Origin of the sequence: Roseovarius nitratireducens (genome assembly GCF_002925845.1) — a bacterium.
Taxonomy (GTDB): Bacteria; Pseudomonadota; Alphaproteobacteria; order Rhodobacterales; family Rhodobacteraceae; genus Roseovarius; species Roseovarius nitratireducens.
Genome location: NZ_PDNI01000031.1, coordinates 1 through 55536 on the forward strand (window position 1 = coordinate 1; position 55536 = coordinate 55536).

Genomic DNA, 55536 nt, shown 5'->3' on the forward strand with positions numbered 1-55536 from the left:
GGCCGCCCCCATGCGTCGCGCCGAATCCATCAGAAAATCCCGTTTTCCTTCTGAAGGGCGCGCACATAGGCGGTGATCGCCTTCACGTCGGCATCTGTCACGCCGTCCACCGGCGGCATGTTTCCATAGCGCCAGTGATGCGCCCGGACACCATTCTTAGCCGCCATCACGAAGGCCATGTCCGAGTGATGGCTGGGTTCGTAAATCTTGTGCACCAGGGGCGGGCCTTTGCCTTCGCGACCTGCGGCATCGTCCCCGTGACAGGCTGCGCATTTCGCGTTGAAGGCACGCTCTCCCATTTGCGCCAGGGACGACAAGTCGTCCGGCACGCTGACCGCGACGATGGCCGCACCGTCCGCGATGTCCGAGGTGTCGGGCGGGGTCATGGAATGCCCGTTCGGGCCTGGCCCGGTACGTGTGCTCTGCCAAACGAACGCACCTGCCCCCGCAACCAGCACAGCCGCGATCATCCAACCGAGTTTGCTCATCTCTCACCTGCTTTCTTGCCTCTGCCGGGACCGGTCGCCGTGCTCGCCCGCGTGGCCCCGCGACGACGCGGTCCCGTGTTTCGGTGAAAAAAGACATCCTCCAGCGCTGGAAGGTCAAGACATACCGTGAGGCACGTCCGATCGCGGCCCTCTGTCGCCTCACATCTCGCGGAAACGCGCCTCCTGCCGGGCCGTCCAGCGCACCGTGAGGGCAAAGCCGTCCTCGGTCTGCTGTTCATCCTCCACGAGATCGTTCTCGTAGAGCCACGCCCGCCGGCGCCCGTCATCGAATCGCAGGTGCAGCTCGCTCAGGTGCCGCGTCTCGGCGAGCGCCTCGGACATGGTCGCCACGAGCGCCTCGATCCCCTGCCCGGTGACCGCCGAGACCGCCTGAACGTGTTCGCTCCGCGCTGCCTGCGTCAGCGCGGCGTCGCGGGCCGCCGCGTCCAGCCGGTCGATCTTGTTCCAGACCTCGATGCGCGGGGTCTCTTCGGCCACGCCCAGGCTGTCGAGGATGGTCTCGACGTCGCGCGCCTGTGCCTCGGTCTCGGGATGCGAGATGTCGCGGACGTGGCAGACGAGATCGGCCTCCAGCACCTCTTCGAGCGTGGCACGGAAGGCCGCGACCAGTTCGGTCGGCAGATCGCTGATGAAGCCCACGGTGTCAGAGAGGATCACCTCGGGGCCGCCATGCGGCAGCGCCACGCGGCGCATCGTCGGGTCGAGCGTGGCGAAGAGCATGTCCTCTGCCTTTACCTCGGCCCCGGTCAGGCGGTTGAACAGCGTGGATTTCCCGGCATTGGTATAGCCCACCAGCGCGACGATGGGATAAGGCACCTTGGCGCGCGCGGCGCGGTGCAGGGTCCGTGTCTTGACCACCTTGTCGAGCTGTCGGCGTAGCCGCACGAGCTGTTCGTCGATGGCGCGGCGGTCGGCCTCGATCTGTGTCTCGCCGGGGCCGCCGACGAAGCCGAGGCCGCCGCGCTGCCGTTCGAGGTGGGTCCAGGCGCGTACCAGCCGGGTTCGCTGATAGCTGAGCGCCGCCATCTCGACCTGCAACACGCCCTCGCGGGTGGCGGCACGGTCGCTGAAAATCTCGAGGATCAGTCCGGTACGGTCGAGGATCTTTATGTCCCAGTCGCGCTCGAGGTTGCGCTGCTGCACGGGTGTGAGCGGGCCATCGACCAGCACGAGATCCGCCTCCGCCGCGGCAATCGCTGACTTCAGCTCCTCGCGCTTGCCCTTGCCAAAGAGCCGCCCGGCATCGGGCTTGCGCAGGCGCACGACCCGCGCATCCACGACCTCGAGGTCGGGCAGCGCATGCGCCAGCGACACCGCCTCCTCCAGGGCCAGCGCGGCGTCGCGCGCGGGCCCGGCGGTACCGGAGTCGATATCGGGATGCAGGACAAGGGCCCGGGTCACGGGGCGAGCATGTTCCCTCAATTCTCGCCGTCGCCCTCGTAGAGCGAAATCGGCTGCGACGGCATGATGGTCGAGACCGCGTGCTTGTAGACAAGCTGCGATTGACCGTCGCGCCGCAACAGGATGCAGAAATTGTCGAACCAGGTGATGACGCCCTGCAATTTCACGCCGTTGATAAGAAAGATCGTGACCGGGATCTTGCCCTTGCGCACATGGTTGAGAAACGCGTCCTGTAAACTCTGACGATCCGAAGCCATTACATCCCCTGCCCTTTTTTTCTCGCAGGCGCCGTATCCGGCACCAGGCTTTCCTCAGGTCAGGGCGAGTATGTCCCGAGGCGGGCCGAGTTTCCAGCACGAATTTCGGGCGCCGCTCATTCGCGCCACGCCGCCGGATTGATGAGCGCCACGAGCGCCAGCGTCTCGACCCGCCCCAGAACCATCGCGACCGAGAACACCAGCTTGCCGAAGCTGCCCAGCTCGATCAGTCGGATGGGGTCCTCGGTGGCGCTTGTGATCAGCGGTCCGGTTGTCGAGAGCCCCGCCAGCGCGACGATCAGCGCCGCCTCGAAATCGAGTCCGGCGGCGGCGAGCGCCGCAGTCACGGCGGTCAGCGTCAACGCGAAGAGCATGAAGAATATCCACGCGATGTAGGCCCCTTGCCGCCGGATGCGCCGCCCGGTTCCCGAGGAGCGGCCAACCGAGGAGGGATGCACCAACCGCTCGAATTCGCGATGCGCGTGCAGGTAGAGCGCGTAGACGCGCAACAGCCGCACGCCGCCCGCCGTGGTCGCCACGCCGCCGCCGATCATCGCCAGGCCCATCAGGATGAGGCCGGGCGCGCCCAGCCCCGACCACGCGCGCGACGCCTGCCAGTCGGCGCTCTCGAACCCCGTGGTAGACAGGAAGGACAGCACCGTGAACACCGCCCCCCAGAGCGCGTGCAGCGCCTCGATCGGGTGCACCGGTTCCGCCAGCTCAATGGAGCCGATCCAGTGACGTGCGAACAGCACCAGCGGCACCGTCATCACCAGCGCGAGTCCCAGCCGGAATTCGGGGTCGTTGACGAGGCCGGGCCGCGCCGTCGGCACGGTGTCCGAGGAGAATGTCAGGCGCGACAGCGCAAAGACGAGGAACAGGAATATCGCGATCTCGCCGCCCAGCCCCGAGGCCCCGTTGTGCAGCCCGCCTATCGGCGAGATGCCGCTCGTCGCCATCGTCGACATGGCGTGGATCAGCGCCACGAAGGCGCGCTCACCTCCCGCCATCAGCGCGATCCACAACACGAGTGTGAGTCCCAGATAGACCGGCGTCAGCACGCGCGCAGCCTGTGCCACACGCCGCGAAGGCAGTGCGCGCTGAAAGCGGCCGAGCATCGCATCATCCTGCCCCGGCTCGGCGCGCACCGTCACCTCGAAGCCCCCGAGGCTCATCGGTGCGAGCACCGCCGAGGCAGAAATCCAGATCAGCAGTCCGCCCCCCCACCCGACGAGCCCCCGCCACAGGTGCAGGCTGTCGGCGAGCCGCCCCGGCGCATCGAACAGGGTGGCCCCTGTGGTGGTCAGGCTCGACATCATCTCGACATAGGCGTTGAGAAAGGAGGTGGTCTGCACACCCTCGTAGAAAGGCAGCGCGAGGTAGAGCGGAAGGACGAGATAGGCCAGCAGCAGCGAGCCCAGATGCTGCGCGCCGGTGGGCTCACGCCGCGCCACGTGGCCCGAAATCGCCAGCCCCGTCGAGATCACCGCCGCAAGCCCCAACAACCCGGCGTAGAAGAACGCTCGCGCCACGCTCGTGTCGTCGCGCATCAGCGCGTCGAGCGCGGGCAGCAGCATCATTAGCGCGGCGATCCCCGTGAGGATCAGGAACAGCGGGAATCTGAGCAGCCGCGCGGTCATGGCGTCAGAAATAGTCCACTGACACCTGCAACAGCCGTTCCACCGCCGCCACATCCGCCGCCAGTGCGAAGATCACCACCACGTCGCCCGCCTCGAGCCGCATCGAGCCGGTGGGCTTGACGATCCCCTTGGCCTTGCGCACGCCGCCCACCAAAACGCCCTCGGGGAAATCCACGTCGCGCAGCGCCACCCCGGCGATCGAGGAGGTGTCGAGCACTTCGGCCTCCAGCACCTCGCCCTCGGCATCGCCCACCGAATAGACTCCGCGCACCTTGCCGTGCCGGATATGGCGCAGGATCGAGCTCACCGTTGTGGCGCGGGGATCGATATAGGCGTCGATGCCCAAGGGCTCCATCAGCGGCACCAGCGTGGGATCGTTGATCAGCGCGATGGCAAAGGGACAGCCCTCGGCCTTGGCGCGCACGGCGGCGAGCATGTTGGTCTTGTCGTCGTCGGTGACGGCAAGCACTGCATCGGCCCGCGCGATTCCCGCCTCGGCGAGGATCGCCGCGCCCAGCCCGTCGCCATGAAGCACGATGGTGCGTTCGAGCGCGTCGGCGGCGCGTTCGGCGCGGGCGCGGTCCTTTTCGATCACCTTGGCGCGGATGCGCCCGCCGGCCCGCGTCTCCAGCGCCTGTGCCACCGACAGACCGATATTGCCGCCGCCGATGATGACCGCGCGTTCCTGACGGGTCTGCGCCTTGCCGAACACCTCGAGCGTGCGCGGCACATCCTCGACCGGCGCGAAGAGATAGCAATCGTCACCCTCGAAGAGCTGATCGCCGGATTCCGGCGCGAAAAGCCGCCCGTCGCGCCGCACCGCCAGCACCACCACCCGCAGCGTCGAAAAAAGGTCGCTCAACTGCCGCAGCGGCGTGTTGAGCACCGGGCAATCCTCATCGAGCCGCAGGCCGATAAGTTGCGCTTCGCCGCCCATGAATATTTCCGTGTCGAACGCCGCCGGCATTGCCAGCCGCCGCAGCGCGGCGCGCGCGACTTCGCGCTCGGGGCTGATCATCACGTCGATGGGCATGTGGTCGCGGCGATAGAGATCGGCATAGGCGGGGTCGAGATAGGTCTGACTGCGCAGCCGCGCGATCTTGCGGCGGATGCCGAAGACCGAATGCGCCACCTGGCAGGTGACCATGTTGACCTCGTCGGAATAGGTCGCGGCGATGACCATCTCGGCATCCCCCGCCCCTGCCTGATCGAGCACGTCCGGGTGAGAGGCAAAGCCGATCACGCCCTGCACATCAAGCGTATCGGTGGCACGCCGCACCAACTCGGGGTTGTTGTCCACCACGACGACGTCGTTGTTCTCGCCTGATAGGTGGCGTGCGATCTGCCAGCCCACCTGACCGGCGCCGCAGATGATAACCTTCATGCCGCTTGTCCCGACCTGACTGAAGCTGTTGCATGACAGAAGCCCGCAGACCGGTCAATCGCTTTGTCCGGCTTGCCGACGTGGCGCATTCCTATGCGTCTGCACAGGTGGCGAGCGCTGCGCTACCCGCGCAAGATGGAAGTGCGGACCGCACCATTCCATCGGCCCCGCCATCGCGTCATGTCATGGCCGCCATGCATTGGATGCACTTGTGTACAGTAAAACGCGTGCCATATGCGATCCGTTTGACCGGACGGCTGTCATCATGCCGTCATACGTGAAAGGAGAGAAACCCGATTGGCGACCTCGCGCTCGAAATTGTCTTATGCCCGCCTGTTCGACGATCTGCGCGTGCTGCTCGCCGTGCATCGTTGCGGGTCCATGACGCGCGCCGCCGAGGAGTTGGAGACCACCACCTCCACCGTTTCGCGGCAGATCGCGCGGTTGCGTGAGGAACTCGGTATCTCGCCTTTCGTGAAATCCGATGGCGGATGGCTTCTCAACCCGCGCCTGTCGTCGCTGATCGAGGCGTTCGAGCATGCGGACGGGATGATCTTTTCCGAGCTGAGCCGCGTGAGCGAGAGTGCCCCGGACGAAGCCCGGGACATTCGCATCGGCGCACTGCCGTCGATCATCTCGCATGTGCTCGTGCCTGCCGTGAAAGAGCTGTGGCAGGAGCGCGCCCATCTGCGCCCGGTGTTCGAGAGCCGCGTCTACGAGGCCGGGCTGGGCATGTCGGATGTCGCGCTCGTTTTCAACTTCCCCGAGACGGGGCGGCTCAAGACCCGCCGGTGCGGCCCGTTTCCCTTCGCGCTCTACGCCCCGCGTGGCTGGGAGAAGGGAGACGGCTGGGCCAGCCTCACCGACCGCTATAGCGCTCAATACGCCGAGGCCCGTCGCGCCTGGTTCGGCAGTGATGCCATTCTCAAGGCCGACAGTTTCGCACAGGTGATACCGGCGATGCACAGCCTCGGGCTCGCCGCCGTTCTACCCGCCGTCATGGCCGACGACGAGCCAGATCTCGTCCGCGTGCCGGGAAGCGGCCTTGATGCGACGCGCGATCTCTACCTCATCTACCACGAAAGCCGGAGCGAGGACGCCGACCTGCGCGCGGTGGTCGACTGGATTTGCCGGCACCTCGCCGATCTGCCGAATGCGGCAGAGGAGTTTCCGGAAACGCAAGGGCGCCTTTACACAATTCAGGGTTGATTGTTGTCCCGTATGACGGCACCTTCGGTTTAAAAGACATGAACACGAGGCAGTCATGCAACAGGCACTTATTCAGACCGTCGGCCTTGTCGCCCGGCTATTGCTCGCGGTCTTCTTCATGACCCATGTGGTCAATCACCTCTCGCCCGGGATGCTCGGCACGTTCGGGCTCAGGATCGAGACCGGCACCGGCGTGCTCGATGTCGCAGCGGCCGGGTTCTTCGCGCTGGTGGCGCTGTGGCTTCTGCTGGGCATCTACAGCCGTATCGTGGCGATCATCGGCATGGTGGTCTGCGGTGCGGCGTTCGCGCTCTTCGGCGACAGCACTGCGCTGCAGGTCGAGCTTGTTGCCGCGGTGTTTGCCACTCTGGTGCTGAGTTTTACCGGCGGCGGACGGCTGCGACTTCACGCGGGCGGCTGGCGGCTTCGCGACTGCCTCTGATCCACACTTTGATCGGTCACTCGGCCGCGGCGGTATCGTCGCGGTCGCTGCGTGCGGGCGGGACCACGCCGAGTGACTTGAGCTTGCGGTGCAGGGCGCTTCGCTCCATTCCGACGAATTCCGCCGTGCGGCTGATATTGCCGCCAAACCGGTTGATCTGGGTCACGAGGTATTCGCGCTCGAACGCCTCGCGCGCTTCGCGCAGCGGCAGGGTGGCCACGCTGCCCGACACGATCACGCGTGCGCCCTCGGACGGGGCGGCGGCCTCGCCGGGGAGTTCCGCGGCCGAGATCGCGTCACCCCCGTCGCCGAGGATGAGCACCCGCTCGATCAGGTTGCGCAACTGCCGAATGTTGCCGGGCCAGTTCATCGTCTGCAACAACGCGGCCGCCTCTTCGGACAGCGCGCGTTTCGGCAGACCCTGCGTTTCGTGCAGCAACCCGATGAAATGTTCGGCCAGTTGCGGGATGTCCTCGCGCCGCTCTTCCAGCCCCGGCACCCGGATCGGTACCACGTTCAGCCGGTGATAAAGCTCGCGCCGGAACCGGCCCTCGGCGATCTCGGTCTCGAGGTCGCGGCTGGTCGAGGAAATCACCCGCAGGTCGACGTTGACCTTGTCGCCGCCGCCGACACGCAGGAAGGTCTGATCCACCAGCACGCGAAGTATCTTGGATTGCGTGCCGGGCGGCAGGTCGGCCACCTCGTCGAGGTAGAGCACGCCGCCATTCGCCTGCTCAAGCAGCCCCTGCGCGATCCCGGTCTCCGAAGCCTCGTGGCCAAACAGCACCTCCTCCATGCGCTCGGCGGCGACGGCGGCACAGTTGACGGTAACGAACGGGGCATCGGCGCGTGACGAGTTGGCGTGGATGTAGCGCGCAGCCAGCTCCTTGCCGACGCCCGACAACCCGGTGAGCATCACCCGCCCATTAGAGCGCGTGACCTTGTCGAGCTGTGACAGGAGCGCGCGGAAGGAGGATGAGCTGCCCAGCATCTGCGACGGCGCGCTCTCGCGCCGCCGGAGCGCCTGGTTCTCGCGTCGCAGGCGGCTCGTCTCCATGCCGCGGCGGATCACCACGAGGAGTTGGTCGATGTTGAACGGCTTCTCGATGAAGTCGTAGGCGCCCTGCTTGATCGCCGCGACCGCGATCTCGATATTGCCGTGCCCCGAGATGATGATGACCGGGATGTCCGGATGGTCACGCTTGACCGACTTGAGGATGTCGATGCCGTCCATCTGGCTGTCCTTGAGCCAGATATCGAGGATCAGCAGGCCCGGCGGATCGGAGCGGATCGCCGCCATCGCCTCGTCGGAATTGGCGGCGAGGCGGGTATCAAAGCCCTCATCCCCGAGAATATCGGAGATCACCTCGCGAATGTCGCGCTCGTCATCGACGATCAGAATGTCGCTCATACCATCCTCACTCGGCCGCAGGGGCCCTTACGTTTGTGTGTTCACTGCCGTGCAGCGGCATGCGCACCACCGCCCGCGCCCCGATATGTGCGCCCGGGACGAAAGCGTCGGCATCCTCCAGCACCAGCGTGCCGCCATGCTCCTCGATGATCTTCTTGACGATGGGCAGACCCAGCCCGGTGCCTTTCTCGCGCGTGGTCACGTAAGGCTCGAACAGCCGGGCGCTGTCCTGCGGCAAGCCGATCCCGTTGTCGGAAATGGCGATCACCGCCACGCCATCCTCTACCCGGCTTTCGACGCGGATGGTCGGTACATGCCCTTCGGGCGCACCCGCCTCGCGCAGGCTCTCGATCGCCTCGCCCGCGTTCTTGATGAGGTTGGTCAGCGCCTGCCCGATCATCGCCGCGTCGATCTCGGCCATCAGCCCGTCGTCGCTGAGGGCCAGGTCGAAGCGTGTGTCGGACTGGCCGGTCTCTTGCAGCATGACCGCTTCGCGCAGCACCTTGGACAGGCTCTCGACCCGCGTCTTGGGCTGTGGCATCCGCGCGAATTTCGAGAACTCGTCGACGATGCGCCGCAAATCGGCGGTCTGTCGCACAACCACGTCGGTCAGTTCCTCCAGTTTGGCCGCCTCCTCCTCGGGCAACTGCCGTGCGAACTTGCGCTTGATGCGCTCGGCGCTGAGCGAGATGGGCGTGAGCGGGTTCTTGATCTCGTGGGCAATACGCCGCGCCACGTCGCCCCAGGCGGCCATGCGCTGCGCCGTCACCAGCTCGGTCACGTCATCGAAGGCCACAACGTAGCCCTCGCGCCGCCCGCCTTCGCCCGTCCGGGTGGACATGCGCACCAGGAGGTTCTCCTGCCGCCGGCCGCGTGTCACCGCGATTTCCTCCTGAACGAAGCCGCCCTGGCTCTGCCTGAGCCGCGCAAACAGCGTCCCGAATTCCGGCACCGCTGCCGCCAGCGCCAGCGATTGCTGATCCTCGCGCCAGTCGAGCAGCCGCTCGGCGGCGCGGTTGACGAAGGTCACACGCCCCTGCGCATCGAGCCCGACAACGCCCGACGACACCGAGCCAAGCACCGAATCAAACAACCGCCGCCGCTGCTCAATTTGCCGCGTGTTGGCCAGAAGCCGGTCGCGCTGGCCCTTGAGCTGGCGGGTCATCTGGTTGAAATAGCGCCCCAACTCGGCGATCTCGTCATCGCCCGCCTCCTCGCGCACCTGCGTGTCGAGGTCGCCCTCGCCCACCCGTTGCGCCGCCGAGGTTAGCCGCCCGACGGGCCGCGACAGCCGCTCGGCGAACCACATGCCCAGCCAGATCGCGGCCAACATGAGAATGAGCGCGAAGCCGAAATAGACCATTCCGAACTCGAACAGCACCCGCCCGCGCTCGCTCTCGCGTTGATTGTAAAATGCCGCCGTCTCCTGCGTCTCGTCGAGCAGCTTGAGGATGTCGCCATCCACCGTGCGGCTGACATAGAGCAAACGGTTGGCAAAGGCGGCGAGCGGTAGAAGCGCGCGGAACTCGTTATTATCCCAGTCGCGGATCACCAGCGCACCCTGCTCGCGCGCCTGCGCGATCTGGTCCGCGGTCGGCTCCTCGTAGTCGAACAGGTAGGAGCGCTCGCCGCGGGCGCGGATCTCGCCGGTGCCGTCGATCACGAACGCTTCCTTGAGGCCGCGCTGGATCTCTCGCTGGCCCGAGGACAGTACCTGCCGGATATCGCCATCGCTCATGAAGACCGAGGCGCGGCGCGTGCCGTCGATCACCCGTTTGAGCACCCGCGCATCGGCCAGCAGGTCGCGGCGGTGTTCGTCCTCGTAGGCCTTGGCGGCGGCGACCGAGCTGTCCACGACACGGCCCACCCGCTCGGAAAACCACGCCTCCAGCCCCATGTTGATCGACAGCATCGCGAACACCGCCACCGCCACTGTCGGCAGGATCGCCATCACTGCGAACACGCCGGTCAGCCGCAGGTGCAGCTTCGATCCCGCCGAGCGCGAGCGCCGTGCCGCGACCATCCGCGCGACCCGTTGCAGCACCAGCCCGGCGACGATCAGCACGTAGATCATGTCGGCCAGCAGCACCAGCCGCAGCGCCCCCGCCCCGCTGCCGCGGTCGAGCGGGCCCATCACCATGTAGGTCAGCACCGCCAGCGCCGGGCCGGTAAGGACGAGACCGAACGCCCCCCAGTTGCGTAACCTCCGCAACCGGCGTGGCCCGAGCCAGCCGTGCCTGCCCGCGCGCAATCCGCGTGTCGCCAGCGCCACGATCCTCTCCCATTATACAGTGGGCGCAGCCACGCTCACCACGAAACCTAGGGGCGAGGCCGAGTGTGCGCCCTGATCGTCACAGTGCTGTTGCAGGTTTACATCAACTTGCGGCGGCGAGTCACGCGAATATCCAGATCGGTGATCTTCTTGCGCAGGGTATTGCGATTGATTCCCAGCAACTCGGCGCAGCGGATCTGGTTCCCGCCCGTGGCCTCGAGCGCGATCTCGATGAGCGGTGCCTCGATCTCGCGCAGGATCCGGCCGTGCAGCCCCGGGGGTGGCAGGTCGGCGCCGTGCAGGTCGAAATATCGCCGCAGATGCGCCGTGACCGCGCCGGTCAGCGTCTCGCTGCGGCCCGGCTGCATCACCGGCTCGGCGCGCGGCTGGTTGCCGAGGATGGCGGCGATCTCGGCGCGGCCGATCTCCTCGGTCTGGGCGGTGAGTGCGATCCGGCGCACCGCGTTCTCGAGCTGGCGGACATTGCCCGGCCAGCTATAGGCACGCATCATCTCCAGTGCGTCCTCGGAAAAATGCCGCTCGGGCTGGCCGGGTCGGAGGTCGCGCCCCAGGAAATGACCGGCAAGCAGCTCGATATCCTCGATCCGGTCGCGCAAGGACGGCACCTCGATCGTCACCCCGCTTAGCCGGTAATAAAGATCCTCGCGCAGTCGCCCCTCTTCGAGTGCTGTGGCGGGCGGCATCCGACTCGTCGCCATGAAGCGCGGCGCGTGCTCGCCCGGTGCGTCCATCATCCGCACTACGCGACCCTGCGCCTCCTGCGGCAGATCGCTCACCTCGTCGAGCACCAGCGTGCCGCCACGCACTCGCGCCATCACCTGCGACGGCCCGTCGAGATCGTGCAGGTCCGGCGCCGTCACCGTGACCAGCGGCAGCGTGCGCCGATCAGAATAGTCGTGGATCGCGTGCGCCACCAGCGACTTTCCGGTGCCCGATTCGCCGCAGATCATCACCGGCAGGTCGCTGTGCATGACCTGCGCCACCACCTTGTAGAGCCGCTGCATAGCCGGGCTGCGCCCTACAAGCGGCAGTTCCTCGGGCCGCTCGTCCTGCCGGGCCGCCGCCGGTGCCCGCTCGCGCGCCTCGAGCGCCCGCGCCGTGCGCTTCATCAGGTCGGGCAGGTCGAACGGTTTTGGCAGGTAGTCGAAAGCGTCCGCTTCGGCGGCCTTGATCGCGGTCATGATGGTGTTCTGTGCCGAGATCACGATCACCGGCAGGCCGGGCCGGTCCTCGGCGATCTTGGGCAGCATCTCCAGTCCGTTTCCGTCGGGCATCACCACATCCGAGATCACCACGTCGCCACGCCCCTCACCGACCCAGCGCATCAGCGTTGTCAGGCTCGAGGTGGCGTGCACCCGGCAGCCCGCCCGCGTCAGCGCCTGCGTCAGAACCGTGCGGATCGTGCGGTCGTCATCGGCGACCAGGACCGTGCCGTCCATGGGTCAGTCTCCCTCTTGCTGCGCATCGGCGCGTTGCAACGATATGCGGAACACGGTGCGGCCCGGAACCGAGCTGACCGAGATCCAGCCGCCGTGCTCCGAAATGATCTTGGCCGCCAGCGCCAGTCCCAGGCCGGTGCCGTTCTCTCGGCCCGAGACGAAGGGCTCGAAAATCTCCTCGGCGATGTCGGGCGGCAGGCCGGGGCCGTCGTCGATGATCTCGATCTGCAGTGGTAGCGCCAGCCCCGCTCCGTCGTTGCGCCGCACGCGAAGCGCGCCGTCATAATAGGTGTGTAGCCGGATCGTTCCCTTGCCGTCCGGTGCCGCCTCGGCCGCGTTTTTCAGCAGGTTGAGCACCACCTGCAAAAGCTGATCACCATCGCCGAGCGCGTGCGGCAGCGAGGGGTCGTATTCCTCGACAAAACGCATCCCCGCCGCGAACCCCACCATCGCGGAGCGCCGCGCGCGGTCGAGCACATCGTGCAGGTTCACCCGCCGCAGCACCGGGCGCGTGACATTGCCGAATTGCTCGACCCGGTCCAGCAGTCCGACAATGCGGCGGCTCTCGCCGACGATGAGATCGGTCAGTTCGCGATCCGCCGCGCTTGCATTCATCGACAGAAGCTGCGCCGCGCCGGTGATCCCCGCCAGCGGGTTCTTGATCTCGTGGGCCAGCATCTCGGCCATGCCGATGGCCGAGCGCGCGGCGGCCTTTACGCCGCTTTTCTGCGCCATCCGCCCGGCAAGCTCGCGCGGGGCGAGCAGGATCAGCATCTGCCCCGGTGCGCCCGCCAGCGGCGCGACCTGCAGGTTGCACAGCATCGGCGCGCGCGCCCCGGTGCCGATATCGACATCGTTGACGAAAAGCGGCGCGCCGCTGGCCCGCGCGCGCTCGAACGCTTCCTCCAGCGGCGCATCGACGGCCAGCCGGTCCCAGATAGGTTCTCCGGCCACGGCGCGCTGCGACACCAGCATGAAGCCCTCCGCCGCCGGATTGATCCGCACGATCCGGTCGGCGGCATCGACCACCAGTGCGGGAACCGGCAGCGACGCCCAGAGCGGCTCCTCTGCGGTGTCCGTGCTCATGCCGCGCACCGCAGGCCGATGGCCTCTGGCAGGAACCGCGCCACCGCGTCCGGGGCGGCGGTCAAAACCTGGCGGCGCAGGACTTGCGGCGTGCCGGCGTGGTCCATGTACCAGCCCAGGTGCTTGCGCGCCACGCGCCCGCCCAACTCGCGCCCGTAGAAGGACAGCATCGCGTCGTGATGCGCGGTCATGATCTCCGCCAGCGCGTCGCCTTGTGGCACCGCCGGTGCCTTCGCGCCCCAGAGTTCTGCCGCCACCTGCGCCAGCAGCCAGGGCCTCCCTTGCGCGCGCCGTCCGATCATCACCCCGTCCGCGCCGCTCAGCCTCAGCGCCGCGCGCGCACTCGCGGCATCGGTGATATCACCGTTGACTACCACCGGCACGCTGACCGCCTCCTTGACCGCGCGCACCGCCGCCCAGTCGGCATGGCCCTTGTAGAATTGGCACCGCGTCCGCCCGTGCACCACGATCATCGACACCCCCGCCGCCTCGGCGCGGGCGGCGATCTGCGGCGCGTTGAGGCTCGCGTGATCCCAGCCCAGCCGCATTTTGAGTGTCACCGGCACGTCAACAGCATCTACCACCGCCTCGATCAGCCGCAGCGCGTGCCCGGGGTCGCGCATCAGCGCCGATCCGGAAGCGCCGGCGCCGCGCGCCCGCGTCACCTTCTTGGCCGGGCAGCCCATGTTGATGTCGATGATCCGCGCCCCCTCGCCCGCCAGCATCCGCGCCGTCTCGGCCATTGGTTCGGCCTCGCAGCCCGCGATCTGCACCGAGGTGTCGGCGGCGCCGAGGCCCAGCTCGGCCTTTTCGCGCACACCGGGCCGCGCCGACAGCATTTCGCGACTGGCGATCATCTCGCTCACCACCAAGCCCGCGCCGAAGCCGCTCACCAGGTCGCGGAACGGCAGGTCCGTGATTCCCGCCATCGGCGCCAGCAGCACCGGCGGTGCGATCACTCTGTCGGCTAGTGAGAACATCTTTGCCCAATCCCTGTGCAACGCCTCTCTTGTAGCCGCCTGCCCCGGCTTGCACAACGTGGCAAGGGGAGATTTGGCCATCTTGCCCGATGGGGCGCCTATTAATTGGGCAGTTACGCCGCCATTGCGCTTGCGCTTGGCGCGACGTAATCAAGATGCCATGACACGCGCCGCCCTCATCGTCGCCGCAGGCCGCGGCACCCGCGCGGGCGGGGACCTGCCCAAGCAATGGCAACCGCTCGCGGGCCGCCGCGTGCTCGATTGGACGCTGGCGGCGCTCACCCCCCATGTCGCGCGTGTCGTCCTTGTGCTGCACCCTGACGACATGGAACGCGCGCCCGCAGGCGTCGAGGCCGCGCCCGGTGGGGCCACCCGTGCCGCCTCGGTGCGCGCGGGGCTAGAGAACCTCGCGGCGCACGGGATCATGCCGCACCATGTGCTGATCCACGACGCCGCCCGCGCCACCCCGCCGCGCGGGGTGATCGAGGGGGTGATCGCCGCGCTCGACGCGGGCGCGCCCGCCGCCGCCCCGGCACTGCCCGTGACCGATGCGCTCTGGACCGGCGCGGAAGGCTATGTGACGGGCACGCAGGACCGAACCGGGCTATATGCGGCGCAGACGCCACAGGGGTTTGATTTCGCGGCCATCCTCGCCGCGCACCGCGCCCATGACGGCACCGCCGCCGATGATGTCGCCGTGGCCCGCGCCGCTGGGCTGCCAGTGACGATCACACCGGGCGATGCGGACAATCTCAAGATCACCCACGCGGAGGATTTCCCGCGGGCGGACCGGATATTGGGGGCTGCGATGGATATTCGCGTTGGCACAGGCTTTGACGTGCATCGCTTCGGGCCGGGGGATCATGTCATGCTCTGCGGCGTGGCCGTACCACACGCGCGCGGGTTGCAGGGCCATTCCGATGCCGACGTCGGGTTGCACGCGCTCACCGACGCAATCTACGGCGCGCTGGCCGAGGGCGATATCGGGCGGCATTTCCCGCCTTCCGACCCGCAATGGAAAGGCACCGAAAGCCATGTCTTCTTGCGCCACGCGGCGAGGCTCGTTGCCGACAAGGGGTTCAGGATCAACAACATGGACGTAACCCTCATCTGTGAACATCCCAAGATCGGCCCCCATGCGCAGGTCATGCGCGCGGCCATCGCGGGGATGACCGGCGTGGCCCCTGACCGCGTCTCGGTCAAGGCCACGACGACCGAACGGCTGGGCTTCACCGGGCGCGGCGAAGGGATCGCCGCGCAAGCCGCCGTCACGCTGATGAAAGACCCCGCATGACCCATCTCATTGCCACCTTTCTCTATGTGGGTCACCTGCGCCCCGCCCCCGGCACGTGGGGTTCGCTGGCGGCTCTACCGATGGCGTGGGCGCTGCACGTGCTGGGCGGGCCGGTGTTGCTCGCGCTGGGCGTTCTCGTCGCCTTCGTATCGGGATGGTGGGCCACCGCGTTGGAAACACAAGGAAAAGACGATCACGACCCCTCCGAGATCGTGATCGACGAGGTGGCGGGCCAATGGCTCGCCCTCCTGCCCGTCTCGGTCGGCGCGGCCCATGCCGGGGTGGCGGTGACCGCGCTATGGCCAGGCTGGGTGGTGGCCTTCGTGGCCTTTCGCCTGTTCGACATATGGAAGCCGGGGCCGATCGGCTGGGCCGACCGGCGCGGCGATGCGCTGGGCGTCATGCTCGACGACATCCTCGCCGGGCTGGCGGCGGCGCTCTGCGTGATACTGGGGGCATGGCTGGCGCACGGGATATTCGCATGAAGATTGCCGCGCAAATTCTTGATATAGCGCGGGAACGTGGCGTAATGATCGCCACTGCCGAGAGCTGCACCGGCGGCATGGTCGCGGTGGCGCTGACGGACGTGGCGGGCTCTTCAGCGGTGGTGGAGCGCGGCTTCGTCACCTATTCCAACGCCGCCAAGATCGAAATGCTGGGCGTCTCACCCGGCACGCTCGCCACCCACGGTGCCGTATCCGAGGAGGTCGCCCGCGAGATGGCCGAGGGTGCGCTCGCCCATAGCGACGCGCAGCTTGCCGTGGCGATCACCGGCATCGCCGGACCTGGAGGTTCAAAGCACAAACCTGAAGGTCGGGTTTGCTTCGGGCTGGCCATGGCTGGCCACCCGACGCAGGCCGAGACGCGGGAGTTTGGGCCGCAGGGCCGCGCCGAGGTGCGCCGCCTGTCGCGCGATCACGCGCTGGCCTTGCTGGCCGAAAGCCTGCGTTGATTTTCTGCCCCTTGGCACCGCAGACGGTAAAATTTCTGCATAAATAAGCGCCAGTTTGCAATTTGCCCGTGAATTGATCGCGCTACCATGACATTGCCGCTTTTTTCCTCGAGCGGACTGCGCTTCACCACATCCGACGCAAATGGGATGGGGATATTTTCCAATGAACGCAGCGGATACCGCTTGGATTATCGTCGCGACGGCGCTCGTGCTGTTCATGACTCTACCGGGGCTGGCATTGTTCTATGGCGGTCTCGTTCGTGCCCGGAATGTGCTCAGCGTCTTCATGCAGTGCTACGCGATTGCCTGTCTGATGAGCGTTCTGTGGTTCGTGGCGGGTTACTCGATCGCGTTTGGCGAGGGTAACGCCATCTGGGGCGGCGCGGGCAAGGCGCTGCTGCGCGGCATCACCGCTGACAGCCTCTCGGGCACCCTGCCCGAGGTTCTGTTCTTCATGTTCCAGATGACATTCGCGATCATCACCCCGGCACTGATCGTGGGCGCCTATGTCGAGCGCATCGGTTTCGGCTTCGTTCTGCTGTTTTCGGCGCTCTGGATGCTGCTGTGCTATGCGCCCGTGGCGCACTGGGTATGGGGCGGCGGGTTCCTGGCGGATGGTGGGATTTTCGGGGCCATGGGTGTCCGGGATTTTGCCGGTGGCATCGTGGTGCACGAAACCGCAGGCCTGGCCGCGTTGATCCTCGCCATCACGCTCGGGCCGCGCAGAAACCGCACCACCCCACCGCACAGCCCCGGCCTTGTCATGATCGGGGCCGCGATGCTCTGGGTGGGCTGGTTCGGCTTCAATGGTGGCTCGCAGCTTGCCGCCGATGGCGGCGCGGCGATGGCCCTTACCGTCACGCATATCTCGGCGGCCGCAGCATCGCTCTCATGGGCCTTGTGGGAAAAGGTCAAGTTCGGGCGCGCGTCTCTTGTGGGCATGGTCACCGGCACAATCGCGGGGCTGGCCTCGATCACGCCCGCCAGCGGCTTCGTCGGGCCGGTCGAGGCGCTGATCATCGGTGCCGTGGCCGGTATCCTCTGCCAGGAGGCGGTCAACCTGATCCGCAACAGGCTGAACATCGACGACACGCTCGATGTCTTTGCCGTGCATGGCGTCGGTGGCATCTTCGGCTCGGTGATGATCGCGGTCTTTGGCGCCGGAAGCTGGGCCGCGCAACTGGGATCGCTTGCCATTGTCGGCGTATTCACCGCCGTGGTGACCTATGCCCTGATCAAGATCGTGGGTGCCATCACCCCGCTGCGCGTCGATGCGGAAACGGAGACCAACGGCCTCGACCTGAGCGTGCATGGCGAAAGGGCCTATGACATGACAAGCTAGGGCGGCTGGGGCGCGGGCGGTAAGCTGCCCGCGCTCAACCGTAGAGCGCCTGCGCGCGGACCTCGAAGGCGCGCACGATCCGCTTCATCGCCTCGTGAAAGAACATCTCGGCCGCGGATTGCAAAAATCTGTTCTTGAACGCGAAATCCACATCGAAACTGACCTCGCAGCCGCCTTCGGCCTCGGCAAAGGACCAATTCGAGCGCATGTGCCGGAACGGGCCGTCGAGATACTCGGTCTCGATCCGCTTGTCATCGGGCCATAGCACCACGCGACTGCCGAATCGCTCGCGGAACACCTTGAAGCTGATGACGAGATCGGCCTCCATCACCTCTGAGCCGTCCGCCTGCGGCGTGACCTTGCGCACCCGCGCCGCCGCTGTCCACGGCAGGAACTCCGGGTAGCGTGCCACGTCAGCGACCAGCGCATACATCTGGTCTGCCGTGTAAGGCAGGTGGCGCGTTTCGGAATGTGACGGCATCGCGCCCCCCGGTTTTCCCGTGACAGTAGCGCGGTTTCTCCTAGACTGGGCGCGGATTTTCAAGGGGAAGACATGCCGCAGCGCAGCTACGTGATCGACACGCTCATTTCTGCCAAGCGCATCGCCGCCCGCATCGAGGCGCTGTCGGAGGAGATCGAGGCGGAATTCGCCGGGACGGAAAAGCTCGTGGTGGTGGGGCTGTTGCGCGGCTCGTTCATCTTCATCGCCGATCTGGTGCGCGAACTCGATCTGCCCGTGGAGGTGGATTTCGTGGAAACCTCGTCCTACGGCAACGCCATGGAATCGAGCCGCGAGGTGCGCATTCTCAAGGACCTGCGTGGCGATATCGCTGGGCGAGATGTGCTGGTGGTCGAGGATATCGTAGATACCGGGCACACGCTCGCCCACGTGCTCAACCTTCTGAAAAGCCGCAAGCCCGCGCGCCTCAAGACCATCGCGCTGCTCGACAAGCCGTCGCGGCGCGAGGCGGATATACGGGCCGACTGGATCGGCTTCGAGATCCCCGACGAATTCGTCGTGGGCTACGGCATCGACTATGCGCAGCGCAACCGCAACCTGCCCTATATCGGTGCCGTGCGGTTCACCGACCCATGAACATAAACTGGCTCTTGCGGATGGCGCGATGGGCACGCCGTCCGCCGGGGCCGCGCACGGTGCGGCTGTGGCTCATCGTCATCGGCGTTGGCCTCGGCTTGGCCGGGATCGAGCTTTTCTTCGGCTGGCCCGAAGCGCTCACGCTCGAGCCGCGCCGCTCGATCATGCGGCCCTAAACGCGGCGCGCGCAGATGCTGCTCACGAGCCAATCTCCGCGACTTGACCGCCCGTTGAGCGAATTATCATTTTGAGAAACGAGCAATCGGCGTAATCTTGCCTATATTGGGATTAGTGTTTTATTAAGGGGGTAGCCATGTTTGTGCAGGTGATATCGGTAGTGGCTCTGATCAGGGCAGTGTTTCAGCGGGTCGCCGCCATCGTCCTCGTGCTGTCAGCTCTCGCGCTCGTCGCCGCCACCACCGCCGCCGTCCTCGGGGCCCTGCCCTGGCTGCAATTCGAGGCAGCGTTCGGCGGCAAATCCTACGCCAATGCCGGGCAAATTGCACAGATCGGCGTGACGGTCCTGGCGGTGCTTTTGTGTTTCTACCTGCCATCGAACGCCCGGATCATGGCGCTGGAGACCTCGCATCGCCGCTTTGATATCGGGATGCAGGACATCGCCCGCGCCTATCACGCCGCCCATGCCGCCGACCGCGAGGGCGTGTTTCACCTGTCCTCGGAGTTCGACGCGGTGCGTGAGCGGTTGGCTTGGCTGCGTGAACATCCTGATCTCGGCGGGCTGGAGCCCGGACTTCTGGAGGTCGCGGCGCAGATGTCGCATATCAGCCAGGAGCTTGCCGATGTCTATTCCGAGGAAAAGGTGGCACGCGCGCGCCAGTTCCTGCACCAGCGGCAGGAAGAGGTGGCCGCGTTCAACGACCGGATCGAGCGCGCCAAGGCTGTCTCTCAGGAATTGCGCCACTGGGCGCACGAGGTCGAGCTTGAAGAGAGCGTCGCGGCGAGCCAGCTTGCCCGGTTGCGCGAGGATCTTCTGGCCGTGCTGCCAGAGCTTGGCATCGAGGAGGTGTTGCGCGCCGACGGCACCGTCATCGATATCCCCCGCAAGGCCGCGGAATAGCACCCTGCCCCCGCGTTTCGCGTTTGACGGGCCGCGCGGGGTGGGGCATGTGATCGTGCATGGCCAAACCTTCCACCACATTCACCTGCACGGCCTGTGGCGCGAGCCACGCACGCTGGTCGGGGCGCTGCGATGCCTGCGGCGCGTGGAACTCCATTGCCGAGGAGTCACCCCTGTCGGCGGGGCCGGCAGGCCGGAGCCTCGGGGCGCGGCGCGGTGCGGCGCTCGCGCTCAGCGATCTGGCAACAGAGGAGGCCCCGCCGCCGCGCACCTGCTCGGGGATGGCCGAGCTCGACCGCGTGCTGGGCGGGGGCCTTGTGCCGTCGAGCGCGGTGCTGGTCGGCGGCGATCCCGGTATCGGCAAGTCCACGCTGCTGTTGCAGGCCGCCGCGCGCTTTGCCTGCGCGGGGCTATCGACGCTCTACGTCTCGGGCGAGGAGGCCAGCGCACAGGTGCGGATGCGCGCCCAGCGGTTGGGGCTTGAAAGTGCGCCGGTGCGGCTCGCCGCCGCAACGAGCCTGCGCGACATTCTCACCACGCTCGACACCGAGCGTCCCGATCTCGTGATCATCGATTCGATCCAGACCATGTGGTCGGACACGATCGAGTCGGCCCCCGGCAGCGTCGCGCAGGTGCGCGCCGCCGCGCATGAGCTTACGAGCTTTGCCAAGCGGCGGGGCGCGAGTGTCATCCTCGTCGGCCACGTCACCAAGGACGGCCAGATCGCGGGCCCCCGCGTGGTCGAGCATATGGTGGATTGCGTGCTGTATTTCGAGGGCGAGCGCGGGCATCAGTTCCGTATCCTGCGCTCGGTCAAGAACCGCTTCGGCCCCGCCGACGAGATCGGCGTGTTCGAGATGACGGGCGCGGGGCTTGCCGAGGTCGCCAACCCCTCGGCGCTGTTTCTCGCCGGGCGCGGCGCGCCGGCCCCCGGCTCGGTGGTGTTCGCCGGGATCGAGGGCACGCGGCCCCTGCTGGTCGAGGTGCAGGCGCTGGTGGCCCCCACGCCCCACGCCCAACCCCGCCGCGCGGTGGTGGGATGGGACGGCGCCCGGCTTGCCATGGTACTCGCCGTGCTTGAGGCGCGCTGCGCCATCCCGTTTGCCGGGCTCGATGTCTATCTCAACGTGGCGGGGGGCTTGCGCATCACCGAGCCAGCCGCCGATCTCGCTGTCGCCGCCGCGTTACTCAGCGCGCGCGAGGATGTGGCCCTGCCGCCCGAGACGGTAATATTCGGCGAAATAAGCCTCTCGGGTGCGCTGCGCCCGGTGGGCCAGACCGAAAACAGGTTGAAAGAGGCGCGAAAACTTGGTTTCACGTCTGCAATCCTTCCGTCGGACGACAAGACCGGCGGACAGAGCGGCCTCAGCCTGACCCGGATGGGTGATCTGACCGCGTTCGTGGGTGATGTTTTCGGCGCAGGGTAGGCGCCAGCAGGAACAGGACGAGGCATGGACGGTTTTACCATCATCGACGGGGTCGTTGCCCTCTTTATCGTGCTCTCGGCGCTTCTTGCCTATTCGCGGGGTTTCGTGCGCGAAGCACTGGCCATCGCGGGCTGGGTGGCGGCGGGGATCGTTGCCTTCGTCTTTGCGCCGCAGGTGGAACCGCTGGTCAAGGAAGTGCCGGTTGTGGGCGAGTTCATCGCCGACAGTTGCGAATTGTCGATGATCGGTGCGTTTGCCGTGGTCTTTGCCTTGGCGCTCATCATCGCATCGCTCATCACGCCGCTGTTTTCCTCGCTGGTGCAGCGTTCAGTGCTCGGCGGCCTCGATCAGGGGGTGGGCTTCGTCTTTGGTGTGGCGCGCGGGGTGCTGCTCATCGCCATCGCCTATTTCGTATACGAGACCGTGATTTCCTCCCAATCCATCGCCATCATCGACAACAGTCGATCGGCGCAGGTGTTCTCGCAACTGACCGATACCGTGGCCGCGCAAAAGCCCGAGCAGGCGCTGGGATGGATCACCACGCAGTACGAGCAGCTCGTCGGCAATTGCGACGCGCCCTGAAACGAGCTACGCCGCTTCGACCGCGCGCCGATCGGGATTCTTTCGTGATAGTTTCGTGACATGACCCTGCCAACCGCGTATGAGGTGGGCCAAGCGACATCCACGGATTCGGAGCTGCCCTTGTCCACGTCCGCACCTATGCCTCCCGCCCACCCGTTCGACGACGACAAGCTGCGCGAAGAATGCGGGGTTTACGGCGTAATCGGCCTGACTGACGCCGCGAACTTCGTGGCGCTCGGGTTGCACGCATTGCAACACCGCGGTCAGGAGGCGGGAGGCATCGTCAGCCACGACCCAGAGCTTGGCTTCAACTCGGTTCGTCGCTTCGGCTATGTGCGCGACAATTTCACCCGCCAGTCGCTCATGGAGGCACTGCCGGGGCCGCTGGCCATCGGCCATGTGCGTTATTCCACCGCCGGTTCCAAAGGCGCGGCAATCCGCGACGTACAACCCTTTTTCGGCGAATTCTCGATGGGTGGCGCGGCGATTGCTCATAATGGCAACATCACCAATGCCGACGCGCTGCGCCGCGAGCTGATCGAGCGTGGCTCTATCTTCCAATCCGGCTCGGACAGCGAATGCATCATCCATCTGATGGCCCGCTCGCTGCAACGCAATATCCCCGAGCGGATGGAGGATGCGCTTCGCCGGGTCGAGGGGGCGTTCTCGGTGGTGGCGATGACCCGCTCCAAGCTCATGGGCGTGCGCGACCCGCTGGGCGTTCGCCCGCTGGTGCTGGGCCAGTTGGGCGAAGGCTGGGTACTCAGTTCCGAGACCTGCGCGCTCGACATCATCGGCGCGCGCTTTGTGCGCGAGATCGCGCCGGGCGAGATGGTTGTCATCTCCGCAACCGGCGAGGTCGAGAGCCATTTCCCCTTCCGTCGCCAGAAACCGCGGTTCTGCGTGTTCGAGCATGTCTATTTCTCACGCCCCGACTCGATCATCGGCGGTCGCTCGGTCTACGAGACCCGCCACCAGATCGGGGTGGAATTGGCGCGCGAGGCCCCCGTGGATGCCGATCTCGTCTGCCCGGTGCCCGATAGCGGCACGCCTGCGGCCATCGGCTACAGCCAGGAATCGGGTATTCCCTTTGCGATGGGGATCATTCGCAACCAGTATATGGGCCGCACCTTCATCGAGCCGACCGAGCAGATCCGCAACATGGGTGTGCGCCTCAAGCTTAACGTCAACCGCGCACTCATCGAGGGCAAGCGGGTGATCCTCGTCGATGACAGCGTCGTGCGCGGCACCACCAGCCGCAAGATCAAGGAAATGATCCTTGATGCCGGGGCAGCCGAGGTGCATTTCCGTATCGCCAGCCCGCCCACGGCATGGCCGTGTTTCTATGGCGTGGACACGCCGCAGCGCGAGAAATTGCTGGCCGCGACCATGTCCGAGGACGAGATGCGCGAGCATCTCAACGTGGACAGCATCCGCTTCATCTCACTCGACGGGCTCTACCGCGCCGTCGGCGAGGCGGGTGGGCGCGACGCCGCATGTCCGCAATACTGCGATGCCTGCTTCTCGGGCGACTACCCGGTGGCACCAACGGACATGATCGAGAAGGGCTTTGAGCTGAAGGCCGCCGAATAGGCCCTCCCAGCAGGCGGAATTTTGCCGCAGCGCAGAATTCCGCTTTCGCCCGCGTGTCGACAGGCGTAGGGCGCGGGTCCGTAGACGGATCACAGGACCATCATGACAGACCAGACAGAAAGCCCCGCAGCAACCCTCGCCGCGGCCACGCAAAAGAGCGCGTTGCCCAATGAGCGTCTGATCCTTCTGGGCACGATGCACGGCCCCGGCAGCGCGCGGGCCCTGATGCGCGTCGGTGGGCGCGTCGAGACCGTGACCAGCGGCGACCGCGTTGACGGGGGCACCGTGGCGGCGATCGGCGACGGGGTGCTGATTCTCGCCCGCGGGCGCACGACCGAGCGCCTCGCCCTGCCCGGGATTTGACGTCCTGTCCTTCGTCGCGCAGAAAAACGGGCATGACACCGCCTGTCCTATGCTTTCGTCCGCACCACTTTCTCTGTGCCCTCGGCTTTGCCGGCGCGGGCTATTCCGACGCGTTCACCGCCAACATGACGCGAATCGTGCGCGACGGGTTGCGCGCGCCGGGTGGCGACGAGACGGTGATCGAGGTGGCGGGCGCGGCGGATGATATATGCACCCCCTGCCCCAAGCGACGCGGCACGCTCTGTGTCAGCCAGGAGAAGATCGCAGCGCTCGACGCGCGTCACGCGGCGGCGCTCGGGCTGCGCGCAGGTGCGCGGCTGACATGGGGCGAGGCGCAGGAGCGCATCAGGGGTGCAGTCGCCCCCGGCGATCTGGGCAAGCTCTGTGACGGTTGCCAGTGGCTGGAGCTTGGGCTGTGCGAGGCGGCCCTCGCCCGCCTTCATGAGGCCAAATGAAAAGGCCGCCCCCGGTTGCCCGGGCGCGGCCTGAGTATCGGTTGTGTCGGCTGGCTCAGCCGCGCGCCGACAGCGCCTTCCAGCCGCCCCAGACGACCATCGCCGCGAGCACGGCCTTGACCGCGTCACCCAGCAGGAATGGGCTCATCCAGTAGGTCCACAGTTCCGGCATGGTCTTGCCCATCACCGCGGCAGGCCAGGCGAGCCCGGGCACGTAGAGCAGCGCCGAGATCGCGACGCCGCAAATCGCGGTGCTCACCACCCCGCGCGCGAGCCCGCGCTCGACCGCGAGGCCAGCAAGCCACGCCATACCGACAAAGCCATAGAGGAACCCGGCGGTCGGCCCGACCAGCGCCGCACCGTTCATGCCGTTCGCAAAGACCGGCAGCCCCATCGCCCCCTCGGCGAGATAGGCCAGCAGCGCCGCCGCCCCGAGCCGCGAGCCGAAGGTCAGCCCGACGACCAGGATCGCCAGTGTCTGGAGAGTCAGCGGCACCGGAAAGAACGGCACGCTCACTTGCGCCGCCAGCGCGATGAAGAGCGATCCTCCCAGAACCAGACCCGCCTTGCGTACAAGGCCCTCGTGGCCGATCACGGCCTGTGTCAGTGTTTGTGCGCGCATCACGCGTCCCTCCTGTTTCCGTCCCGGACCGACTTTTTCGCCGCACTGCGACAAAAGTCAAGCGATTGTCCTTGATCCGATCACGCGAGAGTGGGATTTGGCTTTCATGACAGACCTGCATGATTTCCCGATCGCCCTCGTCACCGGCGCGTCCCGGGGCCTTGGGGCCGCGATGGCCGAGGCGCTTGCCCCCACCCATCACGTGGTTGCCGTGGCGCGCACCGTGGGCGGGCTCGAGGAACTCGACGAACGTATCCGCGCTGCGGGCGGACAGGCCACGCTCGCACCCATGGACATCACCACGCGCGACGCGATGGCACAGCTTTGCCGCTCGATCCACGACCGCTGGGGACGGTTGGCACTTTGGATACACACCGCCGTTCACGCAGCACCCCTCAGCCCCGCCGACCATGTAGATGCGCGCGACCTCGAGCGCTCCATCGCCACCAATGTCAGCGCCACGGGCGTTCTCATCCCCTATGTCGCGCCACTTTTGGGCCTCGAGGGACAGGCGGTGTTCCTCGACGATCCGCGCGCGGGCGAGAAATTCTTCGGTGCCTACGGGGCGACCAAGGCGGCGCAGATTGCGCTCGCCCGAAGCTGGCAGGCCGAAACTGCCCGGACCGGCCCCCGCGTGCATATCCTCGCGCCCGCACCGATGGCCACGGCGACGCGCGCGCGCTTTTTCCCCGGCGAGGACCGCGAGACGCTCGCCCATCCCCGGGACGAGGCGGCGCGCCTGCTGGCATCGCTCGGCTGAGCATCGCTGCCCGCTTGTTGCCGCGCGGCGCAGGCGTTAGACAGGCCGCAGAACAGGGCAAGCAGGGGACAGGGCGGGCGACATGCGCATTCTTATTACCAACGACGACGGCATCAACGCGCCCGGGCTAGCCGTGCTGGAAGAGATTGCCACCGCGCTCGCCGGGGACGGGGGCGAGGTCTGGACCGTGGCCCCGGCGTTCGAGCAGTCGGGTGTCGGGCACTGCATCTCCTACACGCGGCCCATGATGATCTCGCAGATGGCCGAGCGCCGGTTTGCCGCCGAGGGCAGCCCCGCCGATTGCGTGCTCGCGGGGCTGCACGACGTGATGAAGGATGCCCGCCCCGATCTCGTGCTCTCGGGCGTCAATCGCGGCAACAACGCCGCCGAGAACGCGGTCTATTCCGGCACCGTGGGCGGGGCCATGGAGGCGGCGCTCCAGGGCGTGCCGGCGGTGGCGCTCAGCCAGTATTACGGGCCAAAAATCCGCGAACTTGACGACCCATTCGAATGTGCCCGCACCCACGGCCTACCGGTGCTGCGCCGCCTACTGGACAAGGGGGTGTGGACGCGGGACGATTACGGCATCTTCTACAACATCAACTTCCCCCCCTGCCCCGGATCCGAGGTCAGGGGCATCCGCGCCGCGCGGCAGGGCTTTCGCCGCGACATGGGCTTTGGTGTGCAGCCGCATGTGGCACCTTCGGGGCGACGTTTTCTGTGGGTGACGGGTGCGCCACAGCACGAGCCGACGAGCCCCGGCTCGGACGCGGATGTGAACCTGCAGGGCTATGTCTCGGTCACGCCGATGCGCGCCGACCTCACGGCCCATGACGCGCTGGAGGCGCTGAAAGCGATCGAATGAGCGACGAGGCCGATCATAGTGCCGAACGCCAGATGCAGTTCCTGTTCGCGCTGCGGTCCCGCGGGGTGACCGATGCGCGGGTGCTCTCGGCGATGGAGCGAGTCGACCGGGGACGCTTCGTGCGGGGCTATTTTACCGGGCGTGCCTACGAGGACATGCCGCTGCCGATCGCCTGCGGCCAGACCATCAGCCAACCTTCGGTAGTGGGGCTGATGACGCAGGCGCTGCGGCTCTCGCCGCGCGACAAGGTATTGGAGGTGGGGACCGGCAGCGGCTACCAGGCGGCGATCCTCAGCCAGCTTGCGCGCCGTGTCTACACAGTGGACCGCCATCGCCAGCTGGTGCACGAGGCCACCGCGATCTTCAGGGAGCTCGATCTGGCCAATATCATCGCGCTCACCGCCGATGGCAGCTTCGGCCTGCCCGACCAGGCGCCGTTCGACCGCATCCTCGTGACCGCCGCCGCCGAGGACCCACCCGGACCGCTCTTGGCCCAGCTAAAGATCGGCGGTATCATGGTCCTGCCCGTAGGCCAGTCGGACACGGTGCAGAAACTCATCCGCGTGACCCGGCACGAGACCGGGTACGAATATGACGAGCTACGCCCGGTGCGCTTCGTGCCGTTGGTCGAGGGGCTGGGGCGCGACGGCTGAAACCGGCCGCGCAGAGGCAGGACGAGGGACAAGGGGTATCTAAATGCGACATTTGCCACGACAGGTGGTGATCGGCATCGGCATGGCGGCAGGGCTCGCGGCGTGCAGCGGACCGCTCGATATCGACATGCGCGGCGGCTTCGGCAATGCGCCGAGCACGGCCGAGGCGGCGCGCACCGCGACCGCCACGCGGCCCGAGCCGGATTCGCGAGGCATCATTTCCTATCCCGGCTACCAGGTTGCCGTGGCACGGCGCGGCGATACTCTGGCCGCGCTCGCCGCACGGATCGGTGCCGATGCCGACGAATTGGCCCGCTACAACGGTATCCAGACCGGCGACATCCTGCGCGACGGAGAGATCGTGGCGTTGCCGCGCCGGGTGGCCGAGCCCGAGGGCGGTCCGATCCGGCCCGACACCGAAATCGCGGCCCTCGCCGACCGCGCCATAGAACGCGCCGACGGCGATGGCATCGCGACCAGCACGCTCGAACCGGCGGCGCAGAGCGAGGCGGGCCAGAACGGGGCGCAGCCCATACGCCACAAGGTCGAGCGCGGAGAGACCGCCTATTCCATTGCCCGACTCTACGACGTGCCGGTGCGCAGCCTCGCCGACTGGAACGGGCTTGGCCCGTCCTTCACCGTGCGCGAGGGTCAGTTCCTGCTGATCCCCGTACCCGCGCCCGACGCACGGCCCCGGACCCGTGACGCGGAGCGAACCAAGCAGCAGCAAGAGGACACCGTCACCGCGCCCGGCGCCGGCTCGCCCACGCCCGAGCCACCGAGTGCCGCGCAGCCCCTGCCTGAAGAAGAGCCCGCCGCGCCCGAGCCGGTGGCCACGCCCGATCTTAGCCAGTCGCAGACCGACAGAAACGAGGCACGTCTCGCCCGACCGCTCGACGGCTCGATCGTGCGTGACTATGACAAGGGCCGCAATGAAGGCATCGACATCGCCGGCGCGCCCGGCGCCGAGGTGCGCGCCGCGGGCGCGGGCACCGTGGCGGCAGTGATCGAGGACAGTGACGGCCGCCCCATCGCCGTCATCCGCCACGATGGCAACCTGCTGACTGTCTATTCCAACCTTGCAGAGTTGAGCGTGGACAAGGGCGATCAAGTGACCCGCGGTCAAACCATCGGCACACTGCCCAACTCGGGCACCCCGGCGCTGCATTTCGAGGTTCGCGACGGGATCGAGAGCCTCGACCCCAATTCGTTTCTGGGGAGTTGAGCGAGAGGGGGCGTCAAACGGGAGTCGCACTTGGGGCCGACACCCTCCCCCGCGCTACCGCACCGGCGGCGGCGGGGCCGCGCAATGCCCACCTGTGGCGGCCAGCCCTGAGCCGAGCGCAAGCATCGGCGGCGCCGTGTAAGGGTTGAGCGGGTCCGACTGCGCCTGATCCAGGGCGACGAGACCCAGAATGCCCAGCCCCACGAGCATTGCCACGTGCACCCGCCTCATTTTCGCGCCTCCAGTCCCAACGCGGGCCGCAGCCGGATCCCCACCCAGGACCCGGCAAAGGCCGCTATGAACCACACCCAGCCATGCGCCGAGCCGGTGGCGATACCGCTGAAGAAGGCGCCGACATTACAGCCGAACGCGAGCCGCGAACTGTAGCCCAGTATCAGCCCCGCGACGATCACCGCCACCCAGGCGCGCGCAGGCAGCACGCCGACCGGCGAGGCGAACCCCGCCCGCCACCACGCCACGAGCGCGGCGCCGCCGATGAGCCCCAGATCGGAGAGCGAGGTCACGTCGGTCAGGAGGCTCGCCTCGACTTGCGCGGCATTGGCCGGGGCAGACCAGAACACCGAGCCGGATAGGTCGCCGCCCACGGCCACCACTGCCTTGGCCACCCATAGCCCGAGGCCGTAAACCACACCCCAGGGCTGCCCGGCCACCACGAGGTGCAGGATCGCCAGCACCGCCAGCGCCAGCGCCGCCCCCCAGTAACGCGCGGGCAGACGGTGGCTGCCCTTGCGGCCCAGACGAAGCGCCAACGCCGCGATCCCCGCCAGCCCGGCGAGCGTAATCGCGAGCCCACCGGTGCCGTCAAGCGTGGCCACTGGCAATCTGCCCAGCGCCGTCCACCAGCTCAGGTGATAGGCCCCGGCAAAGCTGCCGATGGCGAAGAAGGGCAGCGCCACCGCGCCGATGGCATTGCCGCTCCCGGCGTTCACGAGCGTGCCCGAACCGCAGCCCAGCACCACCTGCATCGCCGCGCCGAAGACAAAGGCCCCGCCCACCATCGCAAATCCGATGGGGGCGTGCGCGCCCTTCAGCTCGGCCCCGTTCGCAGCGAGAAGCGGCAGCGCCGCGCAGGCAACGATGCCTATGGCCAGAAGTTGCGCCAGAAGCCCAGAGGCGTCGCGCTCGAGGATCATCCGCCGCCACGGGCCGGTAAAGCCGAAGCGGAACCCCTCTAGCGCGAGGCCGAAGCCGAGCCCGATGGCAAGGATTGCACCCGCGCGCGGCCCGGCACTCAGCGCCACCGCCATCACCAGCACGGCCACGAGTGCGAGCACGCCCGTGCGCAACAGGACGCCGGGCGCGGAAGGCGGGATCGCGTGCGCGGTGGCCTGTGTCACGGGCGCCTCAATACTTGCCGGTGATCTTGTTGAGAAGGTTCTCGAAAAGGCCCGGCACATTAGCCATCTCCAGCCCCGCATTGGACCAGCCAACCACCGATTCCGGGTAGAGGCGCACGCCCTCGATCCCGGCGATCTCACTCAGCGCGAACCAGTTGGTCGCCGCCCAGTGCCCGGTATTGCAGAACGATACCAGCCGGTCGCCCTGTTCAAATCCGTTCTCGACCGCCAACTGGCGCACGAGGTCCGGCTTGATGAGCGATGGCTGGTCCTCGCCGAACCAGCGGTCATGGGTGAAATACTGCGATTGCGGGATGGTGCCGGGCCGCGCCGCCGCGCCATGCTTGGTCTCGCCTTTCCAGAACGCCTCGGGGCGGGCATCGACGAGGGTCGCCTCCTCGCGCCCCTCGACGATGGCCTGCACATCCGCGCGCGTGGCCAGCCACTCGTCGGAGAAGGTGACGGTAATCGTGCTCGGCGCGACCTCGGGCGCGCTGCCCGTTTCGACCGCGCCCGTGGCCTGCGTCCACGCATTCATGCCACCGTTGAGCACCGCCAGATCGCTGAAACCAGACGATTTCAGCGTCCAGTACACCCGCGCTGCCGATCCGAAATCGGTTTGGTTGCTGCCCTGATGGACAACCACGACGGGCGTGTCGGTTTCGAGGCCAAGGTTGCGCAGCACCTCGGTCAGATGCGCCTCGGTCACGAGCATGCCCGGATTCTCCGCCGGGCCGCGAAAGAGGCCATAGGGTGCGTTGCGTGCGCCGGGGATATGGCCAGCCTCGTAGGCGGTCGGCGCGCGGATATCGAGCACGACGGGTGCCTCGGCGGCTTCCAAAGCGTCATCGAGCGCCGCGGGGGTCGTGAGTGGGCCGTTCGACGCCTGCGCCGCCAGCGGGATCAGCGCCATCCCAAGCACCAGCGCCACCTGTTTCAATCTCGTCAGCATGGGGCCTCTCCCATCCCTGTGGTTGATTCAATCGCTTGAGACATATTCCCAGAGCCTGTCGGCAACAAGCCTGTGGCAGTGACCTCACGGGCTGTTGAGCCCCCCGCCACGTCCCGGCGCTCGGGCTCAGGTATCGAGCGGCAGCGCCCGTTCCACCACCCGCGCGAAGAACGAGGCGCCGAGGGGGGCCACCGCGTCGTTGAAATCGAAGGCCGGGTGGTGAAGTGCTGGCCCCGCGCCCTGCCCGAGAAACAGATAGGCGCCGGGCCGCTCGGCCAGCATGTAGGCAAAATCCTCGGCCCCCATCTCGCGCGTGCGATCCGCGATCACGGCTGCGTCTCCAACCACTTCCCGCGCGATTTCCGATGCAAATTCCGTAGTTTGCGGATCGTTTATCGTGGACGGATAGCCGGACGCGATCTCCACTTCCGCGCGCACGCCATGCGCCGCCGCCACGCCCGCGGCCACCTCTCGCAAGCGGCGGTGCGCCATGTCCCGGACGCCCTCGGCAAAGGTGCGGATCGTCGCGCCGACATAGGCGCGTTCGGGGATGACGTTGTCGGCGCTGCCCGCGTGGATCTGCGTGACCGAAATCACCAGGTCGTCGAGCGGGTCGCGGTCACGGGTGATAATGGTCTGAATTGCCTGAACAATCGCCACCGCCGCCGGGATGGGATCGCGCGCCTCGTGGGGCATGGCACCGTGCCCGCCCTGCCCGATCACGTGGACATGGAGGGTATCAACGGCGGCCATAATCGGCCCGGGCGTGGTCTCGAACGTGCCCTCGGGCGCGCCGGGCAGGGTGTGGAGGGCATAGACCTCGGCCACCTCGTGGCGGTTGAGCGCGCCTTCCTCAACCATAAGCTGTGCGCCGCCCGGCCCTTCCTCGGCGGGCTGAAAGAACAGCACCGCGCGCCCGGCGTAATTTCTTGTTTCTGCTAGATATTTTGCTGCACCAAGCAACATGGTCGTGTGCCCGTCATGGCCACAGGCATGGGCGCGCCCCGGCACGGTGCTGGCGTGATCGGCACCGGTCAGGTCGTCCATCGCGAGCGCGTCCATGTCGGCGCGCAGGCCGATGGACCGACCGGGGGAGCGGCCCTCGATCACCGCGACGACGCCCGAGCGGGCGACCCCCGTTTCGATCCGGTCCACGCCGAACTCGCGCAGCTTTTCTACAACGAATTCCGCGGTTTCGAAGCAATCCAGCCCAAGCTCTGGGTGGGCGTGCAGGTGCCGCCGCCATTCGGTCATTTCCTCGGCGAACCCGGCTATGCGATTGATTGCGGCCATGTCTGGACATCCCTTTCGTCTCCCGTCACGTTGGCAACAGACAGCAATTTCAAGGGCGCTGCAATGGCCGACGACACCCTTCTGCACGACCCCGATGGTGGGATGCCCCGGCTGATCGAGATCATGGCGCGGTTGCGCGATCCCGAGACGGGCTGTCCCTGGGATATCGAGCAGGATTTTGCGAGCATTGCCCCCTATACCATTGAAGAGGCTTATGAAGTTGCCGATGCCATCGAGCGGGGCGACTGGCGGGATTTGCGCGCGGAGCTGGGTGACCTGCTGTTGCAGGCGGTGTTTCATGCACAGATTGCGCGGGACAAGGGGCTGTTTAATATCGAGGATGTGGCGAACGCCATTTCCGACAAGATGATCGCCCGCCATCCCCATGTTTTCGGGGAAGAAAACCGCGACAAGAGCGCCGAGCAGCAAACCCGTGACTGGGAGGCGGTCAAGGCCGCCGAGCGCGCCGCGTCAGGCGAAAGCGGCACGCTCGACGGGGTGGCGCTGGGACTGCCGGCGCTGTTGCGGGCGGTGAAGCTGCAGAAACGGGCCGCGCGGGTCGGATTTGATTGGCCGGAAACATTGCATGTTCTCAACAAGATACGCGAAGAAGTTGAAGAGCTGCATGAAGCTGCCGAGAGCGGCGACCAAGCCCATGTCGAGGAAGAATTCGGCGATCTGCTGTTCGTCATGGCCAACCTCGCGCGGCACATGAAGCTGTGTCCCGAGACCGCGCTACGCCGCGCCAACGCCAAATTCACGCGCCGATTTGCCCGCATCGAGGCGCTGTTGGCCGAGGACGGACGCCGCCCCGAAGAGAGCGACCTCGCCGAGATGGACGCGCTCTGGAACGCGGCCAAGGCCGAGGAGAAACTGTAGGTTCAGAGCGCGAACCGCACGGTTCGCGCGTTTCACCGCGCGGTGCGTTCAGGTATTGAACAGGAAATGCAGCACGTCGCCATCCTTGACGACGTAGGCCTTGCCCTCGGCGCGCATCTTGCCGGCCTCTTTCGCCGGGGTCTCGCCGCCGCAGGCGATGAAATCCTCGTAGGCGATGGTCTCGGCGCGGATGAAGCCCTTTTCGAAATCGCCGTGGATCACACCCGCCGCGCGGGGCGCGGGGGTGCCCTCGGGGATGGTCCAGGCGCGCGCCTCCTTGGGGCCGACGGTGAAGTAGGTCTGAAGGTGCAGGAGCGCGTAGCCCGCCTTTATGAGCCGGTCGAGACCGGCCTCTTCGAGCCCCATCTCGGAGAGGAACATTTCCGCCTCTTCGGCGTCGAGCTGGGCGATCTCTTCTTCGATCTGGGCGGAGATGACGACGTGGCCCGCGCCTTGCGCCTCGGCCATCTCTGCCACCGCGGCGGCATGGGCATTGCCCGTGGCCGCGCTACCCTCGTCGACATTGCAGACGTAGAGCACCGGCTTGGCGGTCAGCAGTTGGAGCAGCTTCCACGCGCGGGCGTCCTCGGCATCGACCGCGACGGTGCGGGCGGGGTGGCCCTCTTCCAGCGCGGCCTGGGCGTCGGCCAGGAGCCGGTCGGCCTGCACGGCCTCCTTGTCGCCACCCTTGAGCTTGCGCACCAGCCCGGCGCGGCGTTTCTCGATGGAATCGAGATCGGCCAGCATCAATTCGGTCTCGATCACCTCGGCATCGGCCACCGGATCGACGCGGCCATCGACATGGGTGACGTCACCGTCCTCGAAGCAGCGCAGGACGTGGGCAATGGCATCGACCTCGCGGATATTGGCGAGGAACTGGTTGCCGAGGCCCTCGCCGCGGCTCGCGCCCTTCACGAGGCCCGCGATATCGACGAAGGTCATGCGCGTGGGGATGGTCTGTTTCGACCCGGCGATCCCGGCCAGCCGGTCGAGCCGGGGGTCGGGGACCGCGACCTCGCCCACGTTGGGCTCGATCGTGCAGAACGGAAAATTCGCCGCCTGCGCGGCGGCGGTGCGCGTGAGCGCGTTGAAGAGCGTGGACTTGCCCACGTTGGGCAGGCCGACGATTCCCATCTTGAAGCCCATCTGCGGCCCCCTTCGATCCTAGGTCGGGGGCATCTACGGGGCCGGGCGGGGCAAGGTCAAGCCGGGCATTGATTTTCCCCGCCGATTGCGCCAAACCCGCGCGAACGTGACAGTTGAGAGGCCGCCTCCATGACCCGCATCGACGCCAGATTCGCAGAGCTTCGCGCCGCCGGACGCAAGGCGTTCGTGTCCTACATCATGGCGGGCGACCCGGATGCCGACACCTCGCTGGAGGTGATGAAGGGGCTGCCGGGCGCGGGCGTGGACATCATCGAGCTGGGCGTGCCCTTTACCGACCCGATGGCCGACGGCCCGACCATTCAGCTTGCCGGACAGCGGGCGCTGGCGGCGGGCATGACGCTGGAAAAGACGCTGGCGATGGCGCGTGCGTTCCGCGAGGGGGACGATACCACGCCGATCGTGCTGATGGGGTATTACAACCCGATCTACAATCGCGGCGTGGACAAGTTCCTCGTCGATGCCAAGGCCGCCGGGATAGACGGGCTGATCGTGGTGGACCTGCCGCCTGAGGAGGATGACGAGCTGTGCATTCCCGCGGCGAAGGCGGGGCTCAACTTCATCCGGCTGGCGACGCCCACCACCGATGACAAGCGCCTGCCCAAGGTGCTGACCAATACCAGCGGGTTTGTCTATTACGTGTCGATCACCGGGATCACCGGGGCGGCGGCGGCCGAGGCCACGGATGTCGGCCCCGAGGTGGCGCGGATCAAGGCGCAGACCGATCTGCCGGTGATCGTGGGTTTCGGCATCCGCAGCCCCGAGACCGCGCAGACCATCGCCGGGGTGGCCGATGGCTGCGTGGTTGGCTCGGCCATCGTGGGCGAGATGGCCGCGGGGCGCCCGGTGGCCGAGGTGCTGGAGTTCGTGCGCGGGCTGGCGGAGGGCGCGCACCGGGCGTGAGAGGCCGCTGACCGCGTGCGGACCGTTTGCCACATCGCGCGGCGGGCGGGCAGTCGCCTCAGGCCAGGCCCATGTCGCGGGCGAGCATGGCGGCGTGGGTGCGGTTGCGGGCGCCGAGTTTGCGCGACAGCGTCTTGAGATGAAGCTTGACCGTCACCTCCTGGATCGAGAGATCGCGGGCGATTTCCTTGTTGGATTTGCCGTCCGAGACACCGGTCAGCACGTCGCGTTCGCGCGCGGTGAGGGCGATATCGGCCTCGGCACCGGGGTCGCGGTCGGAATTCAGGAAATCGCAGGGCGCGAAGGTGTCGCCCCCGAGGATGCGCCGCACCGCCGAGATCAGCGCGCGCGGCGCCAGCGTCTTGGGCAGGAAGCCCGCCGCGCCCGCGCGCAGCGCGCGCCGCGCCACCTCGGGCGGGGCGGTGCCCGACAGGATCGCCACCGGGCAACCCGCCTGCTCGCGCATCCGCGCGAGACCGGCGAGCGCCGCCATCCCCGGCATCCGGTAATCGAGCAGCACGAGGTCGAACCCGTCCTGCGCGCGCACCATTGCGAGGGCGTCGTCGAACCTGCCGGCCACGGCCACGTCAAAGCCCCCCTCGCTGCGCAGGTAGGCGGCGAGCGTGTCGCGCACGAGGTCGTGATCGTCGGCGAGCAAAACGCGGCTCATCGTGTCTCCGGTTCGGTGAGTGTTCGTCTTGAGTGTTCGTCTTGAGAGAAGGTTGAGTGTAGTCTGGCGTCACAGGAATGACAAATGCGTGATTGCACGCCGGAGCGCAAGACGTCACCCCGGGCAAAAGCATAGGAGGGCTGGGCACGCGCCTGAAATTGCCGAAACTGGTTGCGCACGAACAGGGAGGGATCATGCCGCGCCGCATTGCCGCGATCGTCCGGGTCGTCCGCGCGTTCGGACTGTGCCTCGCCGTGGCATGGGCGGCAACGTGGCAGCCGTCGGGGGCGGAGGCGCAGGCACGGCTGGATATCCTTGCGCCCGACGGCACGCGGCTCGCCGCGCTCGACCGCGCGGACCTGGCCGCGCTGCCGCAGACCGCGTTCACGACGCATACGATCTGGACCGAGGGGGTGCAGCGTTTCGAAGGCGTGTCGCTGGCCACGCTGCTCGCGCGGACCGGCATCAGCGCCCGGCGGCTCGACCTCGTGGCGGTGAACGATTACACTGTCTCGCTATCGGTCGACGAGATCGGACCGGTCTATCCGGTGATCGCGCACAGCCGAAACGGTGCGCCGATGAGCCTGCGCGACAAGGGGCCGTTCTGGCTGGTCTACAATTACGACAGCGACCCCGATTTCCAACGCGAGACCGTCTACATGCGAAGCATCTGGCAGCTTGACCGGATCACCGTGCATCCGGCGGCGGAGTGAGGACCGGGCAACGAATGCAGGGCACCGAGGATCACCGTCTGTCCGCGCGCGAGCGGCTCGCGCTGGCGCTGCTGGCGATGTTCGCCATCGGCTGCATGATCGCGGCGGTGATCATTACCTCGCACGTGCTGGCGCGGATCGGCGAGTATGGCACGGCACGCGATGACAACCTGCAATGGACCATCTCGCAGATCGAGGTGGACCAGCTCAAGTTCCGGCTGGCGCTGGAGAATCTCGGCCGCGCTGACCCGGAGGCGCCGGATGCCGTGCGGCAGCGGTTCGATCTGCTCTATAGCCGCACCACGACGCTGCGCAACGCGCCCGCCTATCGCGCCATGCTGGCGCGCTCGCAGGCGGCGGGCGAGGCGGGACGGGTGATGGCGATCCTCGACGAGATGATCCCGTTGATCGACGGCGGCGACGCGGACCTTGTCGCGGCCCGTGGGGTGCTGGAGGCGCAGGCGGCGCGGATGACCCCGCCCATTCGCCGGATCGCCGCTGCCGCGCTGGCCATCGACGCGCGCCGCTCGGACGCCGAGCGCAGGCAGTTGACCACGCAGATCGTGACCCTCACGGCGCTAAGCACGTTGATGTTCGTGGCGCTGTTTTTGTTGCTGGTGCTGCTGTGGCGGCTCTATCGCGGGCGGCTCCGGGCCGAGGCGGCGATGGCGACGGCGCGCGAGGAGGCGTTGGCTGCCGAGCAGGCGCGCGCGCGGTTCCTGGGCATGACGAGCCACGAGATGCGTACCCCGCTCAATGGCCTGCTGGGCGCGCTCGAATTGCTGGAGGACAGCGATCTCGACAGCGATCAGCGCGATCACGTGCGGCTCATGCGGTTGAGCGGCGAGGCGCTGCGCACCCATATCGACGAGGCGCTGGGGGGGCTCGGACCGCCCGGCGACGCGCCGGTGCTGCGCCCGGCGCCGTTCGATCTGGACGCACTGCTCGCCGATCTGGTGGCGGGGCAGCGGATTGCCGCCGAGGCGCGTGGCAACACGCTCCGGCTCGATCCGGCGCAGGCCCGTCTGGGCACCGTGGTCGGCGACGCGCGGCGTCTGGGGCAGGTGTTGCTCAACCTCGTGGCCAACGCCGTCAAGTTCACCCGCGACGGCACCATCACCCTGTCGGCGCGGCGCGACACCGGCGACGCGGTGGTATTCGCCGTGCACGATACCGGGATCGGCATCGCCGAGGCCGAGCAACCGGCGATCTTCGAGGATTTTATCCGCCTGCCCCATCGCGACGTTGCGGGCGCGGAGGAGGAGGCAGGTGGGACCGGGCTGGGGCTTGGCATCGTGCGGCGGATCGTGTCCGCGATGGGCGGGCATATCGACGTCGAGAGCAGCCCCGGCGCGGGCAGCATCTTTACCGTGCGGGTGCCCCTGCCGCCGGCAAGGAGCGACGGCGAGGCGCAAACCGAGGCGGGTGCCGCCCCCCTGCCCCGCGCCCTGCGCGTGCTGGTTGTCGAGGACACCCCGGCGAGCCGCACGGTGACCGGGACGATGCTGGAGCGCGACGGTCACGAGGTGGTGCTGGCCGGGGACGGGATCGAGGCGGTCCGGGCTGCGGGCGAGGCCGCTTTCGACCTGATCCTGATGGATGTGGACATGCCGCGGCTCGACGGGATCGAGGCGACCCGGCGCATCCGCGAGGGCGGCGGCCCCAATGCGGCCACGCGGATCGTCGCGCTGACCGCCTATCACGGCGCGCGCACCGTGGCGCGGTTGCGGGAGGCCGGGGCCTGCGCCGTCGAGGTCAAGCCGCTGGCGCGGGCCGCGCTACGCGCGCTCGTCGCGCAGGTGCCACGGGACGAGGCGGTCGTGAACGCGGCGCACATCGCGCAGATGCAGGCCGCCCTGTCCGAGGCGCAGATGGCCGGGACGATGGCGGCGCTGGGACGCGAGGCAGAGGCGCTGCTGGCCGATCTGGAGGCGGGTATGCCGGACGATCTGGGTGGGCGCATCCACAGGCTCGCAGGGACGGCCGGGACCTGTGGCGCCACGGCCCTGCACACACGGCTGGAGCAGATCGAGGCGGCGCTGGAGACCGGGCGCGAGGCGCGGGCGCGCGCGCTGTGCGACGGGCTGCCGATGCTGTGGCGCCGGACGCGCGCCGCGCTTCGGCAGCACGGATTCGCGGCCTGACGCTCACGCGGAGTTGCCTTTCGCCGCGGGCGCAGTAGGTTTACTCATCGGCCACGACCAAACGCGCACCGGCAAGGAACCGTCACCGCATGTCCGTATTCAGGCAACTCATCGTGCTCGCGGTGCTGGGTGGGCTGGCCTATGGCGGCTATGGCTACTGGCGATCGGAATACGCCACCGTTCCCGGCGCGGCGCAGGGCGGTGGCGGCCCGCGCGCGGCGACGGTCGAGCTTGCCACCGCCGAGACGCGGGTGATGCAGCGCACCGTCGAGGCCGTCGGCACCACCCGCGCGCGCCGCTCTATCGAGATCGTGCCGGAGACCGACGGGCGGCTGGTGGCGCTCGATATCGCGCCGGGAAGCCGGGTCGAGAAGGGCGAGGTGCTGGCGCGGCTCGACGATTCGATCCAGCGGTCGGACCTCACCGAGGCCGAGGCGGTTCTCAAGGAACAGTCGAGCACGCTGGATCGGTTGCGCCAGTTGCGCAGGACCAACGCGGTCTCGGTCGCCTCGGTGGAGGAGGCGGTGGCGCGGCGCGCCGAGGCGCAGGCGCGCGTCGAGCGCGCGCAACGCCGGCTCGACGACCGGGTGATCACCGCGCCGTTTGACGGCGTGGTGGGGCTGACCGCCTATGACGTGGGCGCGCGCGTGACCGAGGGAGAGGTGCTGGCGCGGCTCGACGACCTGAGCGAGGTCGAGGTGGAATTCGGCCTGCCGGAAACGGTCTTTGCGCAGGTGGCGCGCGGGCAAAAGATCATCGCGCACGCCGCCGCCTTTCCCGATCGCCGCTTCGAGGGCACCATCTCGGAGGTGGACAGCCGTATCGACCCGGTGAGCCGGTCTTTCCTGACACGCGCGCTTATTCCCAATCGTGACAGCACGCTGCCCGCGGGCATGTTCCTGTCGCTGACGCTGGTGCTGGACGAGGCGGAGCGCATCGTCGTGCCGGAGGAGGCGATCGTGTTCCAGGCCGCGCAAACCTATGTGTTCGTGGCCGAGGACGGTATCGCCCGGCGGCGCGCGGTCGAGACCGGGCAGCGCCGCGACGGGGTGATCGCGGTGACCTCGGGGCTGGTCGTCGGGGACGAGGTGGTGGTGCGCGGGCTGCAGCGGGTGCGCGACGGCGCGCCGATCGATATCCTCGCGCGCGACCGCGACGCCACCGCCGGGGACGATGCGGGAAGCGGCGAGGCGCCGACATGACGCTGTCGGACATCGCCGTGCGCCGCCCTGTTCTCGCGGCGGTGGCGAGCCTGCTGATCATCATCTTTGGCGTGGCCAGCCTGCGCGACCTGCCGGTGCGCGAGCTGCCGGACGTGGACAACTCTGTCGTCACGGTCACCACAACCTATCGCGGCGCCGCGCCCGAAGTCATCGACACCGACATCACCGAGGCGGTGGAGGGCGCTGTCGCCTCGATCGCGGGGATTCGCACCATCTCGTCGGAGAGCCGACAGGGCCGGTCGCGGGTGACCATCGAGTTCGAGACCGGGGTGGATATCGACGTGGCCGCCAACGATGTGCGCGACGCGGTGGGACGCGTGCGCGGCGAGTTGCCGGACGAGGCCGAGGAGCCGCAGGTCGTCAAGAGCGATGCCGACGCCTCGCCGGTGATGCGGCTCGCGATCACCTCGGACCGGATGACCACCGCCGAGATCACCGATTACATCGACCGGTTCATCGCCGACCGGCTGGCCACGGTCGCGGGGGTGGCGAGCGTCGATATCGCGGGCGACCGGCCCTTCGCGGTGCGTATCTGGCTCGACCGGCGGGCGCTGGCGGCGCGCAACCTGACGGTGGCCGATGTCGAGGCGGCGCTGCGCCGGGCCAATATCGAACTGCCCGCGGGCGACGTGGAATCCGATAACCGGCAGCTTACCGTGCGGCTCAACAGCCGGTTGGCCAGCATCGAGGATTTCCGCGACGTGGTGATCGACCGGGTGGCGGGCTATCCGGTGCGGCTGCGCGACGTGGCGCGGGTGGAGCCGGGCGTGGCCAACGATTCCACCGTGGTGCGCACCAATGGCAACGACGCGGTGGGCATGTGGGTGCTGCGCCAGAGCCAGTCGAACACGCTGGCCATCTCGAACGCCGTGCGCGCCGAGATCGCGGCGATGGCCCCCACCCTGCCCGAGGGGATGGAGATCATCGTGGGCTCTGACGACGCGCTCTTTGTCGGCGCGTCGATCCGCGAGGTGGTGATCGCGCTGGGCATCTCGCTTGTTCTGGTGATCGGGGTGATCCTTGTGTTCCTGCGCTCGGGTGCTGCCACGCTGATCCCGGCGATTACCATTCCCGTCTCGCTCATCGGGACCTTCCTGCTGATCGGCATCTGGGGATTTTCGCTCAACACGCTGACACTGCTGGCGCTGCTCCTGGCCATCGGGCTGGTGGTGGACGACGCCATCGTGGTGCTGGAAAACATCCAGCGCCGCATCGAGGACGGCGAGACGCCGCTGGTGGCGAGCCTCAACGGCACGCGGCAGGTGACCTTTGCCGTGATCGCCACCTCGCTCACGCTGATCGCGGTGTTCGTGCCGCTGTCGTTCATGCCCGGGCAGGTGGGGCGGCTGTTCGTGGAGTTCGGCTGGGTGCTGGCGGGCACGGTGGCGATCTCGACCTTCGTGGCGCTCACCGCGTGCCCGGCGCTGGCATCCAAGGTGCTGCGGGCGCGGGCGCGGCGCGGGGCGGGCGACGGCACGCCGCGACGCGCGCCACTGATCCAGCGGGCCTATCGCGCGCTGCTCACGCGCTGTATCGCCATGCCGCTCGTGGTGCTGGGCGTGGCGCTGGCGGTCACCGGGGGCGCGGCGCTGTTCTATGACGGGTTGCCGCGTGAGCTGGCCCCGCGCGAGGATCGTGGCGTGGGCTTCGTGCCGCTCACCGCGCCGCAGGGCTCGACCGTGGCGCATTCGGACATGGCCGCCCGGCAGGTCGAGGAGATACTGAAGCCGCATGTCGACTCGGGCGAGATCGCGACCGTGTTTACGTTTACCGGCTGGGGCGGGCGGGCGTGGCGCTCTTTCGTGGTGTTCCGCCTTGCGTCGTGGGAAGAGCGCGATCGCCCGGTCTCGGCGCTGGTGGGCGAGCTGGCCCCGCAGATGAGCCGCGTGACCATCGCGCGCGGCTTTCCGGTGACGCCCGCCGGGCTGGGCCTGCGCGGCAGCTCGACCCCGGTACGGGTGGTCATCGGCGGCCCCGATTTCGAGAGCGTCAAGGACTGGGCCGCGGAGTTGCTCGCCCGCGCGGAGAGCGTGCCGGGGCTGGTCAATCCCGAGATCAATTACGAGGAGAACCTGCCGCAGCTCGATATCCGGATCGACCGCGCGCGTGCCGACGATCTCGGCATCTCGGCCGAGGCGATTGCCGCCACGCTCCAGACCATGCTCGCGTCGCGCGAGGTAACCACCTTTGTCAGCCGCGGGCGCGAATATCCGGTTCTGTTGCAGGCCGAGGACGAGGACCGCCGCACCCCCACGGATATCGGGAATATCTTTGTGCGCGCGGGCGACGGCGAGAAGCTGGTGCCGCTGGGTGCGCTGGTCACGCTGGACGAGAACGCCGCCGCGCCATCGCTGCGGCGCTTCGACCGGTTGCCCTCGATCCAGCTTTCGGGCGCGCTCGCCCCCGACGCCGAGCTTGGGACCGTGCTCGAACAGCTCGAAGAGATCGCCACCGAAATCCTGCCGGCGGAGGCCAAGCTGGGCTATGACGGGCAGTCGCGCACCTACAAGGACACCGCGGGCGGGGCCAACGTGGTGTTCCTGCTGGCGCTGGTGATCGTCTACCTGGTGCTGGCGGCGCAGTTCGAGAGCTTTCTGCACCCGGTGGTCATCATGCTGACGGTGCCCATCGGCGTGGCGGGGGCGATCTACGCGATGACGCTGGGGGGCCTGTCGCTCAACGTCTACAGCCAGATCGGGATCATCCTGCTGATCGGGCTGATCGCCAAGAACGGCATCCTGATCGTGGAATTCGCCAATCAGCTACGCGACGAGGGACACGCCGTGCGCGAAGCGGTGATCGAGGCATCGGTGCTGCGTCTGCGCCCGATCATGATGACCGCGATCTCGACCGTGCTGGGTGCGCTGCCGCTGGTGCTGGCCAGCGGTGCGGGGGCCGAGAGCCGGATCGCCGTGGGCACCGTCATCATCGCCGGGCTGAGCCTTGCCACCGTGCTTATGCTGGTCGTCACACCGGTGCTATATGACCTGCTGGCGCGGTTCACGCGCCCGCGTGGGGCGATGGAGGCGGCGCTGGAGCGCGAAATTTCGGAGCGTGCGCACCCCGCCGAGTGATTTTTCGCCGATCGCGGCGGGCGACGGGTCTGGCCATCGGTGGCCTCGGGTGCGATAGAGGAATGGTGTCCGTGGGGGGTGCTGTCGTGCGGGAATGGTCGGCCCGAATCGTCTTGTTGATCGTGGCGCTGAGCGCGCTGACCACCCTGTCCGCCCGTGCGGCGGAGGTGAGCCTGTCGGCACCACGGGCACCGGAGAAGTTCACCGAGCGGCTGCACGCCGCCTCGCTCACGGTGAGTGAGGCGGCGCGGGAGGACAGCACCGCGCAGGACCTGCTCGCCGCCGCGCAGGCCGATTACGCGCGGCTGCTGAGCGTGCTCTATGCCGAGGGCTATTACGGCGGCATCATCTCGATCCGGGTCGATGGGCACGAGGCCGCCGACATCCCGCCGCTCTCGGCCCCCGACGAGATCGGCCAGGTGGGGATCGAGGTGGTGCGCGGGGCGGGGTTCCGCTTCGGCGTAGCCGAGGTGACGCCGCTTGCACCCGGCGCCGGGCTGCCGGGCAAGTTCCTGTCGGGAGAGCTGGCCAAGGCGGGGCTCATCGCCGAGGCCACGCAGACGGGGATCGAAGGCTGGCGCTCGGCGGGTCATGCCAAGGCGCGCGTCGATGCCAAGGATATCGTTGCCAATCACCCGCGCGCGCGGCTCGATGCGCGCATTGCGCTCGACCCCGGCCCGCGGCTGCGGTTCGGTGCGCTGCGCATCACCGAGGGCGACCGCCCGAGCCGCGTGCGCGCCGCGCGCATCCGCGAGATCGCCGGTCTGCCCACGGGCCGCCAATTCTCGCCCGGTGAGGTGGCGGACGCCACGAATCGCCTGCGCCGCAGCGGGGCGTTCCGCTCGGTGCGCCTGATCGAGGCCGAGACGCCCAATGCCGACGGCACGCTTGACATCGCGGCGCGGGTGAGCGATGCCAAGCGCCGCCGCATCGGCGTGGGCGCGGAGCTGTCGTCGCTCGAGGGGGTGACGCTGTCGGGATTCTGGCTGCATCGCAACCTCTTTGGCGGGGCCGAGCGGCTGCGCATCGACGCGCTGGTGGGGGGCATCGGCGGCGATTCGGGGGGCGAGGACTTCCGCCTCGGCGCGCGGCTTGACCGGCCTGCCACCTTCACCCCGGACACCGGCGCATTTCTGCTCGCCGATGTCGAGGAGCGCAACGAGCCCGACTACCGCGAGCGCAAGGCCGAGATCGGCGGCGGGCTGACCCATGTGTTTTCCGACGAGCTGAGCGCCGAGGCGGGCGTCATCCTTCGCTTTTCCGAGATCACTGACGACCTCGGCAGGCGCGAGGTGCAGCACCTGCTGTTTCCCGTGAGTGCCACCTGGGACCGGCGCGACGATCCGCTCAACCCGACGGAGGGGCTGTATCTCGAGCTTGGGATCACGCCATTCGCCGGGCTCGATCAGGGCGGAGGGGGCGCAAGATTTTACGCCGATCTGCGTGACTACCTCACGCTTGGCGATGCGGGGCGGTTTACGCTTGCGGGCCGCGCGCAGCTTGGCTCGGTCGCCGGGGCGGGGATCGTCGATGTGCCCGCTGACATGCTGTTTTACTCGGGCGGGGCGGGCACGGTGCGCGGACAGGGCTACCAATCGCTGGGCGTCGATCTGGCCCCGAACATCACCGTCGGCGGGCGCGCCTTTGTCGGGGTCTCGGGCGAATTGCGGGCAATGGTGAATGACCGCGTGCAGGCCGTGGCCTTTGCCGATGCCGGGTTCGTCGGCGAGGACGCGCTCGGCACCGGCACGGGCGAATGGCATGGCGGCGCGGGGCTGGGCGCGCGGTATTTCACCACCGTCGGGCCGATCCGCCTCGATATCGCCACGCCCGTTGGCGACGACGCGTTCCAGGCTTTCGAGATCTATGTCGGCATCGGGCAGGCGTTCTGATGCGAATGCTGTGGCGCATATCGCTGGCGCTCGCGCTTCTCGCCGCGCCGCTTGCGGCGCAGGAGGAGACCGGCGGCGGCTTTCTCGAACGCACGATCGAGGACAACCTCTCGGGCGCCGGGCGCGAGGTGCGGATCACCGGCTTTGCCGGCGCGCTCTCGTCCCGAGCCAGTCTCCAGAGCCTGACCATCGCCGACGATGACGGCATCTGGCTCAGCCTGCGCAACGTCACGCTGGACTGGAGCCGCTCCGCCCTGTTGGCAGGCCGGGTCGAGGTCAACGCCCTGACCGCCGAGCAGATCACGCTCGCACGCCTGCCGGATGGCGGCCCCGCGATCAGCCCCGAGAATGCCGAGGCCACGCCCTTTGCTCTGCCCGACCTGCCCGTGTCGGTCAATATCGGCGAGATCAGCGCCGATACCCTGATCCTCGGCGCACCCGTTCTGGGCGAGGAAATTCGGCTGGAACTGTTCGGCAGCCTCTCGCTTGGCGGCGGTAATGGCACGGCAAAGATCGACGTCACCCGCCTCGACGGGCGCGGCGAAATCTCGCTCGATGCGAGCTTCGACGACGAAACTCGCGTGCTGGCGCTCGATCTTTTGCTCGACGAGGCGCCAGGCGGCATCGCGTCCACGCTGCTCAACCTGCCCGACAGCCCGGCCATCGTGCTCTCGGTGCAGGGCGAGGCCCCGATCGACGATTATGCGGCCGACCTGCGGCTTGCCACCGACGGCGCCGACCGGCTGACGGGGCGCGTGACGCTCGACGGGGACGAAACCGGTGGCACCCGTTTCAACGCCACGCTCGACGGCGACATCACACCGCTCATGGCCGAGGAGTACCGGCCCTTCTTTGGCGGGCGCACGGAACTCGTGCTTAGCGGCGCACGGGCCGTGGATGGCGCGCTCGATATCGACCGGCTCAGCCTCTCGGCGGCGCAGCTGGCGCTCGACGGCACGCTCGCGCTCGATTCGGCGGGCTGGCCCGTGCGATTCGACCTCACCGGCAATATCGGCGATGGCACGGTCCCGGTGCGCCTGCCCATTACAGGCCCGGCCGTCACGCTCGAAAAGGCCACGATCGAGGCCAGTTATGACGCCGCCCGAGGTGATCGCTGGCGTGCGCGCATCGACCTGACCGACTTCACGCAGGCCGATCTCAGGCTCGACAGCGCCACGCTGTCGGGCCTTGGCACCTTGCAGCGCAGCGCCCCGCGCGGCGTGACCGCTCTGGCGGAGTTCGACCTCACGGGGCTGGACCTTGCCGATCCCGCCCTCGCCCGCGCGGCGGGCACCGCGCTCTCGGGCCATGCCAGCCTGCAATGGACCCAAGGCGAGCCCCTGCTGCTGCGCGGCCTGCGCGTCGCCTCGGGCAACGCCACCCTCGCGGCCAATGGCCAGATCGCGGCGCTCGCCGAGGGGTTGCCCGTCGAGGGCACGGCCCGCATCGACGCGCCCGACCTCGCCCGCTTTGCCGAGCTGACGGGGCTGGACCTCGCGGGGGCGGCACAGGTTACGCTCACCGGCTCGGGTCGCCTTTTGGGCGGGGATTTCGACGTGGCGCTCGATGCCGGGACAGATGGTCTGGCGCTCGGGATCGCGCAGGTGGACCCGCTGATCGCGCACCCCGGCAGGCTCGCGCTCAGGGCGCGGCGCGACACGCAGGGCACCACGCTGGAGCGGCTCAGAATCGTCAACAGCGCGTTGGAGGCAAGCGCCTCGGGCAGACTGGACAGCGAAAGCGGCGCACTCGACGTCACAGCGGTGATCGCCGACCTGGGGCAGACCGACCGCCGCCTCGACGGCCCGGCGCGGCTCGAAGGCGGGATCGGCTGGCGGGCGGGCGGCGCGGTCACGTTCGACGGGGTCGAACTGACGGCGATGGGGGCCGAGATCGCTGGCACCGGCAGCGTCAAGCCCGAAGCCGAGGGCTTGCCGGTGACCGCGCGGCTGCGCATGGAGGCAGAGGATCTCGCGCGCTTTGCCGCGCTCGCCGGGATGCCGCTGCGGGGTCGGATCACCGGCACGCTGGAGGCCGAGGGCGCGCTGCAAGCCAAGCGGCTGGAGGTCGCGCTGGAGGCCGAGGGGCAAGACATTGCCACCGGGATCGCCGACCTTGACCGGCTGATCGCCGGGCGGCTGAACCTGAGTGCAGAGGCGCGCCGCACACCCGAGCGCATCGAGATCGCCGATGTCGCCCTCACCACCCCGCAACTGGAGTTGAGCGCGCACGATGACGGTGCGGGCGGGCCGGTGCACGTTGAGGCGCGGCTGGCCAATCTGGGCCTGTTCCTGCCCGAGTTTTCCGGCGCGCTGTCGGCGGGGGGCACGGTCGCGCTACACGGACCCGAGGCGCGGAGGATCGTGCTGGCGCTCGACGCCACGGGGCCGGGCGGGACCACGGCGCGGGTGTCGGGCGATGTGCACGATTACGGCGCGCGGCTCGATCTTGCCGCCACGGGGCAACTGCCGCTGGCGCTGGTCAACGGTGCCATCCAGCCCAATGCGCTGTCGGGGAGTGCGGCGTTCGATCTGCGGGTGGAGGGCGCGCCGGGGCTGGCGGCGCTGGTGGGCACCGTCGAGGCGCGCGGCGCGCAGGTATCGGTGCCCGATGCCGGGCTGGCCATCGACGACCTGAGCGGCACCGCGCGGCTGGGCGGCAACCGGGTGGAGACCGATTTCACCGCGCGCCTGCGCGCCGGCGGGAGTGTGGCCGTGACAGGGCCGATCTCGCTCGTCCCCGGGTATGACGCCGATCTGACAATCGAGCTGACCGACGCGGTGCTGACCGACCGGCTGGTCTATACCACAACGGCGGATGGCACGGTGACTGTGCGCGGCCCGCTCATCGGTGGGGCGCGCATCGGCGGTGGGATATTTCTGCAGGAGACCGAGATTCGCATCCCCTCGGGGCTTGGCCCCGAGACCGCCACGCTGCCGGAGCTGCGCCACGTGGGCGAGCCAGCCGCCTCGCGGATCACGCGGGCGCGCGCGGGGCTGATCAAGACGGAGGCCGCGCGCGCGGCCCCTGCCCGCCCCTACCCGATCGATCTGACGATCAGCGCGCCTGCCCGTATATTCGTGCGCGGGCGCGGGCTCGACGCCGAGCTAGGCGGGCGGCTGCGCGTCGGCGGCACCATCGCTTCGGTGGCACCGGCCGGCTTCTTCGGGCTGCGCCGGGGGCGGCTCGATATTCTGGGCAAGCGGCTGGAGCTGACCGAGGGGCGTGTGACGATGCAGGGCTCGCTCGACCCGTGGCTGCGCTTTGTCGCGGTGACGGTGATCGACGATGTCGAGGTGCGGGTGATCATCGAGGGGCTGGCGAGCGCACCGGAGGTGACGTTCACCTCATCCCCCGACCTGCCACAGGAAGAGATCGTCGCGCGGCTCATCTTCGGGCGCGGGCTCGACAATATCTCGCCGTTGCAGGCCGCGCAGCTTGCCTCTGCGGTGGCGACGCTCTCGGGCGGGGGCAGCGATCTGGTGGGGCGGTTGCGCGGCGGTTTCGGGCTGAGCGATCTCGACGTGACGCAGACCGCCGAGGGCGACACCGAGGTGAGCGCCGGGGCCTATATCTCGGACAACGTCTATACCGAGGTCACCGCCGACAGCGCTGGACGGCAGATGATCAACCTCAACCTCGACCTCACACGCAACCTGACTGCCAAGGGCAGTGCGTCGAATGACGGGGATACCGGGATCGGGCTGTTCTTCGAGAAGGATTACTGAGGCGCGTCCTGCCTGCCACCTGCCCGTTTTCCGGGCAGAAATGACTCGCCTTCCCGAGCGGCAATCTGCAACAGTATTCGGATCGGCCAGAACCTTGGGAGGGGTTACTTGCGTTACATTCCGCTCATCATCAGTCTTGTCCTGATACCGGCGGGGATCGGGCTCGCGACCGCGCTGCCGTTCTGGGGCGGGTTGCTTGCGGGGATCGCGGGGATCGTCGCACTGATCGGGCTCTACGATTTTTTCCAGACCCGGAGCGCGGTGCTCAAGAACTATCCCGTCTCGGCGCGGTTGCGCTTTATCTTCGAGCATTTCCGCCCCGAGATCCGGCAGTATTTTTTGGAAAGCGACCACGAAGAGACCCCCTATTCACGCGAGCAGCGCGCGCTGGTCTATCGCCGCGCCAAGGGGATTGAGGGACTGCGCCCGTTCGGCACGCTGCGCAACGTGAACGAAATCGGGCATGAATGGATCAACCATTCGATGGCGCCGACGCATCTCGACAGCCATGATTTCCGCCACAGCATCGGCGGGCCGGACTGCACGAAACCTTACGACGCCTCGCCGCTCAACATCTCGGGCATGTCCTACGGGGCGCTGTCGCCCAATGCCATCGAGTCGCTCAATTGGGGGGCACGGATCGGCGGATTCGCCCACACCACCGGCGAGGGCTCGATCTCGCGGTTTCACCGCAAGCATGGCGGTGATCTGATCTGGCAGGTGGGCTCGGGCTATTTCGGCTGCCGCACGCCCGAGGGCGCGTTCGATCCTGACCGTTTCGCCGAAACCGCCGCCGACGACCAGGTCAAGATGATCGAGATAAAGCTCAGCCAGGGCGCCAAGCCGGGGCATGGCGGCATCCTACCCGGGGCCAAGGTAAGCGAGGCCATCGCCGAGGCGCGAGGCGTGCGGGTGGGCGAGGATTGCATCAGCCCGCCGGGCCATTCGGAGTTTACCTCGCCCAAGGACCTGTGCGCCTTCATAGCAAAGCTGCGCGATCTGTCGGGCGGCAAGCCCGTTGGCATCAAGCTCTGCGTCGGGCATCCGTGGGAATTCTTTGCCATGGCCAAGGCGTTTCACGAGACCGGCATCACGCCGGATTTCATCACCATCGACGGGGCCGAGGGCGGCACCGGCGCGGCGCCTGCGGAATTCGCCGACCACAAGGGCGCGCCCATTCGCGAGGGGCTGATGCTGGTGCATAACACGCTTGTCGGCATGGGGCTGCGCGATCGCATCCGGCTCATCGTGTCAGGCAAACTGATCAGCGCGTTCGACATGTGCCGGATGTTCGCGCTCGGCGCGGATGGCTGCAATATCGCGCGCGGCTTCATGTTCGCGGTGGGGTGCATCCAGGCGCAGGTGTGCCATTCGGGCAAGTGCCCAACCGGTGTGACCACGCAGGATCCGGGGCGGTATCGCGCGCTGGTGGTGGCGGACAAGTATCAGCGCGTCGCCAATTTCCACCGCAACACGATGGTGGCGCTCAAGGAGGCGGTGGAATCCTCGGGGCTGATCTCTCCGCTGGATTTCACCCCGCATCACCTGATGATCCGCGTCAGCAGCCGCGAGGTGCGCTCGGCCGCCAGCCAGTACCTGTGGCTGGAGCCGGGAGAGTTGCTGTCGGGCGAGGTGAGCCACCCGGCTTTTACCAAGTACTGGGATCGCGCCCACGCCGATACCTTCGCCTTTACCTGAGCCATGCCCGATCCCGTCTCGTCGATCCGCAATCTCGGCCCCGCGTCCGATGCCGCCTATGCCCGCGCCGGGATCACCAGCGCCGGGATGCTGCGCGAGATGGGGGCGGACGCGGGCTATGAGGCGCTGTTGCGCAGCGGGGCGCGACCGCATTTCATCGCGTATTATGCCATGGTGATGGGGCTTCAGGGTCGGCCGTGGAACGATTGCCAGGGTGCCGAGAAGACGGCGCTGCGCGCCCGGTTCGACGCGATCAAGGCGCGGGTCGCCGCGGGCGGCGAGACGCCCGATGCCGCGATCGAGGCCGAGCTCGACAGGATCGGGACGGGCGTGAGGAGGTAGCGGGCTGACGGCGGGGATTTGGAGTGAAGCGGTCGTTGGGCATTTGGCGATGAGCCGCGCAGCGCCCGACCGCCGGGTGGGCGCAAACCCGGCTACGCTCTGCGATTTATGGTGCAAGATACCTCTTATATTTCCGCTACTTGAAGCGTTGCAGAAGCGCCCGCCCGTCCGGGCGGTCGGGCGCTCGCGCGGCGGCGTGCAAGCACGCCTTGTCCCGCGCGGGGTGGGTGGCGAGTGGCGGGTTCAGACCACAAGCCGTCGCGACCCACAGCCCTTTTGGCCGGTCCTCACCAAGGGACGGCGCTCAGACTTTTGTTGCCGACACCGGCGGCGTCACGCGGCGCTTGAGCATCGCCTCGCGCCACGAGATGAAGCTGACGGAGGCGACGATCACCGTGCCGCCGAGCACCACGAACGGGTCCACCCCCTCGCCGAACACCACCGCGCCGAGGATCACCGCCCAGACCAGTTGCAGGAAGGTCACCGGCTGCGTCACCGTCAGCGGCGCGGCACGGAACGCGAGCGTCATGGTGTAGTGCCCCCCGGTGGCGAGGCAGGCCACGCAAAAGAGCACGGCCAGCTCCCACATGGTGGGCGGCACCCAGACCGCCCAGGCGAGCGGCGCGAGACCCAGCGTGACGAAGATCGACAGCATCGAGACGACCACTCCCGCGCTCACCCGGCCAGAGATCATCTTGGCCAGCAGGTAGGAGCCGCCGAAGAACACCGCGGTGAACAGCATCGCCAGATGCCCCGCTCCGACCTCGCGAAAGCCGGGGCGCAGGATGATCAGTGCCCCGCAGAGCGCCACCACCACTGCCATCACCCGCCGCAGCGCCAGCCGCTCGCCCAGAAAGAGCGCGGCGCCCAGCGTGACGTAGATGGGCGAGAGGTAATTCATCGCGGTGACATCGGCGATCGGGATGCGTGCCATCGCGTAGAACCACAGCGCCACCCCTGCCGTGTGGAACGCCCCGCGCGCGCCGATGAGGCCCCATGTGCCCCGGTCGAGACGCAGATCGCGCAGCGTGGCGAGCATCGGCAGGAGAAAGACCAGTCCCATCGCGTAGCGCAGGAATGCCGCCTGCGGCGCGGGCACCCGCGTGCCCAGCACCTTTACGAGCGCCGTGACCCCCACGAAGAGGAGCCCCGTCACCACCATCCAGAATATGCCCCAGCCGGGGCGCGCGGCGTCCTCCGCCGAAATACCCACATTCGCGCTCATGGATGGCATTAACTCACGCCTTGCACGAACTGTCGAGCGCGCGGGGCGCGGTTTGCCATGCATGGGGCGCAAGGCCGGTCTTGCGCGAATGCATGGCTCAGGGCAACGGAATATACTCGTCCGCGTCACCCGGCGGCAGGCGAAAGCGCGCGCGGTCGCCCCCAGCCCAATCCGCCTTGGCCGCCTCGATCCGTTCGCGGGACGAGGCCACGAAATTCCACCAGATATAGCGCGGTCCCGCCAGCGTCTCGCCGCCCAGCACGATGAGCCGCGCGCCGCCCTCGCCCGCGCGCAGGGACATCCGGTCGCCGGGGCGAAACACCATCATCCGCCCGGCCTCGAACACCTGCCCGGCGATCTCGACCGTGCCCGCGACCACGTAGATGCCGCGATCCTCGTGATCGTCGGGCAGCGGCAGCGCCGCCCCCGGATCAAGCCGCGCATCGGCATAGACCATCTCGGAGAAGGTGTGCACCGGCGCGCGCGCGCCCCAGCCCCGCCCCATGATGAGGCGGATCTGTGCGCCTGAATCGTCCAGCACCGGCAGCACGTCCGCCCCGTGATGCTCGAAACTGGCGGCGCGCTCTTCCTCGCGCTCGGGTAGCGCCACCCATGTCTGGATGCCGAAGAGGCGGCTCTCGCCCCGGCGGGTGGCCGCGCTGGTGCGCTCGGAATGGGTGACGCCGCGGCCCGCCACCATCCAGTTGACCGCGCCGGGGTGGATCATCTGGTCGGTGCCGAGGCTGTCGCGATGCTGAAACTCGCCCTCGAACAGGTAGGTCACCGTGCCGAGGCCGATATGGGGATGCGGGCGCACGTCGATGCCCTGCCCGGTCAGGAACTCTGCCGGGCCCATCTGGTCGAAGAAGATGAAAGGGCCGACCATCTGCCGCCGCGGCGCGGGCAGCGCGCGGCGCACCGCGAAGCCGCCGATATCGCGGGCGCGCGGCACGATCACCGTCTCGATGGCGTCCATCTCGTCCGCCGCGGGGCATTTTGGCTCGAGCCCGGGGTTCCAGCTCATCGCGTGTCCTCCTTGCTGAACGGGACAAGGCTAGCACGATCGCGCCGACATGCTGAGCCCCGCCGCCGCACAACGCCTGTGCAACCCTCAGCCCAGCAGCAGCCCCGCCGCGATCGTCCACATCACCGCCCCCACCAGTGCGTCGAGCACCCGCCAGCTCATGGGGCGGCGAAAGAACGGGGCGAGCAGGCGCGCGCCAAAGCCCAAGCCGAAGAAGAACACGAAGCTCGCACCGACGGCGCCTGCGCCGAATCCCAGCCGGTTCTCGTATTGCGCCGAGACCGAGCCCAGGAGCACGACTGTATCGAGATAGACATGGGGGTTGAGCCAGGTGAGCGCGAGACAGGTGAGCACCGCGCGTGCGCGGCTGCCCGCGCCCGGGCCCGCCTCGAGCACCTCGCCGCCGCGCCACGCGGCAAAGAAGGCGCGCGCGCCGTAAACCAGCAGGAAGGCCGCGCCGCCATAGCGCATAACCCGCTCCAGCCCCGGCACCGCCTCGGCCAGCGCGCCGAAGCCCGCGACCCCGGCGGCCACCAGCACCGCGTCCGACAGCGCGCAGACCAGCACCACGGCGAGCACATGCTCGCGCCGCAAGCCCTGCCGCAGCACGAAGGCGTTCTGTGCCCCGATCGCGAGGATCAAGGAGAACCCCAGCGCGAAGCCTGCCACCGCTGCCTGCATGTTCTGCCCCTTCTTGCCTGCGGAACGAGCCGGACAGGCCCCGCAGCACGGATGGTCAGAGCTGCGCCATCACCTCGTCGGAGGCCTCGAAATTGGTGGTGACGCGCTGCACGTCGTCGTCATCCTCCAGCGCCTCGATCAGCTTCATCAGCTTTTGCATGGTCTCGAGGTCCATCTCGGTCGTGGTGGTGGGTTTCCACACCAGGCGGGTCGATTCGCTCTCGCCGAGATCGGCCTCGAGCGCGGTCGAGACGTCATTGAGATCCGTGTCGGCGCACCAGATCACGTGGCCATCCTCGGAGCTCTCGACATCCTCGGCACCCGCCTCGATGGCGGCCATCATCACCGTGTCGGCGTCACCGGCATCGGCCGGGTAGATCACTTCGCCCTTGCGTTCGAACATGAAGCCGACGCTGCCGGTCTCGCCCAGGTTGCCGCCGTTCTTTGAAAACGTCGAGCGCACGCTGGACGCGGTGCGGTTGCGGTTGTCGGTCATCGCCTCGACGATCACCGCCACGCCGCCGGGGCCATAGCCCTCGTAGCGGATTTCCTCGTAATCCTCGGCGTCGCCGCCGCTCGCCTTCTTGATGGCGCGCTCGATATTGTCCTTGGGCATCGACTGCGCCTTGGCCTCCTTGATGGCCAGGCGCAGACGCGGGTTCTTTTCCGGGTCCGGGTCGCCCATCTTGGCGGCGACGGTAATTTCCTTGGAAAACTTGGAAAAGAGCTTTGCCCGGACGGCGTCCTGCCGCCCCTTGCGATGCTGGATATTCGCCCACTTGGAATGGCCGGCCATGAGGTCCTCTTGTCGGATGCTGGAAATCTGAGGTCTTTTATCCGCTGTCGGCGCGCGGGGCAACGCCCCAAACTCACTGTGCCGGGCGGGTCGGCACGGGCGGTCGGCTATCTCAGGGCCCTGCCTGCGGCAGGCGCCCGCCCTGCCGCACCATCTCGATGCGGGTGGCGCGGCCGGTGGCATCGTCGGTCTCGAGATAGACCCCCGACAGCGTCACCGCCCCCATCGCCGGGGTGAACCGTTCGCGGCCCATGCCGGTGACGAAGCGGCGCATCGGCTCGGTCTTGTCCATGCCGATCACCGAATGGTAATCGCCGCACATGCCCGCATCGCCCTGGAACGCGGTGCCGCCGGGCAGGATCTGCGCATCCGCCGTGGGGATATGGGTATGGGTGCCTACCACGAGGCTCGCGCGCCCGTCGCAGAAATGGCCCATCGCCATCTTTTCGCTGGTCGCCTCGCAATGCACATCGACCACTGTCGCCTGCACCGCGCCGCCCAACGGATGGCTGCGCAACGTCGCGTCGATGGCCGAGAACGGATCGTCGAAGGCGCGGCGCATGAACACGTTGCCCAGCACCTGCGCCACCAGCACGCGACGCCCGCGCCGGTCGGAGAACACGCGCGCGCCGCGCCCCGGCGCGGCCTTGGCATAGTTGAGCGGGCGCAGCACCCGCTCGTTGCGCTCGACCTCCTGGAGCATGTCCTTCTGGTCGAAGGCGTGGTCGCCCAGCGTCACCACGTCGGCCCCCGCCTCCAGCAGCCCCTTGGCATGCGCCGCCGTGAGCCCCATCCCGCCCGAGGCGTTCTCGCCGTTAACGACCACGAAATCGAGCGCCCAGGTGTCGCGCAGGCCGGACAGCCGCTCTGCCACCGCCGCGCGCCCTGCGCGCCCCATTACATCGCCGAGAAAGAGTATCTTCATGCGCCCCTGTTAGGCGCAGGCGCGTGCGAGGGCAAGCGGGTGAATGGCCGTCCGCCCTTCATCTTGCCGCGAATACTCAATCCCCGACGCGATAGCGCGCGCGGTACTCGACCGGGAAATTCACCGACCGGGCGATGAAGCAAAAATCGTGCACGCGGGCGTGCAGCGCATCCGCCCGTTGCAGATCGGTGCCGCGCGCCACCGTGATCCGGGGCCGCAGCGTGGCGCGCAGGAAGCGGCTTGCGCCTGCCGCGTCGGTCTCGCCCACGGCCACGGGCTCGTCGGCATAGGCGGTGACGGTGATCCCGGCGTCGCTCGCGAGGTGGAGGAACCACAGCATGTGACAGGCCGACAGCGCGGCGATCAGCATGTCCTCGGGGTTGTGCAGGGTCGGGTCGCCACCCAGCAATGGGTCGTTGGAGCAATGGATGACCGGCTTGCCCGCGGTCTCGACATTCCATGTCCGGTCGTAGCCCCGGTAATGGCGCGTCCCG

52 protein-coding genes (1 of these 52 only partly in view) are annotated in these 55536 nt (G+C 67.9%); 28 read left to right on the forward strand and 24 right to left on the reverse strand.

Going from position 1 to position 55536, the window contains the following annotated elements:
- Positions 1-29: 29 nt before the first annotated feature.
- The 5 genes from CRJ03_RS06020 to trkA form a co-directional block, all read right to left on the reverse strand.
- A complete protein-coding gene (locus CRJ03_RS06020) occupies positions 30-488 on the reverse strand; it encodes a c-type cytochrome (protein ID WP_104017109.1) in 459 nt (152 codons plus the stop codon).
- Between the two features lie 159 nt (positions 489-647).
- Positions 648-1910, reverse strand: a complete 1263-nt coding sequence (gene hflX / locus CRJ03_RS06025) for a GTPase HflX (RefSeq protein WP_240611575.1) — start codon at positions 1908-1910, stop codon at positions 648-650.
- A gap of 17 nt (positions 1911-1927) precedes the next feature.
- Entirely contained in the window at positions 1928-2167 is a 240-nt protein-coding gene (hfq, locus tag CRJ03_RS06030) for an RNA chaperone Hfq (protein WP_104018005.1), read from the reverse strand.
- Positions 2168-2283: 116 nt separating this feature from the next.
- Positions 2284-3807 (reverse strand): TrkH family potassium uptake protein, encoded by a 1524-nt coding sequence (locus CRJ03_RS06035; RefSeq protein WP_104018006.1) that lies wholly within the window; start codon positions 3805-3807, stop codon positions 2284-2286.
- A 4-nt stretch (positions 3808-3811) separates the two neighbouring features.
- Positions 3812-5191 (reverse strand): Trk system potassium transporter TrkA, encoded by a 1380-nt coding sequence (gene trkA, locus CRJ03_RS06040; RefSeq protein WP_104018007.1) that lies wholly within the window; start codon positions 5189-5191, stop codon positions 3812-3814.
- A gap of 318 nt (positions 5192-5509) precedes the next feature.
- Between trkA and CRJ03_RS06045 the strand changes: the two genes are divergently transcribed.
- Positions 5510-6400 (forward strand): LysR family transcriptional regulator, encoded by an 891-nt coding sequence (locus CRJ03_RS06045; protein WP_129590254.1) that lies wholly within the window; start codon positions 5510-5512, stop codon positions 6398-6400.
- Positions 6401-6455: 55 nt separating this feature from the next.
- Entirely contained in the window at positions 6456-6842 is a 387-nt protein-coding gene (locus CRJ03_RS06050) for a hypothetical protein (RefSeq protein WP_104018009.1), read from the forward strand.
- Between the two features lie 16 nt (positions 6843-6858).
- Here CRJ03_RS06050 and ntrX read toward each other — a convergent pair whose 3' ends face one another.
- From ntrX to dusB, 5 genes are all read right to left on the reverse strand, one after another.
- Positions 6859-8253 carry a nitrogen assimilation response regulator NtrX gene (gene ntrX, locus CRJ03_RS06055; protein WP_104018010.1) on the reverse strand — a complete coding sequence of 465 codons (1395 nt, stop codon included), beginning with the start codon at positions 8251-8253 and terminating at the stop codon, positions 6859-6861.
- Between the two features lie 7 nt (positions 8254-8260).
- On the reverse strand, positions 8261-10525 hold the full coding sequence (locus CRJ03_RS06060; RefSeq protein WP_439126620.1) for a sensor histidine kinase NtrY-like: 2265 nt from the start codon (positions 10523-10525) through the stop codon (positions 8261-8263).
- A gap of 98 nt (positions 10526-10623) precedes the next feature.
- The gene (locus tag CRJ03_RS06065) at positions 10624-11985 is read right to left on the reverse strand and encodes a response regulator (RefSeq protein ID WP_104018011.1); all 1362 of its coding nucleotides are present in this window, start codon (positions 11983-11985) and stop codon (positions 10624-10626) included.
- Positions 11986-11988: 3 nt separating this feature from the next.
- Positions 11989-13071: a two-component system sensor histidine kinase NtrB gene (locus tag CRJ03_RS06070; RefSeq protein WP_104018070.1), complete on the reverse strand. Its 1083-nt coding sequence runs from the start codon at positions 13069-13071 to the stop codon at positions 11989-11991.
- On the reverse strand, positions 13068-14051 hold the full coding sequence (gene dusB / locus CRJ03_RS06075; RefSeq protein WP_104018012.1) for a tRNA dihydrouridine synthase DusB: 984 nt from the start codon (positions 14049-14051) through the stop codon (positions 13068-13070). The genes CRJ03_RS06070 and dusB overlap by 4 nt, the downstream gene beginning before the upstream one ends.
- Before the next feature lie 160 nt (positions 14052-14211).
- Between dusB and CRJ03_RS06080 the strand changes: the two genes are divergently transcribed.
- From CRJ03_RS06080 to CRJ03_RS06095, 4 genes are all read left to right on the forward strand, one after another.
- Complete coding sequence (locus CRJ03_RS06080; protein WP_104018013.1) at positions 14212-15345, forward strand: bifunctional 2-C-methyl-D-erythritol 4-phosphate cytidylyltransferase/2-C-methyl-D-erythritol 2,4-cyclodiphosphate synthase; 1134 nt, start codon at positions 14212-14214, stop codon at positions 15343-15345.
- Entirely contained in the window at positions 15342-15830 is a 489-nt protein-coding gene (locus CRJ03_RS06085; RefSeq protein WP_104018014.1) for a phosphatidylglycerophosphatase A family protein, read from the forward strand. Before CRJ03_RS06080 ends, CRJ03_RS06085 begins: the two co-directional genes overlap by 4 nt.
- Positions 15827-16297, forward strand: a complete 471-nt coding sequence (locus CRJ03_RS06090) for a CinA family protein (RefSeq protein ID WP_104018015.1) — start codon at positions 15827-15829, stop codon at positions 16295-16297. Before CRJ03_RS06085 ends, CRJ03_RS06090 begins: the two co-directional genes overlap by 4 nt.
- A 163-nt stretch (positions 16298-16460) precedes the next feature.
- Entirely contained in the window at positions 16461-17639 is a 1179-nt protein-coding gene (locus tag CRJ03_RS06095) for an ammonium transporter (protein ID WP_104018016.1), read from the forward strand.
- Between the two features lie 34 nt (positions 17640-17673).
- Here CRJ03_RS06095 and CRJ03_RS06100 read toward each other — a convergent pair whose 3' ends face one another.
- Entirely contained in the window at positions 17674-18120 is a 447-nt protein-coding gene (locus CRJ03_RS06100) for a type II toxin-antitoxin system RatA family toxin (RefSeq protein ID WP_104018017.1), read from the reverse strand.
- 72 nt (positions 18121-18192) lie between these two features.
- Here CRJ03_RS06100 and hpt point away from each other — a divergent pair, with 72 nt between their 5' ends.
- From hpt to CRJ03_RS06140, 8 genes are all read left to right on the forward strand, one after another.
- Complete coding sequence (gene hpt, locus CRJ03_RS06105) at positions 18193-18735, forward strand: hypoxanthine phosphoribosyltransferase (protein WP_104018018.1); 543 nt, start codon at positions 18193-18195, stop codon at positions 18733-18735.
- Positions 18732-18911: a hypothetical protein gene (locus tag CRJ03_RS06110; RefSeq protein ID WP_104018019.1), complete on the forward strand. Its 180-nt coding sequence runs from the start codon at positions 18732-18734 to the stop codon at positions 18909-18911. The genes hpt and CRJ03_RS06110 overlap by 4 nt, the downstream gene beginning before the upstream one ends.
- A gap of 137 nt (positions 18912-19048) precedes the next feature.
- On the forward strand, positions 19049-19813 hold the full coding sequence (locus CRJ03_RS06115; RefSeq protein WP_206018318.1) for a DNA repair protein: 765 nt from the start codon (positions 19049-19051) through the stop codon (positions 19811-19813).
- 59 nt (positions 19814-19872) lie between these two features.
- Positions 19873-21240: a DNA repair protein RadA gene (radA, locus tag CRJ03_RS06120; RefSeq protein WP_104018020.1), complete on the forward strand. Its 1368-nt coding sequence runs from the start codon at positions 19873-19875 to the stop codon at positions 21238-21240.
- A 24-nt stretch (positions 21241-21264) separates the two neighbouring features.
- Positions 21265-21822: a CvpA family protein gene (locus CRJ03_RS06125; protein ID WP_104018021.1), complete on the forward strand. Its 558-nt coding sequence runs from the start codon at positions 21265-21267 to the stop codon at positions 21820-21822.
- A gap of 138 nt (positions 21823-21960) precedes the next feature.
- Positions 21961-23415, forward strand: a complete 1455-nt coding sequence (gene purF / locus CRJ03_RS06130; RefSeq protein WP_104018022.1) for an amidophosphoribosyltransferase — start codon at positions 21961-21963, stop codon at positions 23413-23415.
- Between the two features lie 102 nt (positions 23416-23517).
- On the forward strand, positions 23518-23778 hold the full coding sequence (locus CRJ03_RS06135) for a hypothetical protein (protein WP_104018023.1): 261 nt from the start codon (positions 23518-23520) through the stop codon (positions 23776-23778).
- Positions 23779-23810: 32 nt separating this feature from the next.
- On the forward strand, positions 23811-24233 hold the full coding sequence (locus CRJ03_RS06140; protein WP_104018024.1) for a DUF1284 domain-containing protein: 423 nt from the start codon (positions 23811-23813) through the stop codon (positions 24231-24233).
- Positions 24234-24288: 55 nt separating this feature from the next.
- Here CRJ03_RS06140 and CRJ03_RS06145 read toward each other — a convergent pair whose 3' ends face one another.
- Entirely contained in the window at positions 24289-24855 is a 567-nt protein-coding gene (locus CRJ03_RS06145; RefSeq protein WP_104018025.1) for a biotin transporter BioY, read from the reverse strand.
- A 106-nt stretch (positions 24856-24961) separates the two neighbouring features.
- On the opposite strand from CRJ03_RS06145, the gene CRJ03_RS06150 reads away from it, so the two are divergent.
- The 4 genes from CRJ03_RS06150 (at position 24962) to CRJ03_RS06165 (ending at position 28358) form a co-directional block, all read left to right on the forward strand.
- Positions 24962-25615: an SDR family NAD(P)-dependent oxidoreductase gene (locus CRJ03_RS06150; protein ID WP_104018026.1), complete on the forward strand. Its 654-nt coding sequence runs from the start codon at positions 24962-24964 to the stop codon at positions 25613-25615.
- Between the two features lie 82 nt (positions 25616-25697).
- Entirely contained in the window at positions 25698-26480 is a 783-nt protein-coding gene (gene surE, locus CRJ03_RS06155; protein ID WP_104018027.1) for a 5'/3'-nucleotidase SurE, read from the forward strand.
- Positions 26477-27133, forward strand: coding sequence for a protein-L-isoaspartate(D-aspartate) O-methyltransferase (locus CRJ03_RS06160; protein ID WP_104018028.1), 657 nt, complete (start codon positions 26477-26479; stop codon positions 27131-27133). Before surE ends, CRJ03_RS06160 begins: the two co-directional genes overlap by 4 nt.
- A gap of 43 nt (positions 27134-27176) precedes the next feature.
- Complete coding sequence (locus CRJ03_RS06165; RefSeq protein WP_104018029.1) at positions 27177-28358, forward strand: LysM peptidoglycan-binding domain-containing M23 family metallopeptidase; 1182 nt, start codon at positions 27177-27179, stop codon at positions 28356-28358.
- 54 nt (positions 28359-28412) lie between these two features.
- Here the strand turns inward: CRJ03_RS06165 and CRJ03_RS19825 are convergent, their stop codons facing one another.
- The 4 genes from CRJ03_RS19825 to CRJ03_RS06180 form a co-directional block, all read right to left on the reverse strand.
- The gene (locus CRJ03_RS19825; protein WP_165375261.1) at positions 28413-28589 is read right to left on the reverse strand and encodes a hypothetical protein; all 177 of its coding nucleotides are present in this window, start codon (positions 28587-28589) and stop codon (positions 28413-28415) included.
- Positions 28586-29716, reverse strand: a complete 1131-nt coding sequence (locus CRJ03_RS06170; protein WP_165375262.1) for a YeeE/YedE thiosulfate transporter family protein — start codon at positions 29714-29716, stop codon at positions 28586-28588. The genes CRJ03_RS19825 and CRJ03_RS06170 overlap by 4 nt, the downstream gene beginning before the upstream one ends.
- 7 nt (positions 29717-29723) lie before the next feature.
- Positions 29724-30668, reverse strand: a complete 945-nt coding sequence (locus tag CRJ03_RS06175) for a sulfurtransferase (protein ID WP_104018031.1) — start codon at positions 30666-30668, stop codon at positions 29724-29726.
- Between the two features lie 126 nt (positions 30669-30794).
- A complete protein-coding gene (locus CRJ03_RS06180) occupies positions 30795-31961 on the reverse strand; it encodes an amidohydrolase (protein WP_104018032.1) in 1167 nt (388 codons plus the stop codon).
- Positions 31962-32024: 63 nt separating this feature from the next.
- On the opposite strand from CRJ03_RS06180, the gene mazG reads away from it, so the two are divergent.
- Positions 32025-32840: a nucleoside triphosphate pyrophosphohydrolase gene (gene mazG, locus CRJ03_RS06185; protein ID WP_104018033.1), complete on the forward strand. Its 816-nt coding sequence runs from the start codon at positions 32025-32027 to the stop codon at positions 32838-32840.
- 48 nt (positions 32841-32888) lie between these two features.
- On the opposite strand, the gene ychF is transcribed toward mazG, so the two are convergent.
- On the reverse strand, positions 32889-33986 hold the full coding sequence (gene ychF, locus CRJ03_RS06190) for a redox-regulated ATPase YchF (protein WP_104018034.1): 1098 nt from the start codon (positions 33984-33986) through the stop codon (positions 32889-32891).
- A 129-nt stretch (positions 33987-34115) separates the two neighbouring features.
- On the opposite strand from ychF, the gene trpA reads away from it, so the two are divergent.
- Entirely contained in the window at positions 34116-34907 is a 792-nt protein-coding gene (gene trpA, locus CRJ03_RS06195) for a tryptophan synthase subunit alpha (protein ID WP_104018035.1), read from the forward strand.
- 58 nt (positions 34908-34965) lie between these two features.
- Here the strand turns inward: trpA and CRJ03_RS06200 are convergent, their stop codons facing one another.
- A complete protein-coding gene (locus CRJ03_RS06200) occupies positions 34966-35577 on the reverse strand; it encodes a response regulator transcription factor (RefSeq protein WP_104018036.1) in 612 nt (203 codons plus the stop codon).
- 194 nt (positions 35578-35771) lie between these two features.
- Between CRJ03_RS06200 and CRJ03_RS06205 the strand changes: the two genes are divergently transcribed.
- From CRJ03_RS06205 to CRJ03_RS06240, 8 genes are all read left to right on the forward strand, one after another.
- Positions 35772-36290, forward strand: a complete 519-nt coding sequence (locus CRJ03_RS06205; RefSeq protein ID WP_104018037.1) for a putative pterin-binding protein — start codon at positions 35772-35774, stop codon at positions 36288-36290.
- A gap of 14 nt (positions 36291-36304) precedes the next feature.
- Positions 36305-38434, forward strand: coding sequence for an ATP-binding protein (locus CRJ03_RS06210; RefSeq protein ID WP_104018038.1), 2130 nt, complete (start codon positions 36305-36307; stop codon positions 38432-38434).
- 89 nt (positions 38435-38523) lie between these two features.
- Positions 38524-39636: an efflux RND transporter periplasmic adaptor subunit gene (locus tag CRJ03_RS06215; protein WP_104018039.1), complete on the forward strand. Its 1113-nt coding sequence runs from the start codon at positions 38524-38526 to the stop codon at positions 39634-39636.
- Positions 39633-42731, forward strand: a complete 3099-nt coding sequence (locus tag CRJ03_RS06220; RefSeq protein WP_104018040.1) for an efflux RND transporter permease subunit — start codon at positions 39633-39635, stop codon at positions 42729-42731. The genes CRJ03_RS06215 and CRJ03_RS06220 overlap by 4 nt, the downstream gene beginning before the upstream one ends.
- Before the next feature lie 71 nt (positions 42732-42802).
- The gene (locus tag CRJ03_RS06225) at positions 42803-44623 is read left to right on the forward strand and encodes an autotransporter assembly complex protein TamA (RefSeq protein WP_240611577.1); all 1821 of its coding nucleotides are present in this window, start codon (positions 42803-42805) and stop codon (positions 44621-44623) included.
- Between the two features lie 5 nt (positions 44624-44628).
- Entirely contained in the window at positions 44629-48351 is a 3723-nt protein-coding gene (locus tag CRJ03_RS06230) for a translocation/assembly module TamB domain-containing protein (RefSeq protein WP_240611578.1), read from the forward strand.
- A 108-nt stretch (positions 48352-48459) separates the two neighbouring features.
- A complete protein-coding gene (locus tag CRJ03_RS06235) occupies positions 48460-50049 on the forward strand; it encodes an FMN-binding glutamate synthase family protein (RefSeq protein WP_104018042.1) in 1590 nt (529 codons plus the stop codon).
- 3 nt (positions 50050-50052) lie between these two features.
- The gene (locus CRJ03_RS06240) at positions 50053-50391 is read left to right on the forward strand and encodes a TfoX/Sxy family DNA transformation protein (protein ID WP_104018043.1); all 339 of its coding nucleotides are present in this window, start codon (positions 50053-50055) and stop codon (positions 50389-50391) included.
- Positions 50392-50695: 304 nt separating this feature from the next.
- On the opposite strand, the gene CRJ03_RS06245 is transcribed toward CRJ03_RS06240, so the two are convergent.
- The 6 genes from CRJ03_RS06245 to CRJ03_RS06270 all read right to left on the reverse strand — a co-directional run.
- Positions 50696-51625 (reverse strand): DMT family transporter, encoded by a 930-nt coding sequence (locus tag CRJ03_RS06245; RefSeq protein WP_439126621.1) that lies wholly within the window; start codon positions 51623-51625, stop codon positions 50696-50698.
- 88 nt (positions 51626-51713) lie between these two features.
- Positions 51714-52640, reverse strand: coding sequence for a pirin family protein (locus CRJ03_RS06250; protein WP_104018045.1), 927 nt, complete (start codon positions 52638-52640; stop codon positions 51714-51716).
- A gap of 87 nt (positions 52641-52727) precedes the next feature.
- Positions 52728-53321, reverse strand: a complete 594-nt coding sequence (locus CRJ03_RS06255) for a LysE/ArgO family amino acid transporter (RefSeq protein WP_104018046.1) — start codon at positions 53319-53321, stop codon at positions 52728-52730.
- Positions 53322-53376: 55 nt separating this feature from the next.
- Positions 53377-54117: a YebC/PmpR family DNA-binding transcriptional regulator gene (locus CRJ03_RS06260; RefSeq protein WP_104018047.1), complete on the reverse strand. Its 741-nt coding sequence runs from the start codon at positions 54115-54117 to the stop codon at positions 53377-53379.
- A 112-nt stretch (positions 54118-54229) separates the two neighbouring features.
- Entirely contained in the window at positions 54230-55042 is an 813-nt protein-coding gene (locus tag CRJ03_RS06265) for a TIGR00282 family metallophosphoesterase (protein ID WP_104018048.1), read from the reverse strand.
- A gap of 76 nt (positions 55043-55118) precedes the next feature.
- Positions 55119-55536, reverse strand: the 3' portion of a protein-coding gene (locus CRJ03_RS06270; protein WP_104018049.1) for an OsmC family protein. Its footprint extends 53 nt past the window's final position; 418 of the gene's 471 nt are visible here — the last part of the coding sequence; its start codon lies beyond the right edge, outside the window; the stop codon is at positions 55119-55121.

What these genes read in the sequence shown, in the direction of transcription:
- trpA (WP_104018035.1), top strand. Translation starts at nt 34,116, where the DNA reads ATGACCCGCATCGACGCCAGATTCGCAGAGCTTCGCGCCGCCGGACGC.
- CRJ03_RS06230 (WP_240611578.1), top strand. Translation starts at nt 44,629, where the DNA reads ATGCTGTGGCGCATATCGCTGGCGCTCGCGCTTCTCGCCGCGCCGCTT.
- CRJ03_RS06205 (WP_104018037.1), top strand. Translation starts at nt 35,772, where the DNA reads ATGCCGCGCCGCATTGCCGCGATCGTCCGGGTCGTCCGCGCGTTCGGA.
- CRJ03_RS06175 (WP_104018031.1), bottom strand. Translation starts at nt 30,668, where the DNA reads ATGCTGACGAGATTGAAACAGGTGGCGCTGGTGCTTGGGATGGCGCTG.
- CRJ03_RS06125 (WP_104018021.1), top strand. Translation starts at nt 21,265, where the DNA reads ATGGACGGTTTTACCATCATCGACGGGGTCGTTGCCCTCTTTATCGTG.
- CRJ03_RS06020 (WP_104017109.1), bottom strand. Translation starts at nt 488, where the DNA reads ATGAGCAAACTCGGTTGGATGATCGCGGCTGTGCTGGTTGCGGGGGCA.
- CRJ03_RS06135 (WP_104018023.1), top strand. Translation starts at nt 23,518, where the DNA reads ATGACAGACCAGACAGAAAGCCCCGCAGCAACCCTCGCCGCGGCCACG.
- CRJ03_RS06215 (WP_104018039.1), top strand. Translation starts at nt 38,524, where the DNA reads ATGTCCGTATTCAGGCAACTCATCGTGCTCGCGGTGCTGGGTGGGCTG.
- CRJ03_RS06265 (WP_104018048.1), bottom strand. Translation starts at nt 55,042, where the DNA reads ATGAAGATACTCTTTCTCGGCGATGTAATGGGGCGCGCAGGGCGCGCG.
- CRJ03_RS06145 (WP_104018025.1), bottom strand. Translation starts at nt 24,855, where the DNA reads ATGCGCGCACAAACACTGACACAGGCCGTGATCGGCCACGAGGGCCTT.
- mazG (WP_104018033.1), top strand. Translation starts at nt 32,025, where the DNA reads ATGGCCGACGACACCCTTCTGCACGACCCCGATGGTGGGATGCCCCGG.
- CRJ03_RS06085 (WP_104018014.1), top strand. Translation starts at nt 15,342, where the DNA reads ATGACCCATCTCATTGCCACCTTTCTCTATGTGGGTCACCTGCGCCCC.
- CRJ03_RS19825 (WP_165375261.1), bottom strand. Translation starts at nt 28,589, where the DNA reads ATGAGGCGGGTGCACGTGGCAATGCTCGTGGGGCTGGGCATTCTGGGT.
- ntrX (WP_104018010.1), bottom strand. Translation starts at nt 8,253, where the DNA reads ATGAGCGACATTCTGATCGTCGATGACGAGCGCGACATTCGCGAGGTG.
- CRJ03_RS06035 (WP_104018006.1), bottom strand. Translation starts at nt 3,807, where the DNA reads ATGACCGCGCGGCTGCTCAGATTCCCGCTGTTCCTGATCCTCACGGGG.
- dusB (WP_104018012.1), bottom strand. Translation starts at nt 14,051, where the DNA reads ATGTTCTCACTAGCCGACAGAGTGATCGCACCGCCGGTGCTGCTGGCG.
- CRJ03_RS06200 (WP_104018036.1), bottom strand. Translation starts at nt 35,577, where the DNA reads ATGAGCCGCGTTTTGCTCGCCGACGATCACGACCTCGTGCGCGACACG.
- trkA (WP_104018007.1), bottom strand. Translation starts at nt 5,191, where the DNA reads ATGAAGGTTATCATCTGCGGCGCCGGTCAGGTGGGCTGGCAGATCGCA.
- purF (WP_104018022.1), top strand. Translation starts at nt 21,961, where the DNA reads ATGCCTCCCGCCCACCCGTTCGACGACGACAAGCTGCGCGAAGAATGC.
- CRJ03_RS06115 (WP_206018318.1), top strand. Translation starts at nt 19,049, where the DNA reads ATGTTTGTGCAGGTGATATCGGTAGTGGCTCTGATCAGGGCAGTGTTT.
- CRJ03_RS06180 (WP_104018032.1), bottom strand. Translation starts at nt 31,961, where the DNA reads ATGGCCGCAATCAATCGCATAGCCGGGTTCGCCGAGGAAATGACCGAA.
- ychF (WP_104018034.1), bottom strand. Translation starts at nt 33,986, where the DNA reads ATGGGCTTCAAGATGGGAATCGTCGGCCTGCCCAACGTGGGCAAGTCC.
- CRJ03_RS06100 (WP_104018017.1), bottom strand. Translation starts at nt 18,120, where the DNA reads ATGCCGTCACATTCCGAAACGCGCCACCTGCCTTACACGGCAGACCAG.
- surE (WP_104018027.1), top strand. Translation starts at nt 25,698, where the DNA reads ATGCGCATTCTTATTACCAACGACGACGGCATCAACGCGCCCGGGCTA.
- CRJ03_RS06220 (WP_104018040.1), top strand. Translation starts at nt 39,633, where the DNA reads ATGACGCTGTCGGACATCGCCGTGCGCCGCCCTGTTCTCGCGGCGGTG.
- CRJ03_RS06245 (WP_439126621.1), bottom strand. Translation starts at nt 51,625, where the DNA reads ATGCCATCCATGAGCGCGAATGTGGGTATTTCGGCGGAGGACGCCGCG.
- CRJ03_RS06165 (WP_104018029.1), top strand. Translation starts at nt 27,177, where the DNA reads ATGCGACATTTGCCACGACAGGTGGTGATCGGCATCGGCATGGCGGCA.
- hpt (WP_104018018.1), top strand. Translation starts at nt 18,193, where the DNA reads ATGCCGCAGCGCAGCTACGTGATCGACACGCTCATTTCTGCCAAGCGC.
- CRJ03_RS06080 (WP_104018013.1), top strand. Translation starts at nt 14,212, where the DNA reads ATGACACGCGCCGCCCTCATCGTCGCCGCAGGCCGCGGCACCCGCGCG.
- CRJ03_RS06250 (WP_104018045.1), bottom strand. Translation starts at nt 52,640, where the DNA reads ATGAGCTGGAACCCCGGGCTCGAGCCAAAATGCCCCGCGGCGGACGAG.
- CRJ03_RS06090 (WP_104018015.1), top strand. Translation starts at nt 15,827, where the DNA reads ATGAAGATTGCCGCGCAAATTCTTGATATAGCGCGGGAACGTGGCGTA.
- CRJ03_RS06110 (WP_104018019.1), top strand. Translation starts at nt 18,732, where the DNA reads ATGAACATAAACTGGCTCTTGCGGATGGCGCGATGGGCACGCCGTCCG.
- CRJ03_RS06210 (WP_104018038.1), top strand. Translation starts at nt 36,305, where the DNA reads ATGCAGGGCACCGAGGATCACCGTCTGTCCGCGCGCGAGCGGCTCGCG.
- CRJ03_RS06050 (WP_104018009.1), top strand. Translation starts at nt 6,456, where the DNA reads ATGCAACAGGCACTTATTCAGACCGTCGGCCTTGTCGCCCGGCTATTG.
- CRJ03_RS06095 (WP_104018016.1), top strand. Translation starts at nt 16,461, where the DNA reads ATGAACGCAGCGGATACCGCTTGGATTATCGTCGCGACGGCGCTCGTG.
- hfq (WP_104018005.1), bottom strand. Translation starts at nt 2,167, where the DNA reads ATGGCTTCGGATCGTCAGAGTTTACAGGACGCGTTTCTCAACCATGTG.
- CRJ03_RS06065 (WP_104018011.1), bottom strand. Translation starts at nt 11,985, where the DNA reads ATGGACGGCACGGTCCTGGTCGCCGATGACGACCGCACGATCCGCACG.
- CRJ03_RS06150 (WP_104018026.1), top strand. Translation starts at nt 24,962, where the DNA reads ATGACAGACCTGCATGATTTCCCGATCGCCCTCGTCACCGGCGCGTCC.
- CRJ03_RS06160 (WP_104018028.1), top strand. Translation starts at nt 26,477, where the DNA reads ATGAGCGACGAGGCCGATCATAGTGCCGAACGCCAGATGCAGTTCCTG.
- radA (WP_104018020.1), top strand. Translation starts at nt 19,873, where the DNA reads ATGGCCAAACCTTCCACCACATTCACCTGCACGGCCTGTGGCGCGAGC.
- CRJ03_RS06070 (WP_104018070.1), bottom strand. Translation starts at nt 13,071, where the DNA reads ATGAGCACGGACACCGCAGAGGAGCCGCTCTGGGCGTCGCTGCCGGTT.
- CRJ03_RS06240 (WP_104018043.1), top strand. Translation starts at nt 50,053, where the DNA reads ATGCCCGATCCCGTCTCGTCGATCCGCAATCTCGGCCCCGCGTCCGAT.
- CRJ03_RS06260 (WP_104018047.1), bottom strand. Translation starts at nt 54,117, where the DNA reads ATGGCCGGCCATTCCAAGTGGGCGAATATCCAGCATCGCAAGGGGCGG.
- CRJ03_RS06140 (WP_104018024.1), top strand. Translation starts at nt 23,811, where the DNA reads ATGACACCGCCTGTCCTATGCTTTCGTCCGCACCACTTTCTCTGTGCC.
- CRJ03_RS06255 (WP_104018046.1), bottom strand. Translation starts at nt 53,321, where the DNA reads ATGCAGGCAGCGGTGGCAGGCTTCGCGCTGGGGTTCTCCTTGATCCTC.